Raw genomic sequence first — 47,791 nt, 5'->3', positions numbered from 1 at the left:
CACCCCTGCCCATCTTCCGGTGGTGCTGCGTGCGGGCCTGCGCGTCGCCGCGCTTGAGATACCTGTAGTGCCTGGTGCCTGTGGCCCACGGCCCGAAGCCGACGAGGATTGCGGGCTCGGCGACTCATGCGGAGCGTCCGATCTGAACGCTCGAGCCAGCCCGAACCACTGAACCGCGTCGCGGACAGCGTCCACGACGAGGCAACTGCAGTGGGCGGCTGTGCGCTGGAGATGTAGAACTACACGGTCTCGGTAACCGGGGAACGGAGATACAGCTCCGGGCCGATCGAGGGGGCGGTCATGGCTGCACCGAAACCGAGCGGCTCCGCAATCTTCCCCCGAGAGGGCCGGCTTCTCGGACGTGCCGCAGGTGACTTCCTGGAATGCTGACAAGATTCACCGGCGCGATCGCGTCAGCTTTCGCCAGGGTCGGGCTACCAGTGTGTGGCAATCATTTTGTGGCCCAGAGTGTCCCGGAACACCAACAGCACCTGCGAATCCCATTCGAGATCCACGGCCGTGGCCCTCTGTATCAGCGGCGCAAGCTGGGTGTTCGACTCACTGGTGACTTGGTGTGCGCCAGTCGATTCGCGGTCGGAATACCTCCGTGCCGACAGCTTCAGCTTCTGAAGTGTGTGTGTCGACCTGGAGACGATCGGGCGTTCCGGTAGTCGGTGTCTCGGTCCGTGGAGGCCAGGGATGCGGTGTCCGGGGAGGCGGAAGCACTCCGGTGCTTCGGCGGGCGAGTTCGGCTGCGGCGTCCGCATGGCGCTCGCGGTGCTCGGTGCGTCGAGGAGTTCCGATTGTCGTGTCTTGCTCGGTACCTCGGAGGCTGTGTTCGGAAGGTCCCGAGCGGTCACGCGCCGAACGGCATGGTTGTGGCCGGATTCGCGACGCCCGAGTCGATCACGTCTGTGAGTGGGTCGAGACCGCGACGATCGACGATGCGACTTGCGTGACCCGGGGGCGAAGCCAGATGGGGAGTGGGACCAGTTGGCGGTCCAGGCCGGCGATGTGCGTTCCGAGGATTGGCTGGTCTGCCGTGGAGAAGTCCGATATCGGGTGTGATGCTGTTGGTCGCTTTGCGGACGGAGGCGCAGGCCGGGGCGGCTAGCGATCCTACTGCGAGTGCGCACGTATGGGGAAGGTCGTGGCTGTCGCCGAACTCGACTGCGACGTCTTGCAGGTATGGGCGTCCGGCGGGTATCCGAGGATGATCAGGGTCGCACTTGCAGGATTCCGCGTTCTGAGACAGTAGTTTTCGGGCTCGGGTGGGTGTCGAGCGTGTTGCCGGCGGAGCCGTGCCCGTTGTCGATGGTGCAGCTATCGACGGGTGAGCGTAGAACTCCGAGCAGTACCGTTCGGGTGTTCGCTCGAGTTGCGACCAGCGCGAACATGTCGACCGATCGTTTGGGTCGGCGTTCGCGTCGGTTCCAGGCGACTGGGATGCACATATTGCATTTTCGGGTTGGTGGGTGTGGCGCCGGCGTGCGCGGGTTGTCGATGGCACACGGCTGCAGACGACCGTCGCGACCGCAAACGCGAGCGTGCGGTCGGTTCTCGGATATTCTTCCGGCGGAATACATTTCGTTCACGTTGGGGCGCGAGAGTCTACTCGGTGGAGCGCGGCTGTGATCTTCTCACGGGGTTGGCTGCTGCGAGCTGATACGGGTCTGGCGGATGCGGCCCGCGTCCGTTACACCGGTGCTCGGCCAAGTCTCGAAGGGGACGCCGCGGGAAACGTGTGTCGGCGCCTCGGGCGTGCCTCGACGGTATCGGGTTATTCTCTGGCGCTGTGCTGCCGGTCGGGTGACGATTCAGCCGAGGCAGTGGGCTGCGGTGTCGATCGCGTCGGCGAGGGCAGGGTGTGCGAGGGGAAGTGAGAAGTCTGGCCGGGCCGGGAAGGCGTCGGCCGCGCGATCGAACAGCGCGATCGAGGTGGATCCGGCGAACCGGCCGCGGTAGATGATGCCGTCCAGATCCGGATGGGCGCGGTGGATGGTGCGTGCCCAGTGCTGGGCCCGGCCATGGGACACCGGGTCGAGGGAATGGCCGCCGCCGACGCGGGTGGCTCATGTTCCGCCGCCGATCCCCGAGATGTCGAGCAGACGCACGGGGCGTGTGAATGTGAGGCCGGTCAGGTACGGATTACCGCGGTGGCGGTCGATGACCTTGGAGGACCGGAACACTTCGGCAACTGCACCACGGGGAGTGGATGCGCCGTACCAGATTCCGTAGTCGGGGTGTGTACCGCGCGGAACCGGGTGGTGATCGAACCGCAGGATCGGCCCGATTGTCCGCAGGCCGCTCCAGCGCAGGACGTGGTTCCCGGTGGTGCGGTGGATGCGCCAGATCCTTTCGGTCGGTGTCCATTCGATGGTTTTGTCGGGGAGCAGTCCTGCCGCGCGGAGTGTGGTGATGGCCGGTGGTGGCGGGATCATCGCCGCCATCTACATCGACTCCCATTCGGCGATGGTGATGACCTCCGGGCCTTTCGATGTCGTCGTGGCTGCCGGCGCTGCCGGTCAGCCATGTCACGATCGACACCGGGTGGCCGTCGACGACGAGTGAGTCCTGTGGCTGGGTGAGCAGTGCCTGCACGGTCAGTGGGTACAGGTCCTGCGCAATCGACGGCATGATCTTGTCGAGGTGGGGGACTTCGCCGGTGTCGGTGAACTGTGCGGGGAGCAGGAGTCGGTGGCGGCCCGAGTCGAACGCCCAGGGTGCGCCGGTGGTGATGCGTTGCCGGACGCGGGCGGGTGTGACACCGAGATGGGCGGCGGCGTCGTCGATCGTTTTCGATTTGTGGACCAGTGTCGCCATGCGGATGTCGCGGTCGAGTCGTGCGGTGGTCGCGGCGGTGCGGTCGCCGGTGAATCCGGCTTCGTCGAGGATGCGGGCGTCGTGTTCGGACAGTCGGGTACGACCGGGTTGCGGGAGGCGCGGCTGTGCAGGATCTGAACGAAGTCGTCGCGGTCGAGGGGGACTCCGGTCACCTCGCAGGGCGTCTTCGAAGGCGAGGTGACCGCTTGCGGTAGCGGTCTTCGGCCGTCGCGGACCCGTTTATGCCGATCGCTGTCCTTTCGTTGACTATCGCGTGTAGACCATTGATAGCGCTGGTGTGGGTGGTTGTCGCCGCCACTCGGGCTCGACGGCCCGGGGTGGGGCGGGGACGTGCGGCAATCAGTTGGGCATCCTCCGTGCAACGCACCTGTCCCAGGCGTGTAGATGTTCCGAGGCGGCAGTGTCCGCTCAGACTGAGGGGACGAGTCCGGGCTGAGTTCAGGAACGCGTTTTGGTATTTCGACTGCGGTTTGAGTGTCGTCGGGATTCTTCTTAGCCTCGGGAAACACGCCATCGGCGCGAAGCTCTTGTTTCAGGTGAGGGGCATTATCACTCGACCGAAAGTATGGAAAGGTGTTGCTCGGATGGTTGGTGGTGACCGTCACAAATCTGTCTTCTGCGTAGGCCTGCGTGGTGGTTAGTTCCAAGCCCAGCGCAGGGTGGAATGGCTGATGTTGCGCGACGTATTGAGAGGGCAGTGCGGGTCGCGTCGAGGGGATCTGCCCCGGCCGTGATCGTCGCTTGCATCGTCGATCAATGCAAGTGGGGGAGTGCCGTTCGGGATGGCGTGGTGATCTTCGATGCGAAGATGAGGGTGGTCGGCACGTCCCGGTGAGGCGTTAAGTGTGGACCCAATTACCGGCTCCTTTGGAGCGGTTCTCTTGCGACTTCGGATCAACTGCACAGGCGGGCTCCTGGATGCGTTCACGTGGGGTACTTTCTTGATTCTAGGATTCGCCCCATACCGTTGGTATGTAGAATGTTTCCAGTCCCTTCCGAAAAGGTTGAAAATGGAGGTTTGCCGGTGGCAAGCAGAACGGTCGTGGAAGTGTTCGACGACATCGATGGAACCCCTTTGGAGGACGAGGGGGAGACGATCAGTTTTGCCCTGGATGGCGTCGAGTACACCATCGACCTGAACAAGAAGAACGCCCGAGACTTCCGCAAGAAGATCGAGCACTACGTGGCGCATGCCACCCGTGTCGGAGGGCGGAAGCGGCGAGGAAGCGCGGCCAGCAAGAGCGTTTCGGGTACGCCGAGCTCTAAGGAGATCCGGGATTGGGCCATCGAGGCCGGTTACGAAGTCCCCGCTCGCGGACGTCTGCCCCAGTCGCTTGTCGACGAGTACGCGGCGGCGCACTGACCTTCCGTTCGCCGGTACCGCAGAGTTCCACAATCCCGCACCCACTGCACTTTTCTTGTGCTCGTGGGTGCGGGGCACCCGGCGAAGATTGTGGTGTCGAAGTCCGATTGTCCTCGATCTGAATCGTAAGGGGTCCGGACGGATCCGACGAGTGCAGGTGCCAGGCGCATCAGTGGGGGATGCTGCAAGAATCCCTGTGGTCCTGCCGATTCCAGTTGTGTGCGAGCCGCGGTCTGCTTCTTGAACTACAGTTCGAAGCCAGAGTGGCGCTGGCTCGAAGTCATGGGCGGTCCGGAATCTGGGTGAACCGAAATCACTCTATGCGCCAGTCGGTTTCTTCCTCGGCAACGTTGTGTTCGAGCGCGGAAGCGTGCTTAGGTAGTTCCTGGATGCACGCATCGATCTTGCCGGCTCTTTCCTCAGTCGCCGCTCATACCAACACCTTCACCACCTCGAAGACGCAACGTCGAGCCTGCAGATTGCGGCCGTGCGTCCATCCAATCTCAGCGGATGCATTCTCGAGCGCCATCGACATCATGGACAAGACGGCGGTCTCGACATCACGAACCCGGCCGTCCCCAGGCCGGGAAGCCACACACAAGCGGGTCAGGAACTCATCCGGGAGGTCGCTGGGCATGGCGGCCCCTGGCCCTCAGGCCAGGTCGGCCGACCGTGGTCGAGCGCCGACTCTCCGATGAAGACGACAAAGGTGGGCACCTGCGTCGCCGAACACGCACCGGCATGTGGGTATGTCAGCGTGATCGTCGCTCGCGAGAAGCGTTGGAGCGCAAGAATTGTGGATATCTCCGGGAATATCTGGTGAAGATGCCGAACATCATGCGTGACAAGGAATATGCACCGTTCAGAGGTTCCACAGTTGCAGCAGGGCGGCTCGGAGTGTGGGGGAGATGATGCGGTGGTCGAGGTGGAGGCGGGGGTTGGGGTGCCCGGCGTCGGCGAGGGCGCGGATGGCGTCCGGTATCGGTAGCGGCTGGAAATCGGTCCGGGTACGCAGCAGGTAGGCGACCGCGTGGCGGGTGTGGGGGATGGAGATCGGGTCGCTGGCGACGACCGCGGGTGGATGCATCCAGGCGGTGTCGGCGGTGACCTGCAGCAGCACATCGCCGCGTTCGAGGCGGTTGCGCCGGCCGGTGTCGGGTGTGTCCAGCCGCAGCCACTGCGTCTGGTATTTCGCGCTCGGCCCGCCAGTGCCACGAGGGTAGGGGTGCGCCGTTTCCCACACCTGTTGTTCGTCGGCGGTGGGGGTGTACTCGGTGATGCGGCGGACGAACATCCGGCGGACCGGCGTGGGGAGGAAGTCGTGGTCGCTGCGGGTGCGGCTGCCGATGCCGGCAAGGGGCACGGCGCGTCCGATCGACCAGATCGCGGTGGCGTTGTCGAGGAACGCCTGGTCGACGTCGGTGGTGTCGTCGAGGGTATCGATGAAGGTGTGTGCGGCCGCGATGGCGGCGGGATCGTCTGTGACGATGGCGGTTTCGTCGGCGATGCTGGAGCTGTGGTAGGCGCTGGAGGGGCCCACGATCGCGTATCGGGGAGTGACGATGAGGCCGGTATGCAGATTCGGTGTCGAGAGCACATGAACACCGGCGTCGACGAAGTGCCGGAGGGCGGTGGGGGAGGTGGCATGCGCGCGGACTGCGGCTCGGGCGGCGTTGACGATCAGCAGGTCCCCGGCACGCAGCGGCAGCAACTCGAGTGCGGTGGCGTCGAGGTAGGCGATCGCGACACGGCGAGGTCCTGGGCCGCGGAGGGCTGCGGTGATGTGCGGCCACGGGTGTGGTGCGTGCAGGGTCGTACCCATGGTCGGCACGGTAGCGGGTGCGAAGCGAAGATTGGTAGCATCACCATCACCGCCGAGGTGCCCTCCGGAGCCAGGTGCACGTTCGTTCCACGGACGAACCCACCGCGCCCTCGGGGCAACCGCCTCGTTCTCGGGGTGTCGGTGAGGGCATGCGGTCCCGTGGCTCGTGAGACCCCGGTCGGAGCCACAGCGAGGAGGGTTGTGTCGTGTTCAGGATCTATCCCACTGGTCGATGCTGGGTGCGCGTTTCCTGTTGGCGGCGCGGCAGTTCGGCGCGGTAGTTCGGAGCACCTCGTAGTTGGTGCGTAAGTACATATCGGGCAAGACCAACGGGCTGCGCAAGGATACGAGGTCCGAACTCAAAGCCGCCAAGTCGACCGACGTCACCTGCCCGGCCGGGGCCTCGCACCGGACGGGACACCGACGGTCGCGACGATCCGCGTCACCGGCCAGGTGCACGTCCGCAACGGCGGCGAGGTTGAATGCGAATACCGCACCTGCACAGTGGATTTTGGGACTATTGATGTCCCGTTCAGGGCCGAGGGGTCGCGAAGAGCTCGCCGCAGCCCTGGCCGACGGCAATCAAGCGCGCGTGGTGGCGAATCTCGAGCGCCACGCCACCCTCGACCACCGGAGAACAATGGATTCGACATCTACGGCGACCAGTTCGGCTTCCCCTTCGCCACCATCGACAAGCTCGACGTCACACGGCACTGAACAATGGATGAGGCTTGCCCTGTACCCGGCCGCCCGGATCGCCGAGCTTCGCGGGTCCACCGGACCGCGGCGACCGGAAAGATGGCGTCCGCGTGGTCACCTATCCCATACATCGCCGGTGACGGCGGCGACGTTGACAGCGATTGTGGGCTGACCGGCACCGCACTTCTGATGGAGAACGGCATGAACTGTCGCGCTCGACGCGCCTTGTCGTGTGCTTCATTCATCGGGTAGGGGGGTCTTCGGAACAAAGCATCTAGCGAAAGGGAGGGGTCGCTCGGCGACTCGCGGCAGCGTGGGTGTGAGGCGTGGTTTACCGCGGTAAACCAGTATGCCGGCGATCCCGGCGGATAACTTGGTCGTCAATGGGCATCGGAGCGCCTATCTCCCGGGATGGCCACCGATCTCGCCTCGGGGTGCTGGGCCGGTGTCCTGGCCACCTCGGTTGTCTTGCCGTGGACGCGGATGATCTCGATGAACGCGCCACCGAGGGTGGAGCTGACCGGGTAGCCAGTCGTCCACATCAGGCCCGCCGACGACATGTGTCGGCGGTGCAGGTGATGGTGCGCCGGTGATGCGACGACGGGAGTGTCGATGTGTCGGGCCGGCAGGGGTTCGTTCGGGGGTGGCGCGAGTCCTCGTTGCCGGCCGGGCGGTGTCAGTGGCGGATGGGGTTGCCGGCCTCGTCCCAGTCGGGCAGGTCCGGTATCCGGATGGCCAGGACGGTGTCGGCGAGGATCAGGACGACGGCGATTGTGCGAGCAACCGGCCGGAGGACGAACGAGGTGATCATCGGAGGGGTTTCTTTCTGGGGTCGCGGTGGGGCGTCGCCGGTGTGTCGGGCATGTGTGCCTCACAGTGAGTGGAGCGATTCGGGTTCTTCGAGGATCATGTGCACGCGGGAGTTCGGGAACGGCCGACCGGCGGGGTGGGGTACCCGTTTCGGACCCTGGTCCGTACCGGCCGGTTTCCTTGCTCCGGGAAAGTAGGTATGCCCTCGGGCATTACGGCCGTCGCTGCGCCGCGGCGGAGGCGGCATCGTGTGATGTGCCGCACCGGCTCTACGGAGGTTCACACGATGTACTACCCACACCGATCGCCGGTGCCCCGAGCCGACGGGCCTCACCCGGCGATGCACCCTTCGAACTCGAATCCGGAATGCCTCGAATCCGGAATGCTTCGACAACGCGATGCGCACCGTCCTGGGCGGGTTCGGTGTCGAGGTCGCACCGCGACCGCCGCTGTCTCCGGCCGCGGGCGCATGACCACGCGACTGGGGAGACTCGTCATCTGGAAATGCCGGGACTGCGCGGTACTGCTCCCGCCCCTGACCGTCTCCTGCCACTCGTGCGGCAACGGCGAGCTCGAGCCTGTCGACTCGGCCGGTGCGGGAGTGATCGTGTCGTGCCGGACCGCCGATCGCTCACCCGACCCGGTGTGCGGTGCGCCGTGCCCGTCGGTCATCGCCATCGTCGAACTCGACGAGGGCCCGTGGGTCTATTCGTGGATCGACGGTGAGGTTCCGGTGCCGTCCGATCGGCCGGTGAGGGTGCATTTCCGGTGCACACAACCAGGGGAGAGATTCCCGGTCTTCGAACCACGCGACTCCCGGTGACTTCCGGCTTCTGCTGATCCTGGGCGCATGCCGGAACTCGATCGAGCCACCGGCGGAGAACGGCGCACGCGTCGTTCCTGACCGAGAACTGTGCTGGCCCCGGAAGGCTCCCACGGCGTGTGTCGGACCAGCGGTGGTCGTGGCGAGGGGGGTCCTGGTGCCGGGCGCATGGGCCAGGCGCGAGGCGTGGACCCTGGTGGGTGTCGGTGGGGCGTGGTCGTGCCGGTGTCGGAGGCGCGGGTGGCCGGGGACCGGTGAACGGTCTTTGTGGTGGGTGTCGTGTGGTGTGGAAGGAAGGCAATGCCCGAAGCAGGTATCGGCGCGATGGTTGGTCTGTTGTGGGGGCTCTTGCTGGTGGTTCCCGTTTCGTTCGGTGTGGCGGCCCGAGCGGACGCGAAGGCCCGCCGCATGTCCGAGTCCCGGGCGTCCGATCAGGACCGGAGGGGATCGGTCGCGGCTGGCCACTGCGATCGGTGGCGGAACCCCGCAACCCGGGCGTGGTTGATCTGTGGCGGCGCATCGCTGGTCACGGGAGGAGTCGTCGGTGTCCTGATCTTTGTCGGTTGACGGTGGCCTGTACCGGGCACGCGCTCGATCGTGTGAGGCTGTCGGTGCGACGGGACGAGATGTCGACGTCGACCCCGCCTCCGGATTGTCCTCAGCATTTGAAAACTATTCGACAGCAGTGGAATACGTGATCTCGAGATCGCGCGGGATGTGGCGACCCGGCTGGGCCTCGCCGGGAAGTGCAACAGGACGCCGCGGTGCAAGTTCCGATTCCGCTTGTCGCTCACCGAACGGCAATCTCGTTGGTGCGGAGCAGCTGTGCACCGGTGTACGGGGTGCTTGACTTCGCAGCCATCTCCTTGGAACGAGCATCTGGAGTTGGCTCAGGTTTCGACAGTGATTGCGCGTGCACACCTCTGACCTGCCTGGTGGGTCCCGGTCAGGGTGCCTTCACGCCCTGACGGAATGAGCCACCTCGGGAGGGGCCCTGGCTCGGCCATCCTGATGACCCTTCTTGCTCGGCAATCGAGGGAGCGTCCGCTGGTCCGTTTGGTGTGCGGCGCCCCAGGTCTGTGTGGTCATTCGTCGTCGTAGATCTCGATGTGGGGAGTGACGGCGCTGTTCGTAGTGCGGTGATAGGTGATGGCGGTGACGCCGAGATTGTGCGCGGAGGGGTCGTAGGCGAACTGGGCGGCGTCGACCGGGGCTCGTCGAAAGTGCGACAGATCCGCTTCTCGAACTCGCTTGTAGCATACTGGGTTTGAGGTGGCGGACGGCGTTTCCGACTCGGTCGGTTGGGTGGCCGTCGCACGCTTCTCTTGATCGGAGGTCCGGGGCCCTGTCGATCGACCGTGTGCGTGCACCGGTCCGCCGGTCGGGGATGGATATGCGCCGCAATGTCGTTTCGGTGGAGCTTCACGGGGCGAGGGCGGCATTGTGGGCGGTGAGCAGCGTCCCGAGCAGGTAGTGCCCGTCCGCGGAGTCGAGCGCGATCACGCCGCCGACCGCGGCGACGGCGGGGTGGCGGGGTGTGCCGGGGGCGCCGGTGAGCATCCAGGCCAGGGTGTTCTCGTCGTGCCGGGGCCGGTACTGCACGCCGTCGATGCCTGGATTCGCGGCGAGGATCGCCGCCGCCCAGCGCCGGGTGTGCAGGTACCCGGAGGGATCGCACTTGGTCAACCAGACTCCGGCGTTGATCCGCGTGGCGCCGGTGCCGGTCAGGTCCACCACGCGCACCGTTCGGGTGGTGTGTAGCTCGCTGAGGACGCGTCCGGCGATCTGGGCGCGGGGGATCAGCCGGGGAGACTGGTCGACCGGCAGGTTGCGGCACAGTGTTTCGGCGACCGCGGCGACCGGGCTGTCGCCGAGATACAGGTACGAGTACGTGCCGTCGAGGCTGTCGAACCGGCCGCCCGCCCGTACCCGTGGCCGGGGGGTCGGGTTCAGATCGGCGGCGCCGCGGGTGGCGCCGTGGATCCGCCATACCGAGGTCCCGGCAGCGATGGTGGTGATCAGGGCAGGTGGCAGCACACGCGGTGGATCCGGGTAGTCCACGCCGCGTCAGCCTTCGAGCAGATCGTCGGCCATGTCCCGCAGTTCCTGCTCGTACCCGCCGGCGACAGCGAGTTCGGCCGGGGAGCGGGGGTCGTCGGCGAATGCGGTGGGACTCAGCCACCACGATGCCGTGCCCCATGGGTCGGATTTCGCGCCCAGGGCAGTGTTGATCTCGGCGACGATCGGGCGGACCCGGCGTCGTTCGGCGTCGAACTGGAAGGCGGGGTAAAGCTTCTGCCCGCCGGCGGGCAGGGCGATCACCGTGCCGGTGGCGGCCAGGCGGCTTGCGGTGTTGCGGCTGGTCGTCGCCTTGCCCAGGACGCGACTGACGGCGGTGGAGTCGAGCATCTCGTGCTCGTCGATGAGGGTGCCCAACACCGAGGTGACGATGCGGGTGCGGGCGACGGCGGCCGCGGCGGGGTTGGTGACCGCACGTTCCTGGGCGAGCGCCAGCGCCGGGCTCATCGCCAGGAGTGCCGTCACGTCGTCGCGGACCGGACGCAGATGCGGCCGGCGGGAGAATTCGTCGGCGAGGAGTCCCACGAGATCGTCGTCGGACAGGGCATGGATCGTCTCGCGGGCACGGTCACGATCGGCGAGCATGGCCACCACCTCCAGATGTGCCACAAGTGTACCTTGTACCATCTGTCACACGGAAGTGCTGTCGGGGTGACAGGTACGTGGTCGTCGAGTGCCATCCGGCCCATGCCGGGGCCGCATCGAGGAGGCACCGGATCGAGAGCGGACGCCCTGCGCGAGTAGGTCAGGAGCTCGTCCAGTGGTCACCGACTACGACGGCGCCTGACTCTCAGGTCGGTCAGTCGGGCATAGCCGACCCCTGCCGACTTGCGGGTGAAGACGGCAGTGCGGCCTCCTGTGTCGCCGAATACGACCAGGGCGCGCGGAGTACGTCGGTATGACCAGATCGCGCCGGAGTTGCTGGCGCACAAGTGTTGTGGATTTCGTCGGATATCTTGCGGAAGGCATCGAACACCCCACCGTGAGGTGGAAACGCGCGCTGTTCAGAGGTTCCACAGTTGCAGCAGGCAGCGCGGAGGGTGGGGAGATGATGTGGTCGAGGTGGAGTCAGGGGTTGCGGTGTCCGGCGGCGAGCGCGCGGGCGACGTCCGGGACCGGCAGCTTCAAGGTCGCTGCGGCTGCGCAGCAGGTAGGCGACCGCGTGGTGGGTGTGCGGGATCGGGACGGGGCCGACGATTGTGTGTAGGGGTGACGATAGGAGCGTTCGCGGGGTCGGTCAGCGGCAAGGTCGCGGATTCCGGGGGTGGTGCAGGCGCCGGTGTCGAACGAGAACGCAAACACGGTGGTCGGGTCCACTGTCTACGACGCCTGCTCGCCGAGACCGCCGACCTCGGCGATCCACCTGGCGATCACGGTTTCGCGTTGTCGAATCTCCGCGAAGGCGGAGCTGCCGTGGTGACCGGAGGTGGGCACCACCCGCTCCGTTCTAAGCCAGAATTATGTGCATGACGACTCTTCCTGTTGCTGACGCCCGGGCGCAGCTGTCGAGGCTGGTGGATGAGGCCGAACGCACGCATGAGCGGTTCGAGATCACCTGCAACGGGCATCGCGCTGCGGTCCTGCTGGGCGCCGACGACTACGACGCATTGCGGGAGACGATCGCGGTGCTGTCGGATACGGATTTGACGGCGGCCCATCTCGCCGGACGGGCCGAGGTCGAGGGCGGGGATGTCGTCGAGGCCCAGGAACTGGACCGGCTGATGCGCGATCCTCGGTCGGCGGGGGAGTGAATGAGCCGGGTGATCGGTATCGGTTGGTGATGGCGCGGTCCGCTGCGCGGACGCTGACGACGTCGTTGCCGGAGAAGGTCGCTACTGCGGTGTACGAGTTCGTCACGGGTCCGCTTCTGGAGAATCCGAGAAGGGATGGAAAACCTCTGGAGCCGCCGCTTGCGCCGGCGTACAGTGCCCGCCGGGGTACATGCAGGGTGCTGTACCTGATCAACGACATGAACGGCACGGGCGAGGTCACCGCGATTTCCCACCGCGCCGACGCCTATCGCACGTGAACCTGCTTGAGGCTGCGACTGTCTCGGTCCGAGGCTGGCTGGTCGAGCTGATTGGCCGACAGGCAACGTTCCGGTGCTCTTCTGCAGGGGATCTGCGCACCGAATTCCCCGGTGCGAAGGGATTCTCGCCGGCCAACCTCAAGTACATGCGCAGGTTCGCCGAGGCGTGGCCCGACGTCGACGCAATTGGTCAACGACCCGTTGGCCAATCGCCCTGGGGCATGTCATCGAGTTGCTCGAGAAGCTCGATGACCCCGAGTTGCGCGACTGGTACAGCGCCAAGGATGTCGCACATGGTTGGAGCCGCCCCGTGCTGGCGCACCAGATCAAGACCGGTCTGCATCTGCGGGAGGGGGCGGCCCCGTCGAACTTTCCGCAGGCGCTCGAGCGCACCAATTCCGAGCTTGCCCAGCGGATCACCAAGGATCCCTTTGCGCTGGAGTTCCTGGCCATCGACGGAGACACCGCCGAGCGGCAGTTGGAGGATCGGCTCGTCGAGCGCATCATCGACACTCTGCGCGAGCTCGGTCCCGGGTTCGCGTTCGTGGGTCGTCAGGTCCACTTCGATGTCGAGGGCGACGACTTCTTCCTCGGTTTGCTGTTCTTCCACGTCGAACAGCTCCGTTATGTGGTCATCGAACTCAAGACCACGAGGTTCGACCCGCGTGACGCCGGCCAACTCGGGTTCTATGTCGTCCTCGTCGAGGACCGGTTGCGGCGCCCGCAGCATCAGCCGACCGTGGGGGTGCTGCTGGTCGCGGACAAGAACGAGTCCGTCGTCCGGTACGCCTTGGCCGGTACTACCCAGCCGATCGCGGTCTCGCGTTACGAACTCTCGCCTGCCGAGCAGGCCGCGCTCCCAGTTGAGGACGCTCTCACGCGGGCGGTTGCTCTCGTGCTTGACGACAACATGCCGGATACGGGACAGTTCCGCGGCTCGCCCGACGAAACTTGTGAGTTGAACAGGGAGTTGCCGTTCCGGCGCTGAGCGACGAGTCACGTCCTGTTTCTCCGACGATCGTCCTGTGCAGCACGTCCACTATGTCGATGAGGGTATGAGATCGATCCGATACCGCGAATTGGTCGTCGGGCGAACCGATTTGACGCGAGCTACCCGGTTACTTGCGGAGCTCGGTCTTGGCGATCGTGCGGACGTGCACTTCGTCGGGGCCGTCGAAGATCCGCATCGCCCGGTGCCAGCCGTACATCGCGGCAAGTGGCACATCGTCGCTGACCCCTGCGCCACCGTGCACCTGGATGGCGCGATCGATGACCTCGAGGGCCACGCGAGGGACCGCCACCTTCGCTGCGGACACATAGGGTGCTGCCGCCTTGTTGCCGTGCTCGTCGATCGTCTTGGCGGCGAGCTGGCACAGCAGACGCGCCTGGTCGAGAGCGATACGGGATTCGGCGATCTGCTGTTGCACCACCCCTTGTTCGGCGAGCGGTTTGCCGAAGGCGACACGCGCTCGGGCGCGGGTCGTCATCAAGGCCAGGGCGCGTTCGGAGGCGCCGAGTGCGCGCATGCAGTGATGGATGCGTCCCGGTCCCAGACGGGCTTGCGCGACCGCGAAACCGGCGCCTTCCTCGCCGAGGACGTTCTCGGCGGGCACGCGGACGTCGTCGTAGACGACTTCGCAGTGACCGTGCTGGTCGTGGCGGCCGAAGACCGGGACATCGCGGACGACGGTGACGCCGGGGGCGTCGACAGGGACGAGGACCATGGACTGCTGGCGGTGCGGTGGGGCGGTCGGATCGGTCTTGCCCATGACGATCAGGACCTTGCACCGCGGGTCTGCGGCACCGCTGGTCCACCATTTGCGTCCGTTGATGACGTAGTGGTCTCCGTCGCGCTCGATACGGGTCTCGATGTTGGTGGCATCGGAACTCGCGACGTTCACCTCGGTCATCGAGAACGCCGACCGGATCTCCCCCTCCAGTAGGGGTTCGAGCCACCGCTTCTTCTGTTCATCGGTGCCGAAGAGGTGGAGCAGTTCCATGTTCCCGGTGTCGGGTGCCTGGCCGTTGGTCGCTTCGGGCGCCAGATGCAGGCTCCATCCCGTCACTTCGGCGAGCGAGGCGTAGTCGAGCTGACCGAGGCCGGACTCGGCGGGAAGAAAGAGATTCCACAGTCCGCGCGAGCGGGCCTGCTTCTTGAGTTCCTCGACGACGGGCGGCACGGTGTGGTCGTCGGGTCCGGCCTGCCGGCGATACTCCTCGTACGCGTGCTCGGCGGGGAAGACGTGGTTGTGCATGAAGTCGACGAGCTTGTCGCGGAGTTCGAGAGCCTTGTCGGAGGGGCGAAGGTCGAGGGAAGCAGGGTCGACCGGTGTGGGTCCGAGGGCACTGAGGTGAGAGGTCATGGGTTTCCTTCGTGATGGAGTGCCCGATGGGCGCGGTGGATCGTGTGGCCGAATGGATCAGCCGGACAGGCCCGGAACCGACGAGCGGGATGCTCGCTCGAGAGCGCGTTCGAGCAATGGGCCGACCATCTCGCCGACGTCGTCGAAACCGTCGCCCTCGGTGTGTCCTTGTAGGTGTCGGGCGTGGATGCCTTCGAGGATGATTGCGATCTTGAAGTCGGCGAACACGAGGTACCAGTCGATGTCGGAGACGTCGATTCCCCGGGCCTGGGCATAGGCGTATACGAGTTCGTCGCGCGTGGGGAAGCCTGGAAGGGCAGTGGCACCTGCGGTGATGGGGTTGTGGAATTCGCCTTCCTGGTCCCAGAACGAGCACAGGATACCGAGGTCGGTGAGTGTGTCGCCGAGCGTCGACATCTCCCAGTCCAGGACACCCACGATGTGAGTGGGGTCGGCGGTGTCGACCATGAGGTTGTCGATCTTGAAGTCGCCGTGCACTATTCCGGGATACCGGCTTTTCGGCATCGACGCGCGAAGGCGGGAGTGAAGTTCGGCGACCTCTATGCGGGGGGGCGGTCATCGAGGACTGCCATTGTTCTCGCCATCGGCCGAGTTGTCGTTCGAGATAGCCGTCGGGGCGTCCCCAGGTGCCGAGTCCGACCTCACCAGGGTCGATCTGGTGAAGGGCTACGAGGGTGCTGATCATGGAGTCGGCCAGTGCTGCTCGTTGGCTGGGGTCGAGGCGTTGCGTGTCGTCGGCTGTGCGCAGCGTGACGCCCTCGAGTTTCTCCATGACGTAGAAGGGGGCGCCGATGACGGTGGTGTCCTCACAGAGTCCGATGGTGCGGGGAACCGGGACGGTGCTGTCGCGCAGGGCGGTCAGGGCTCGGTATTCGCGGCGCATGTCGTGGGCGGTGGCCAGTACGTGCCCGAGCGGGGGGCGGCGGAGAATCCATTGTCGGTCGCCGTCGGTGACCTCGTAGGTTGGATTGGAGCGTCCGCCCGCGATCAAGTGTGTGGTGAGTTGTTCTCCGACTCTTCTGGATTCGACCTCGGCGAGCCATGCACGTACGCGGGCGCCGTCGAGTGTGGATGAGGTGTCGATCGTCGGGTGAACGCTCTGCGCCGCCGTGTTCGGTTTGGTGGGCACACTCATGGGTTCGGCCTCTCGGCAGTGGGTGTCGGGATGCGGAGTTGGTGGTCTGGATGCGTGGTCCATCGACGGAGTGGTGGTGTGGGGCTCACACCGCTCCGGATGCAGGTTGAGGTGGCACCAGCGGCCTTGTGGGGCCTACTCAGGGTGGGGATTACGGTCTCGATGGATCGGCCCCTACCGAGTCCGGTACTGAATCCATGCCGGCAACGGTCAGGTCCGAGGGACGGTGCGGCCCTCCGGCGAATTGCTCACGAAGTCGCCGTTTGAGGATCTTGCCACTGGGATTCTTCGGAAGGCTGTCGACGATCATGACCTGCTTCGGGACCTTGTAGCCGGCCAGGTGGTTCCGGCAGTGCTCGATGACAGCGGCCGCGTCGATCTCCGGGTCTGTGACTACTACCGCTGCTGCGACCGCTTCGATCCAGCGAGGGTGGGGCACGGCGAAGACTGCCGCTTCCTCGACGCCGTCGAGGGTGTAGACGATCTCTTCGACTTCTCGGGTGGCGACGTTCTCACCCCCTGTCTTGATCATGTCCTTCTTGCGGTCCACGACCCAGAGATAACCCTCGTCGTCGAGGTAGCCGAGGTCACCGGAATGGAACCATCCTCCGGAAAATGCCTCTGCTGTCTTCTCCGGGAAGCTGAGGTAACCGACTGTGGCGTGCGGACTGCGGTGCACGATCTCGCCGACTTCTCCTGCGGGCAATGGGTGGTTCTGGTCGTCGACGATGCGGGTTTCCACGTTCAACGCCGGACGTCCGGCAGAGCCGGCCTTGCGTATCTGGTCTTCCGGACCCAGAGCCGTTGCCAGGGATGACATCTCGGTTTGGCCGTAGAAGTTCCACAGTCGGATTCCGGGAAGTCGACGATTCATCTCGTGCAGGATCTCGACGGGGAGGGCGGAGGCGCCGTAGTAACCCTTGCGCAGGGACCGAAGATCGGTGGTGTCGAAGCTCGGCGAGTGCAGCAAGGCGATCCATATGGTCGGAGGGCAGAACAGATTGGTGATCTGTTCTGCTTCGATGGTGCGCAACAACACTTCCGGGTCCGGTCTGTCGAGGATGATGCTGGTGGCTCCGAGGTAGATGTCGGTGCTGAGGAAGTTGTCCAGCTGGGCGCAATGATAGAGCGGAAGCGCATGAACTTCCTTGTCCTCGCTGCTCATTCCGCCGGTGACAATGCAGCTGATGTACTGCCACATCAGTGATCGGCTCGTGAGCATGGCCCCTTTCGGGCGGGACTCCGTGCCCGAGGTGTACATGATCCGGATGACGTCGTCGTCGCCGACCGGGACTTCCGGTGCTGTGCGGTCGCGGAATTGTGTCCATTGCGATATCGGTGTCCACCCGTCCGGCAGTGGTGAACCGGACAGTTCGATACCTACTCTGATTCGGACACTTCCCGCGGATTCCGCGATTGCCTGGTCGGCGATGGGGACGAGGGCATCTTCGGCCACGAAGGCATCGGCTCGGCAGTCGTCGAGGATGTAGGCGATCTCCGGTCCGGTGAGCATGAAGTTGATCGGGACGAAGACGACCCCGAGTCGCGCCGTTGCGAAGTTCAGGACCGGGAGCTGCCAGCAGTTGTGTGACAGCGCGGCCAGGCGGTCGCCGCGGCGCAATCCGGCCGCGTGGAGCGCGGCTGCGACGCGGTCGACCATGGCGTCGAACTGCGCGAACGTCAACCGCACCTCACGGTGCACGATCGCGAGTTTGTCCGGGAAGCGTGCCGCGGATCGGCGTGGAAGGTCGCCGATGGATTGCCCGCGTGCCTGGGACACGAGGGTGGAGCAGGCGCTGTCGAACTGCATGTGTGGACCTCTCTGCTCGGGTGCGAGTCGGTGTCGGTCGTGGCCCCGTCTCGCGGCGCGACTCGTAGGTGAACTGTGCCCGCGCAGTTCGGTGAGCCGATACCGTCCAACTACGTGATCACTACGGATCGGGTCCAGGCCTCGATGGCGGCGTGAAAGGTCCAGCTCGCACGCTCTTCATCCGAAACCGTCACTGCGACTACGCATTCTGTCCCCGGATACCGACACATCCTGACCCCACCACTTGCCCTGCAGTGTGATGCGAGCGACAGTGTCCCCCTAAGTGGACTGGATCACAGTCGGGTCCCGTTCATATGGTTCCCGTCATCGCCTGCATCTGCGTACCCGATTCACCCACGCCCTCCGAGGGCGGAACGGAGCAGCAATGAACGAAAATCTCGCCAACGTCGGAACCGGCACCAATCTCTTCTCCACAGGAAAGGTCAGAGGAGTGGCCCGGTGGTTCAACGACACGTCCGACGTCCTGTCGATCGACGATGACGACCTCGAGAATACGATCGCGTTCGTCAACAAGGGAGGCATGACCTTCCTTTCGCCGATCCTCCCGGACCTGCGGGGCATCGTCTGTACCGCGGGCAGCCGGGAATCCCACCTCGCGATCTTGTGTCGCGAATCCGACGTGCCATGCGTGCTGGCGGCAGACCTCGTCGAGTCCGTCTCCGACGGCGACATCGTCGTCCTCGATCTATCCGACTCCGAGACGGCATATATCGCTACGACCGCGGAGGTATCGGCATGACTGCGCAGCTGACCTCTCCCGCGAACCTCGACCTCCTCTACACGGACCCCACCTACGAGCCGACACTCGACGAGTGGAACTGGCTGGTACACAAGGCCGGTACCGCATACAAGTCCGAACTGGCCGCGCGCACGGTATTCGAATCCGAACTGTTCGGAATGAACACCTACATCATCATGTCGATGATGGAGGACTATCTGCGCGTACCCGAACGCATCCGCACGATCCGGCAGCACGCTACGCCGACCGAACTGGTCCGCAAGGCCCTGCCCATCGGCACCAAGCGAAGCTTCATCAACCTGACAGCTACTCCGCTGCACTATCTGACCGGCCGCGAACTCTTCGTGGACCTCGGCGAGAACACGCTCGCCGACGGCCTCGAGGACCAGCTGGAAGTCCTGAGATTCTGGCGCGAGGCGACTATCGCGATGCGTACGGACGGTGTGCTGTTCAACATGGATGCCGATCCTGCAAACAGCTCTCACGTCGTCGACGACGAACTGCTGTCCGAGATTCGCGCGGCTCTGGTCCCTGCCGACGATGCGACCAAGACAGCGATCCGCAAGTTCGGAGCACGCCTGACCGCATACGCATTCCTCGAGAACTGCGACGCACGGATGGCTGTATGTGACACAGGACCGTACGTCCTCGAGGACGGATCGTTTCTCGCTCTCCGCGAAACCTGCGCTGACGGTGACGGCGACTTCCCCTGGCTCGACGGAATCAGGGAATCGCTGCCCTACCACCATTTCGTCATTGCCTACCGCCTTCCGAGCACCGTGCAGATGGACAACAATGTCTGGGGCACAGCCTGGTTCACGCCGAGCGACTATCAGGGAGACATCCTCGAAACCCGTGTGTTCACTACGGACGACGGCACCCTCAGACCACTCGATCTGGACGACATCGAGATGGCGACCAAGGCGATCCGCAAGGCACACCGAACTCTGTACGAACGACTGGCAAATACCGATCCGCAACAGCGCAACCTGTACGCGACACAGATGTACGCATGGAAGCTCAAGGCATGGGCCCGTCTTGCCGACTGCTACGACGATATCGACTGGAACGTGACACCCCGCATCGCCGACTCCTTCCAGAAGTTCAGTGACCCGGAGGTGGCACTGAATCTGATCGGCGGCGTCTTCGTGCCCGGCGACCGTGACGGGTGCTTCCGCCCGCTGGGAGGTTGACAACCGACTTTCGCGTCGTGCTTCCGACAGCTGCCGTCCCGGCTCATGTAAGAGCCGACCAACAGCTGAGCACCCGCCGTCACAGGCCTCCCGACATCGTCGGTGGGAATCGTTGCCGAGCACATCCGCGCCGGCCGGCCGGAGAACTGCTGATCTGCCCTACTGAAGAAGGACCCCGCATGCCTACTGCCGCGACACCAGCGCGATACAAAGGAGTGAGCTCGTACAACTTCGGATCTGCGCACGGCACGATCCGCGCTTTCCATACACCGCAGGACGTCATCGACGTCTTCGGTGACGACCTCGGTGGTGTCATCGCGCTGGTGGAGTCCGGCGGCACTACCTTCCTCTCGCCCATCCTCGGTCGATTGGGTGGAATTATCTGCACGTCCGGCACTTCCCGGTCGCATCTGGCCATCGTGTCGCGCGAATACGAAGTGCCGTGCCTCCTGGCCGTCGACCTCACCGACTGGATGCCCGCCGACGGTGATCCGGTGCGTATGGAATCGTCATCCGACAACGAAGGCTGGCTGATGCCGGCCACAGACACCGACGTGTCAGGGGCCAGCACCGCGGACATCCTTCCCACCGCGGCCCCCACATCCGGAGTCACCGACCACACAGGACCGACCCGCCGGTACACATCCGAAACGACCGGCTGTCCTGTAACCGACTGGTGGAACTACGTCGCCACCGTCGGAGACGAAATCGGGCGCAAACCCTTTCCGGCATCCGTCACGGTCGACACCGTGAGCCAGCTGTGTCGAGAGAAGATGACCGACAGCCAATTGGAACAACTCATCCTGCACATGGGTCGGTCTTTCAAGCCCGAGATGACACGACGGTCCGGCTTCACTTCCGAGATCTTTCCGATGATGCCGTACATGTCCATGTCGGTGATCGAAGACTTCTACAGCTATCCCGAACGGATCCGCGTGATCGATGCCGCGATGCCGGCCGAAGAAATCGGTGCGCGCTTGCGTATGCAGTCGGGACAGATCAGTCCCCTGTGGATCTGGATGGTCGGGTATCACTACCTTTGCGGACGCGAGCTTCTCATCGGTCTCGGAAAACTCGGTCCGAACGATGCCCTCGATGACGTGCGGACCGTCGTCGACTTCTGGAGACGACTCACGCTCTCCCATCGAGGAGACGGAACGCTCGACTACAAGGACGCCGGCTTCACCAACAAGTACCTGCCGCAGCAGGAAGTGGACTGCCTGCGCCGGACACTGCACCCCTTGGACGCCGCGACGAGCAAAGAGCTGAAGCAGCTCAACGCTGCGCTGTCCGGATACTGCTTCATGTACTTCACCGACTCGAGGGTCGGTATCTGCGACAACGGACCCTACCCGGACGAGACCCGGGGCACTGCGGTCCTGGTACGGGACTTCCTGAGCCTGGACAGTGGCCCCTTCGCCTACCCATGGGCTAAGACCTGCAATCCCGGAGTCAGCGGCGTGACGTTGACGCTCGAATACTCGCCAGCGGCGTTCCACGACTTCGAGATCAACGATTGGGGTACCACCTTCACCGAACCCGACCACTTCCTGTCCGCGGTCGTCAGTGCTTCGGTCGTAGCTCGATATGCCGAGGGAACCACCACCGTACTCCCGCCGGAACAGTGGTCGGAGCTCGCGAAACGTCTGGGCTCCGAACACCTCGGGTTGTATCGGACCTTCAGCGACATGGATCGGGAAAGCCGCATCCTCGCAGCCACGCGAATGTACAGCTGGGGACTACGGCCGTTCGCGCGTCTTGCCGGTGTCGAAGACGCCATCGACTGGTCGTTCTCGAACCGTACGATGGCTCTCTTTCCCGAACCGCTCGCAGATGACGATCAGGCAGCCGCGATCTTCGGCGGAGCACTCGTTGCCCACGATCGCCCCAGCGCCTTCACAGGTTTCAACTAGACCACCGCAGCGGAACTACCGCACAACGCATCACGAGAAGTGGCCGCCGGCAGGTGGCTCGAAAGGTAAACATCATGCGTCAGTCAATGCAGCTCGTGACACCTGCAGACGAATACCTGATCCATCAGACACCCGATACGTTCTCGATCGTCTCCGACTCGGACGTGTCCTGGACGGAACGAGTCTGGTGCTCACTGTTCGCTCGCGACGGCTCGCTCCAGATCGACTTCGGCCTGGGCAAGTACCACAACCGCAATGTCATCGAAGGTTTCGGCGGTATCTCCCGAGGCATAGAGCAGATCACTGTACGAGCCAGTACCGAGCTCGACCAGCACCCCGAGCGGACGGGCGTCGGACCGATCGACTACGAGATCATCGAGCCGATGCGTAAGGTCCGGTGCATCCTGCGTGAGAACGACGTCCAACCACTGTCTTTCGACGTCACGCTCACCGCGGTCCTGCCTCCTTTCCTCGAACGAAAGGATGCGCAGCGTGGAATGGACGGCCTACGGATCTCCTCGGACCTGCGGCGGTTCCATCAGCTGTGCACCGTCTCCGGGTGGGTCGAGATCGACGGCGAGCGGACGAAGATCACCGACGAGACCTGGCTCGGATACCGGGACCGCTCATGGGGGGTCCGCATGGACGTCGGTGAACCGGCCCCGGACGTCCACTCACCGAACCGCATGGATCAGAACTTTCTGCTCACCTGGAGCCCCATGTACTTCCAGCCGGCAGATGGCAGTGCCCCGTACGAGATTCACCATTATCTCCAGTGGGTCGATGGCGAGGTCCACTACTTCTCCGGATTCGTCAACCACGCGGATGGCCGTCAGGAACCTCTGCACGGCATGGTGGACGATCTGAAATACGACCCCGCCACACGACGTCTGCTCGGCGGCACGATGACCTTCGACTCCGGCTGGGGTAAGACACGAACAGTGGAGATTGCGCCCGTGTCCGACATCGGATTCCACCTCGGCACCGCACTCTACTTCGGTTACAAGGGAGAGCGGCACGGCGGGTGGAAGGGCATCGACCATCTCGACGGCGAGCGGTACAAGGACATGACCGACCGCCAAACACTGCTCGAAGCTCACCAGCTGCGCGACTGTGTGATCACCACCCGGGAGGGTGACGCAACAGGATTCGGGATCTTCGAGTCGATGGTCATCGGCGACCATCCTCGCTACGGTCTCCGGGGTGAGGACTCGTTCCTCTGACGGACCCGTGACGCTGTCTGTCCGAGTCGGCCGCCGTACCCTTCACGAACGCAGGGGGTGCGGCGGTCGACGCGTCTTCGGGTCTCCGTCACCGAGCAGACAGCGCTGGTTTCTACGGAATATGCTTTTCAGCAGTCGGTTTGACATTTCAGCACGCAAGGTCCGGCTACCCGCAGCACTGTGGACGCTGCGGGTAGCCGGCCCCGATGGTGCCTCGTCATCGCCGTTGTGAGCGCGCGAGGAGCGCCAACTCCATCCTGGACTGACAACCGGTGGCCGTGAGGATGCGAGAGATGTACTTCTTGACACTGTCTTCGGCCAGCGACAGCGTTTCCGCGATCTGCGCGTTGGACAGACCTTCGGCTACGAGATAGACCACCTGTTGTTGCCGCTCGGGAAGTCGGGTCAAGGTGGCGAGCGGCCGCGTGGTGGGCAATCCACGCGCGATGGCGGACAATTGGCGGCTGAGCAACCGAAGGGTCGCCATTTCGTGCACCCCGAGTTTGTTGGGCTGAGGATCGAACATGCCCACCAATGCAGTATGGCCGCCACCGAGTTCGAGTCGCATCGCAGCGGCAGTCTCCATTCGCCACGTCGAACCCAGGAAGTGTCGGACGTATGCAGCTGCAGCCGGCGGTAGGGAAGCGAACGCCTGTAGCTCCGCCAGTGAGGCGACTCCACTCGTCATCAGTTGTTGCACTGCGGAGGTGCAACCGAACACATCGTGGCGGGCCCAACGCTCCTGGTATTCGGGCAGCATCTTTGCTGTTGCCCCTTCGGTGAGCGGGGCGGCGTCCTCGAAGACGGTGTGGAACGTCGCTCCGGCGAAGAAGGACACGTGTTGCAGACCGAATTGCTCTTGTAGTGCTTGGACAGTGCGCTCTTTGAAGTCGGGAACGGATGCCGCATCGGCGCAGCGTTCGAGCACGTCGAACGCGAGCTCGTAGTCACGCGGTTCCAGGACTTTGCGTATTGGGGACCTGGTCGACGGGGGTGCGGAACGGGTGTTCCGAAGGCCTGTCGAACTGTCCCCCATAGTGGACTGGGTCACAGTCGAAATAGTAGCTAATTTCGGTCACAGAGTAAGAGGTTCACCTGCGTACCCGACGGTAGGTGCCGGTCGGTGCACTACGCCTCGGTCACTACACGATTCGAGTGAGGAACAATGTCTGATTCTGAATGGACCACTCCCAAATGGGGAGCAACGGAAGTGCTTCCGTTGCCCGGCCGCTTCAACTCCATGGTGCGGACGTTGGCGGCGGACCGTATCGCCGCAACCGGAGCGCAGTGGAAGGACATCGTCTTCGAGCGTCAATTCGAATTGTTCTCGCGCGCAGACGCTGACGCGATCGAGAAGGAAGTCCTCGACTCCGGCTACCGCTTCGACTTCTCGGCAACGGTGTCACTCGAATCCGAACCGGAGAAGTACCGGCGACCCGAACGTGAAACCTCAGGATTCACCGAGGAGCGGTCGGCAGACGGCCGCCGGCAGGTCGGTGTCGGTGACAACGTCATCAGCAAACCGCAGACGGTCGTCGGCCCTGTAGCCCTGATCTCCACGATCGAACAGGTGATGGACTACCTGACCGACGGGGTGCCGGCCGGCACCATCGCAGTGATCGACGATTCGGGCGGCACCCTGACCGCCCCGATCATCGAGGGCTTCGCGGGGGTCATCTGCCTCGGCGGCACGGTCCGCTCTCACCTGGGGATCCTCGCTCGGGAGTACGACGTGCCCACCCTGATGAACTGCAAGATCGACGAGCTCCGGGACGGAGATCTGGTCGAGCTGGAGGTGACCGCGACACCTCCCGCCTCGGATGCATACGAAACCGGCGACATCGGGCACGCCCGAATCTGGCTGATCGAAAACGAGGGCTGAACCATGGCGAAGCTGAACTACCGGTCCCTGCTCGAGACCAACAACTACGTACGGAATCTGTCCGACACCACCTACTGGCTGTGCATCACCCGCACAGTGCAGGAATCGAAACTCTTCCCGATGAGCCCATACATGCTGCTGAGCTATCTCAACAGCTTCTATCGGCTGCCCACTCAGCTGAGGGAGATCGACGCGATCACCCCCGCAGAAGAACTCGGCGACCGTGCGCGCGAGGTCAGTCTCAAGGTCAACACCGTCAACGGTGCCTGGGGCATGCCCACCTTCTACCTCCTCGGCCGGGAAATGCTGATGAACTGGGGTTTGATCCGGCCTACGGACGCAGTCGACGATGTCGTGGACGTGCTCGACTTCTCGCGACGGTTCAATCTCGCGTACCACCGCAACGACGGTCATCTCACCAACAAGGAATTCGGCGACCGCAGCCAGTTTCTTCCCGAGCGCACCCTGCAGGTCTTCGAAGCCGATCTGCACGGGGTCACCCCCGGTGACCGTCTGCACACTGCAGCCACCAAGCTCATCGCCCAGTTGTCGCAGTTCGCGTTCCTCGCGCACTGCGAGTGTCGCATCGGCCTGCACAACAGCGGTCCGTACAACTTGGGCAATGACCGGCAGATGATCGTCCGGGACTTCTTCGATCTCACCGAAGGCGACTACCCCTGGCTGGATGGCATCGCGACGCAACTGCCGTTCAACAATCTGACGATCCCAATTGTCTTCAAGGACACGAACTTCCACCTGATGGATGACTGGGCATCGTTCGAAGCCGAGCCGAGTTACAACGCCTCCAACATCGTGGCCATCGGCATGTACAGCTCGGATGCACTGACCGACGGCTACGTGCCGGTCGGAATGGACAATGCCGACACCTTGGCCGACACCATGGAGCAGTACCGCGAGATCCTCAACGAAGCGACCACCGACCTGTGGAAGCGCATCGCGTCCTGGTCGCGGGAACAGATGATCGACGCCGGCGCCCTCGTCTACTCCTCGGTAGGCAAGGATTTCGCGCACCTGGCCGGAACCTACCGCCAGGACGACTGGCTCCAACTCGACGAGCGGGTCCAACGCTTCAAGCCCCTGATGAACGACGAGTACGGCCGCGACCACCTCGGCGAGATGGTGGGTCTGCTCGGGCTGCCGCACCAGTCCGCCAACGAATACACGATGGCGCGCTACTCGTCGCAGAGCCGGAACATGATCAACGGCATACCCTATTCGGTACTCACCGATGACGACTACGCCCCGACCGTAGGCGACCACTTCTCCGGCTCGAGCAGCCTGCCCGTCAAGACCGGGCTGTGGACAACCAGCGCCGGCCGGATCGACATCGACGACTACAACGCACGCGCGCGCGGGCTCACTCCGGCAGTCCTCGACGGCGCGCACCGCTACCGCGACGAGGAGTGGGTGAAATGGCACCACGGTAGCGAGCAGGCCGACGAACTGTACCGCCTCACCCAGCGTGGCTCGCGCAATCTCGAAGGACGCGGTTCCGCGCTGAGGCGTGCCGACCTGCCGAGTCCCGGTGACACGAAGGGCGACGATCATGCAGATCGGTGACCTGATCCGCCGCGCCGGCGCGCAGTTCGGTTCGGCCCCGGCGTTGATCCACGAGGACCGGGTGGTGAGTTTCGCCGAGTTCGACGAACTCACCGACCGACTCGGCAATGCCCTGCTGGCCGCCGGTCTCACCGCCGGTGACCGGGTTGCAGTGCTCATGCCCAATGGCATCGACGGCGTCGTCGCCTACTATGCGATTGCGAAAGCGGGATTGGTGCGAGTTCCGTTGAACGTTCGCGAGACCGCCTCCGAGCACGCGTACAAGATCGATGATTCGCAGGCCCGCGCCCTGATCCATGCAGGAGACCCGCCCGCATCGGTCGAGGTGATGATCACCGCCGACGAACTGCCCGGTCTCATCGCGGGCGCCTCGTCCGACCCGTGCAACGTACGGCGTGCGCAGGATGCACCATTCCGTCTGGCCTACACCGGTGGGACAACCGGAAAACCCAAAGCGGTGGTCCTGACCACGCGGAGCGAACTCGCGGAGGTCGCCAACTTCCTGGTCGACCTGCTTCCCAACCTCCGACCGGATTCGGTGATGTTGCATGCAGCCCCCATCACTCACGGCAGCGGCGCGTTCTTCCTGCCGCATCTGGTCAAGGGCGCTCCGAACGTGATCCTGCCGAAGTTCACCTCCGCAGCATTCCTCGATGCAGCAAGAAAGTGCGGAGCCACAACGACATTCATGGTGCCGACGATGATCGCGCTGCTTCTTGAGGATCCGGACACGGCGACAGCCGATCTCGCCCTCGAGCGCCTGTGCTACGGCGGGGCTCCGATCGCCACCAGCGTGCTGCAGCGCGGCCTCGATGTGCTCGGACCGGTGTTCGCACAGCTGTACGGGCAAGCCGAGGCTCCACTGGCGATCACGTGCCTGCAACCGTGGGAACACACACCGGAGCGGCTCACCTCCGCCGGCAAGCCCTACACCTTCGTCGAAGTCCAGATCCGTGACACCGACGGCAACGTCCTCGGTCCCGGCGGGGTGGGGGAGGTCCTCACCAGAGGACCGCACACCATGAGCCGGTACTGGCGACGTCCCGAGGCAACCGCCGAGACCATCGAACCGGACGGTTGGCTGCACACCGGCGACATCGGACGGTGGGACGACGACGGCTACCTGCATCTGCTCGACCGTCGGCACGACGTGATCATCTCGGGCGGTTTCAACGTGTACCCGCGTGAAGTCGAAGACGCCCTCCTGACTCATCCCGCTGTGGTCGAAGCCGCGGTCGTGGGCCTTCCCGACGAAAAGTGGGGTGAACGGGTCGCGGCTGCCGTGGTCACCCGCAGCGACACGCGTCCCGAAGAGATCCTCGAGTTCTGCGCGGACCGGTTGGCCGGATTCAAACGCCCGCGTGCCATCGAGATCTGGCCCGCAATCCCTACCAGCCCCGTCGGCAAGTCGCTGCGCCGCGAAGTACGCGACCGGATGGCCGCGGCCCGACAGTGACCCGCGGACCAGCACCGAAAGGACCCCAAATCATGCTCGATCCCTATGAGCTCACCGTGCATACCCTGACCCTGCGCCAACTCGGCTCCGCCGAGGATCTCAGCAACATCAACGGTCTTCCGGTCGACGACGTCGAAACGGCGCTGGAAAAGGCCGTCGTCGAAGGCACCGTCATGGCCGCGCGCGGAAACCACATGATCACCCCCGCCGGCCGTGAATTCCTCGACGGCGTGTACCCGCGCACGTTTGCTGCGCTGCGCGCCGACGCTGCCGTCACGGCAGCGATGGATGCCTTCGAAACCGGCGTGAACAAACAGATTCTCGCCCTGACCACCGACTGGCAGACCATCGAGATCGACGGCGACCGGGTTCCCAACGATCACGGCGACCCCGAGTACGACTCCAAGATCATCACCAAACTCGCTCGGGTGCACGAGAAGACCTACAAGGTCCTGCGCCCGCTGGCCGACGCCGACCCGCTCGTCGATCGATTCCTCGACCGGATCGGCGACGCTCTCGTCCGAGCGGAAGGCGGCGAAACCGACTACGTCAGTGGGGTCCGGGTCGACTCGATGCACACCGTCTGGTTCCAGATGCATGAACACATTCTTCGGCTGACCGGAAGGGAACGTCCGGAATGAGTACCACAACGAGTTTGCAGTGGCTGGTCGTACCGGAAGAGATTGCGGCCGAGCCGAGTCGGGATCTGGTGGGCGGAAAGGCCTGGAGTCTGTGGCGCATGCGGTCTCTCGGACTGCGGGTTCCTCCTGCCTTCGTCGTCACCACCGAGGCATGCAAGGCGTATTTCGCGGACGGTCACATGCCCGACGGCCTCGACGAGGAGCTGGTCGCGGGAATCCGTTTCCTGGAACAGAAACTGGGCCGCACTTTCGGTGGTAGCGAACGTCCATTGCTCGTCTCGGTGCGATCGGGCGCTGCCGTGAGCATGCCGGGCATGATGGACACGATCCTCGACCTGGGATGCAACGACACCGTCGAGGCCGCCCTGGCGGCCGAGAGCGGCGATCCGGAGTTCGCTGCCGAGGTGCACCGCCGATTCACAGGGTTCTACGGCCGGCTGGTGCTGGGGTGCACCGAAGAACTCGACGAATTGCCCGACACCGCCGCCGTACGTGCGGCCATCGCCGAGGATGTCGATGCGACCGTACCGGCAGACCCGTGGGAACAACTCCGCGCCGCTGTGGCGGCGGTGTTCGAGTCGAGTCGCTCGCGACGTGCGTTGGCCTACCGCAAGCACTACGGCATTCCCGACGACCTCGGAACGGCGGTCACCATCCAGGCGATGGTGTTCGGCAACCTCGACGACGATTCCGGTACCGGTGTGCTCTTCACCCGTAACCCCGTCGACGGCACCCGAGAGCCCTACGGCGAGTATCTGGCCGGAGGGCAGGGGGAGGACGTGGTGTCCGGACGGATCACGCCGGAACCGTTGTCCTATCTCGCCGCTCGCTGGCCTTCGGTGCACGCCGAACTACTGGAGGCTGCGGAGTGTCTCGACCGTGAAGGTCGCGATGCGCAGGACATCGAGTTCACTGTCCAGAGTGGCGAACTGTTCCTGCTCCAGTCGCGACCGGCGAAGCGGACCGCCCGAGCAGCGGTGCGTATCGCGGTCGCGCTCGTCGACGAGGGCGTTCTCGAACCGGAGGAAGCTCTGTCGCGGGTGACCGCCGATCAGATCCGGACCCTGTTGCGGCCCGAGATCGCCGCCGGGGCCGCCGACGATGCCGAGGTGCTTGCCAGCGGTGTGCCTGCCAGTCCTGGAGTGGCGACGGGACCGGTGGTGGATACTCCGGAGGCCGCCCAGGCCACCCCCGGTTCCATCCTGGTTCGTAAGTCGACCAGTCCCGACGACGTGCACGGCATGATCGCCGCTTCTGCGGTGATTACCGAGCAAGGTGGGTCGACCTCGCATGCTGCGGTTGTCAGTCGAGCGCTGGACACACCGTGCGTCGTTGGATGTGGCGCCGGTACGGTTGCGGCTCTGGTGGGCCGTACCGTCACGGTCGATGCGACGACCGGTCGCGTCTACGCCGGTGAGCTGCCGACCTCGGCTGCGGATGAAAGTGAGGATCACGATCTACGTCGCCTCACCGATTGGGCCGAACGCGCCGCGCCGTTGACGGTGAGCACGACTGCCGTGCTCGAGCCGGTGTTCGATGCAGATGCGGCGGTCGAGGACCTCGGCGGCAAGCTGCCCGACATTCCTGCCGGAACCAGATCTGTTCGCGGAGGGATTTTCTGCACCCTCGATGGTGTGCGTGCCGCGATGGATGCGGGCGTCGAGGAAATCGTCACCGCCCGTCGGCTTCCGGTGCTGCTCGCTGCCGTCGCACATCACAGGAGAATTTCATGACCACACCGGAGCGTGTCACCTACCGCGAAGTGCGGGAGATTCTGCGTACCTTCCGCGACTCCGGCTGGGCTGCCATGACGCTGGAAATGGACGGTATGCGGATCACCGTGGGTAAGGACGGTCCGCCGACGGCCCGGGAACGTTCCCTCGCCGAGGCACCCGCACCCGTGCCACAGGCGGCATCGACCACCGTCCCGGCGATGACACACACACCGCCGCTCGACACAGCCGACACCGGGACCGCTGCCGACGCCGGGAAGGGCGCCGACACCGTACCTGCCGCACAAGGTGCGGTACCGACGGCACCGGCGGACACCACCGGCTGCATCGAGGTCACATCACCGACGGTCGGTGCGTTCTGGGTGGCGCCGAGCCCGGGTGAACCGCCGTTCGTGCAGGTCGGACAGAAGGTCGAGGCCGGCGAGCAACTCGCGATCGTCGAGGTGATGAAGCTGATGAATCCGATCGTCGCACCGCAGAGCGGCGAGATCGTACAGATCTGCGCCAAGAACGCCGATCTCGTCGAGTTCGACCAGGTGCTGTTCTTGATCAGGCCGAGCGATGGCTAGCCCGTCGAGCCTGGCGGTCACGGTCTCCGAGGACATTGCGCTGCGGCGAGTCCTGATCGCCAATCGCGGTGAGATCGCGGTGCGTGTCATCCGGGCGTGCCGAGAACTCGGTATCGAAACGGTGGCCATCACCTCGACGGTGGACAGGGACGGGCTCGCGGCCCGGATGGCGGACCGTGCGGTATGCATCGGACCACCGCCTGCCGGGGACAGTTACCTGTCCATTCCTGCGGTGCTTACCGCAGCGCTCGGAACCGGTTGTGATGCTGTACATCCGGGATACGGATTTCTCTCCGAGAATCCCGAGTTCGCTGCGGCGTGTGTTGCCGAAGGGCTGGTGTTCGTCGGTCCTCGGCCGGACGCGGTGGCCGAGGCCGGTGACAAGGCGCGAGCGCGGGAACTGGCGCGCTCGGCGGGGATACCGGTGCTGTCGGGATCCCCGGTGCTCGACTCGACCGAGGCTGCAGTCGCGGCGGCCGCCGAGCTGGGATATCCGGTTCTGGTCAAAGCTGCTGCCGGAGGTGGCGGACGCGGGATGTCGGTCGTCGAGAATGAAGCCGAACTTCGCGCACGCTGGTCGTCGGCGGCCGCCGAAGCGCAGTCGGCGTTCGGTGACGGCCGCACCTATATCGAACGGTTCATCCGGAACGCCCGACACATCGAGGTACAGGTCCTCGGCGACAAGCACGGCTCGGTGATCCATCTCGGTGAACGGGACTGCACACTCCAGCGCCGCCATCAGAAGGTAATCGAAGAGTCTCCTGCACCGAACCTGCCGGAGGAGGTGCGCCAGGCTATCCGGCGCAGCGGCGTCGCCTTCGCCCAGGCACTGGGACTCGACAGCGCCGGCACCGTGGAGTTCATCTACGACGCCGACACCGACGAATTCGCCTTCCTCGAGTTCAACGCCCGGATCCAGGTCGAACACCCCGTCACCGAGATGGTCACCGGCGTGGACCTGGTCGCCGAACAACTGCGCTCGGCCGCGGGCATCCCACTGCGGTTCACCCAGGACGACATCCACCTCACCGGACACGCGGTCGAAGTCAGAATCACCACCGAGGATCCCGCGCGGGGATTCCTCCCCCATCCGGGCACGGTCACACGATGGGAGCCGCCGACGGGCGAGGGGATCCGCGTCGACAGCCACTGCGAATCCGGTTATGTCGTCACTCCCTACTACGACTCCCTCCTGGCCAAGATCGTGGCGCACGGACCGGACCGGGACACGGCCGCAGACCGTATGGTGACCGCCCTGGAAGACCTGGGCGTCTCCGGTGTCCCCACCACCGCGGGATTCGCCCGGGTGTCGCTCGACCATCCGGACTTCCGGGCGGGCACCGTGACCACCGACTGGATCGCCTCTCGGGGCCTACCCCACTACTTGGAGAAGATCTCATGAGCTATCTGGACTGCGCCCCGCGCAATACCGACGGCAGCCGCCGCACGATCGACATCGTGGACCAGACGTTGCGCGACGGTCCGCAGAGTTGGTGGGGCATGCGCCTGCGCAAGGACATGGGCCTACCCATGGCCACGGATCTGGACCGCACCGGCTTCCACACCATCGATCTCGTCGGAAGCTCCATCTTCGAGGTGCTGGTGCGGCACTGCAAAGAGGATCCCTGGGACCAACTGATCTCACTGTCGAAGGCCATGCCGAGAACCACGGTGCGGGCCGGCACCCGGAGCAACGGCATCGTGACCTTCGGGCTCACGGCGGACAGCGTGATGGATCTGTGGGTGCAGCGGTTGTGCGCACACGGCATCGGCAGCTTCTGGATCTACGACGGACTGTTCAACATGGACAAGATCGGTCGGCTGGTCAAGACGGTGCAGGCCGAAGGCGCCCAAGCGATTCCGTGCATCCTCTATGCGGACACGCCCTATCACACCGATGAGTACTACGCTGCTCGCACTCGTGAGCTCGTCGCGACCGGTGCGGATGGGATCGAGCTCGAGGACGCTGCCGGTCTGCTCACCCCCGAACGCACACGGTCTTTGGTCGCCGCGATCAAGAGTGCAGCCGGCGATCTGCCCGTGGAGATTCACTTCCACAGCAACAATGCCATGGCGCCGGTGAACTATCTCGAAGGTGTGCTCGCCGGCGCTGATCGCGTGCACACCGCCAGTCGTCCACTGGCCGCTGGTGTGTCTCTACCGTCCACCGAGAACACGGTGGCGAACCTGCGCTATGCCGGATTCGACGTCGATCTCGACGACTCGTACTTCGCTGCCGTCGAGGAGCACCTGCTTCGGGTGGCCGACTACGAGGAGCTGCCGGTGGGTCAGCCCGCGGAATACTCCTTGTTCCAGTATCGGCATCAGCTGCCTGGTGGGATGGCCGGCACGTTCAAAGCGCAGCTGCGTGATCGTGGCATGGAGGACCGCTTCGAAGAGGTACTCGACGAAATGTCGGTGGTACGTGAGGAACTGGGTTATCCGGTGATGGCGACGCCGTTCTCGCAGCTGGTCGGCACGCAGGCGGTACTCAACGTGGTGACCGGATCGCGCTATTCGGTCGTACCGGACGAGGTGATGATCTACGCGAACGGCTTCTACGGCAAACCCGTCGCTCCTCTCGATCCCAATGTCCTCGACAAGATCATGAGCTCGCCCAAGGCGAAGAGCTTCGAGAACTGGGAGCCTCCGCAGCCCAGCCTTGCGGACCTGCGTGCAAAGTTCGGTGGATCGATCAGCGACGACGAACTCATTCTGCGGCTTCTGGTACCGGAAAGCGATATCGACGTCATGCGCGCAACTCCTCGACGCCAACGTGACTTCTCCCCGACGAGCAGGCAGACGCGTTATATCCAGGACCTGGTCGAGACGGCGGTCGGTGCCTACTTGCACATCGAGGCCGGCGACTTCTCGCTGACTTTGGAAGGTGACCACTGATGAGCGACCTCGGAGTGGGTCGGCCCACCAAGCGGCGGGCCGGTTCGGCAGTCGGAGGTCTTCCGGTGGCCGATCCGCGGCCGACGTTCGACGGTGAGGCCGTACTCGGAACGCGGTGCGCCAAGTGCAGGTATCCGACTGCTCAGCAAGGACTTCCGTGGTGTCCGGCGTGCTACGGGGCCATGGACGATGCTCGTTTCGCTCGGACCGGACAAGTCTGGTCATCCACGGTGGTGGCGATCCCGGTCGGTACGCATCGACCCCCGTTCGGTTTGGCCTACCTCGATCTCGACGATGGACCCCGCGTGCTCGTCCATCTTGCGGAACCGGCCGTGCTCGAACCCGGCGCTCGTCTCGAGATCACCGGAACAGACGACGGCAACCTTGTTGCGTCCAGAGAGGTGCAGTGATGGAACAGGCGATGTTGTGGGGCGTGGGAACCTCCGCCTACGGCAGGTTCCCGGACCGAAGAGTGGAGTCGCTCGCCTGGACGGCAGTGGCCGAGGCGGTCCGGGATGCAGGTATCGAGCCGGGGGAGATCGATGCGATCATCGTCGGTTCGGTGTTCGGTCCACCGGGGGTAGCCACCCGGGTCCAGCGAGGTCTCGGAATTCCGGCCGTTCCGATGTGGACGGTCGAGAACGCTTGTGCCAGTGGAACGAGCGCCTACCACGAGGCAGTCGAAGCGGTCCGTCTGGGCAGGTTCGGTTGCGTGCTGGTACTCGGCGTGGACCAGATGTCGACGCTCTTCTCCGGGGCAATCGTTCCCGAGGCCACCGATCCCGAAGGGGCGTCGTCGTTGCCGCTGCCCGGTCTGTATGCCCTTCAGGCACAACGCTATGTGGGGGAATTCGGCGTAACCCCCGACCAGCTCGCCGCCGTCGCCGTGAAGAACAAGCGCAACGGTACGGACAATCCGCGTGCCCAACTGCGGGACGCAGTACCGACAGTGCAGGAGGTGTTGGACTCTCGCATGATCGCGGAACCTCTGACGTTCCTGCAGTGCTGCCCCACCAGCGATGGTGCGGGGGCTGCGATCGTCGGAGGCGACCGGGGCAACCCGAACGACCTGCGCATCGAATCGTCCGTCCTGGTCTCCGGTGCGTTGTGGGATCACCGTAGCGAGGAGGCGTGGGGGTACGCGAGCGTGGCGCGCGCTGCCGAGAAGGCGTTCGCTGAGGCCGGCCGTACTTCCCAGGAGATCGATGTACTCGAAGTGCACGATGCCTTCACGATCGGCGAGATCATCACCTTGGAGGCCTTGGGGCTTGCCCCGCGTGGTAAGGGTGCCGAACTTGCCCCCTCCGGGTACACCACGCGTGACGGAGTCCAGCCGGTCAATCCGAGTGGGGGATTGTTGTCTCGTGGGCACCCCCTCGGCGCCACCGGGATGGCGCAGCTCGCCGAGATTTCGTGGCAGCTGCGTGGACGTGCCGGCGCCCGTCAGGTCGCGCGGCATCGGGTCGGTCTGGTGGAGACCATGGGGGGAGGGGCGGCCGGAATGGACGGCAATGCCTGTGTGATCACGATCCTCTCGACCCAATCATGACGTCCTCGTATGCGGGACTGCTGGGGTTTCGGGACCTGGGCGGGTTACGAACGAACGACGGTGGCCGCGTTCGATACGGCATGCTCTACCGCAGTGGAACACCCCAATTCTTGGATCTGCACACAGCCCGCGAATTGATAGCCGCGACCGGAATACAAGCCACGATCGATCTACGTCTGCCCCATGAGATCGCGGCGGAAGGACGTGGTCCGCTCGACGAGTTGCGGGTGGCCCATCTTCCGAACCCGTTCAGCATTCCTGACACGGTCGCCTCGGACTCGGCTGTAGCTCCTATGGTCGGCGACGATCCTCTCGTCACGAGATACCTTTCGTACCTGGATGCAGACGCAGCAGGGGTTGTGGCGGTGCTCTCCCGTCTGCTCGAACCGGCCACGCTTCCGGTGCTGGTGCACTGCACCGTCGGCAAGGACCGAACCGGAGTCGCGATCGCGCTGGTGCTATCTGCGATCGGCGTGCGGCGTCGAGACATCGTCGCCGATTACGCGGCCGCTACCGACGACGTGGTCGCGTCGATGCGCAGATTGCGCGAGATGGCCTCGTACGGATCCGCGGCCGATCTCTATCCGCTGGAAGCGTGGACTGCTCCGCCGGATGCGATGGAACGCTTTCTCGACTGCGTTGATCAGGAGCACGGCGGAGTGTCGGCGCTGCTTCAGCGACATGGGGTAGGGCGCGAGGCGGTCGAGAGGTTGTCGAAGCTTCTCGTCACCTATGACATCACCGAAACGGAGGAAGACGATGCAGGTGAATGAAAGTCGAGTCATCGCCGCAGACCCGGCGAAGGTGTGGAAGGTCGGTGGCGACACCGCGAATGTCGCGGATTGGATTCCCGCGCTGGAAAGCTCGTATCAGCGTGGGGACGTGCGGTACACGACGTTCGCCGGTGGAGGCGGTGAGGCCGTCGAGCGGATCGTCGAGCACGACGATCAGAAGAGACGGTACGTGTACGACTATGTCTCGGGTCCCTTGGCTCTCGAGTCGTACCGGTCGGTCTTCGCGGTGGTCGATCATCCTGATGGTGCTCGAATCACCTGGGACGCGGAATTCAGGTGCGCTTCTGCTGAGGAGGATATCGCTCTGGCCCAGTCGATCTCGGAGATCTACCGTGCGGCACTGGATGAACTGGAGAACCGCCTCGTTCACGATCGGATGTGAGTGATCTCTGGAGACGAGCGACCCTTCGACCGAGCCTGGTCGAAGGGTCGCTCGCTTTCACAGGTGCGGCCACGCTATGGCCGGGGTCTGTCATGACGGCGGTTCGTCACGCTTCCGGCATGCGTTCGCGTCACGGTTCCATTCGTCGTAAGCCATGTCGAGAGCAAGGCTTTCGAGTTCTGCCACGACATGGAGGATCGAATGTGCCGGATGTCCGAGGAGCTTATCGGGCTGGGTGTTACGGGTCATCGCTTACCACGCTGTCGTCATGCCGCGTGTCGCCTGCGGACGCGGAAATGTCGTGCAAGCGAAACTGTTCGAGGTTGCACGTCTTCGACGTCGATCAATTCAGGGGTGTGCTGATTCTATCTGTGGTAAGCGAATATTTCACGAATATTCACATGAAGATCCGTTGGGGGAACTGCCGATTGCACCGATACGCAGTAGCTGTCGCCTGCATGTCGGGGCCCAGGTGTGCGCCACCCGGCGGGCCTTCTGCGCGATGGTGCGGTTGTCCCGTGCTGACACATCTCGACCGCGACGGCCGCGTATCGGAGGGGTAGGTGCACCCGTCGTGCAGGTCGACGTTCGGCAGGCCAGACGCCGTTGCGGTCGTGGCTGCGTACGCGGATTTTGCGATCCCGTAGTCGACCACGTAGTTGCCCCGCTGTCGAGATATGCGCAGCGAGCCATTGTGATTCCAGTCATATGCAGGTACTTGTCGTACCCACATGGAAGGAATCCTCGGATGACACTCACCGCACCTGTTCTCTCGACGGACCAGCAGCGTGCCCGCGGAGCGGAGTATCTCGATCGTGCCCGTGAAGTAGCCAAGGTCATCGACACCGAAGCAAACGCTATCGAAGCCGAGGCGACGATCACGCGGCCTGTCTACGAGGCGCTGGCCGAGGCAGGCTTGTTCTGGATCCTGGTGCCTGAGGAGTACGGTGGCGCCGGCCTCGACATCGTCAGTGCCTTCAAGGTTATCCAGGAGCTCACGCGCGCCGACGGTTCCACAGGTTGGGCGTTCATGGCCAACTCGTGCAGCACCGGTGTGGCGGTCGGTTACACGAATCCCGAGGGCGCTCGCGAGATGTTCGCCGGCCTCGACAAGGGCATCACCGCGGGAATGATCGTCCCCACGGGTAAAGGGGTCCGAGTCGAGGGTGGATATCGTGTCACCGGCCGCTTTCAGTTCGCCAGCGGCTCGGCGCATGCATCCTGGATCGGTGCCGGCTTCGTCGTCCACGACGACCAGGGCAATCCTGTCGTCGATGCGGACGGTCAGCCCGAGGCGCGGATCGCGTGGATTCCCAAGGAGAAGGTCGAGTTCCTCGGCAACTGGAATGTCATGGGCATGGTCGGCACCGGTTCGTTCGACTACCAGGTGACCGACGAGTTCGTGCCGGAGCGGTTCACCATGGATACCTTTTCGACCGTCCCGGTCCGTCCCGAGCCGGTCTACAAGCTCGGGCTCCTGGGCATCGGCGTGGGTGGCCACGCACCGGTGGCGCTGGGACTCGCCGAGCGCGCCTTGGAGGAGATCGCCCGCATCGTGTCGGGGAAGGTGCGGCCCGGATACGACGGTTTCGTCGGTGACTCCGATGTCTTCCGGATCGAGTTCGCGCGTCACGAGGCCCTGTACAAGGCTGCGTGTGCGTACGTCTACGAGGTGTTCGGGGATGCGGAGGACACGGCGGCGGCGGGATTGCCCATCTCGGAGGAGCAGCATGCGCGGCTGCGGCAGGCTGCGACCTGGGTGCAGGAGGTTGCCGGCGATGTTGTGATGTTCGCGCATCGTTGGGCCGGTAGCGCGACGGTGCGTACCCCGAGCGTTCTTGGGCGGTGTGTCCGTGATGCGGCTGTCGCCACTCAGCACGCCTTGATCGACCGCATGACGTTGAGCGACGCTGCCGGGGCGATCCTGCCCGGCTACCAGCAGAGCTGATCGGCGGTTTTCCTCGGGTGTTCGCCCGGGTCGTTGCGGCGACCCGGGCGAACAGGCCCGTTCAGTTCGAGGAGAGTGCTCGAGGTACTTCGGTTCGTCGAGACAGACACAGCTTGCGTAGGAGGTGCTCAACATGTCCCTCCACTGTCCGAGGTGAGAGCACCAGCTTCTCGGCGATCTGTTTGTTCGTCAGGCCCTGCGCAACCAATTCGGCGACCTCTCGTTCGCGGGGTGAGAGAAGCTCGAGTTGCGAGGTGTCGGCGGTAGCGGTGGCGCGGGTGATGAGACTGCGGTCGGGGGCCGGATGGTCGTCCTCGGTGCGGTCCTCGTCGAAGATGTAGGCAAGTAGTTCGGGGGCGGTCATGGCTTGTCCTCGGGCCCACGCGGCATCGAACGCAGAAGTGCCGATATGGCTTCGTGCCGTGTCGACTGCGCGTTCGCGCAACGTATTCCAGTGGTCTGCACCGTAGAGTTGTTGACCGATCGAACCCCACATGGACGAGGCGGCGCCCAGCACGACGGCGGCACGCGCACCGTGGCCCTGCTCGGCGAGTGCCCATCCGAGCAGGTCCGCCATCACGGTCTTGCCGATGGGGTCGGCGAACTCTCGCTGGTATCGCAGTGCTTCGAGGGCTCGCCGGACAGCGGTGTCGGGGGCGTTCTCGAGCAGTGCAACGTGGCCGAGTCCGTAGGTCGCGTAGGAGTGGAACCACAGCTCGCCGATCTCGTCCGTCTTGATGAACACGCGGCTGAACGCGTCCGCGGCGCCGGCTACGTCCTGTATGGAGCAGAGAAGCATGCCTCGATGGATCTGCAGCATCGATACCAGTTCCGGCTCACAGCCGTACAGTTGGTAACCGCGTTCTGCTTCGTCGAGGTATGCCATCCCGGAATCGGGTCGGCCGGCGAAGAAGTCCCTCAGTCCGGCGATATGGACCGCGAACGACCTGGTGACCGGATCTTCGCGGTCGCCGGCGAGCTCACGTGCTCTGCGTAGGGTGAAGTCGGCGGCGTCTCGATCGCCTTGCAGTGTTTGGACCAGTGCGAGCACGGTGAGGATGCGTCCTCGTGCGGTCCTCGAGATGCCGGGCAGGTCGAGTGCCTGTGTCAACCACATTCGGTGTTCACGTACGGAGATTCCGCATGCCCATAGGAATCTCGAGGATCCCAGGGTGTCGGCGGCCCGTTGAACGAGTGCGGGATCGGTGGGGTCGTTCATCACCGAATGCAGCGCTGCGCGGATGTTTCCGCGGTTGATCGACACCGCGGTTGCGCTCGCCAACTGTTCGGGCCCGTACCAGGACGCTGTCGATTCTTCGATAATGCGTGCGCAGTACTCGAGTAGTTTCGTGTGCATGTTTCGGCGTTCCGGGATGGTCAGTTTGCCCCATCCGTACTCGCGTATCGATTCGAGCAGTCGGAAGCGAACACCGTCCTCCGATGTCTCACGCACAACCACGGACTTGGCGACGAGGGCCGCGGCTGCTTCCATGATCTCGTCCTCGGACAGGACGTCGTCGGAGCACACTGCTACTGCTGTGGCAAGGTCGAAACTGTCGGCGAAGACGGAGGCTCTGCACCACAGGGTGCGTTCGGTTTCCGAGCACAGTTCGTAACTCCAGTCGATCGTGGCCTGCAGGCTGCGATGTCGCGGTGTGCGTCCGCGTGCGGAAAAGGTCAGCATCGACAGGCGCCGATCCAGTCGCTCTGCCAGGTCTTCGACGGATAGGACGTTGAGGCGGGTGCATGCCAGTTCGATGGCCAGGGGTAGTCCGTCGAGTCGCTGACAAATCCGTCTGACGGCGTCCACATTCGAGTCGTTGAGTGCGAATCCCGAAAGCACCGACTCGGCGCGGTTCGCGAACAGTTCGACGGCTCCCGATCCTGTGCTGCCGTACGTCGGCAGGGGAGGGAGATGGAAGACGTACTCGCCGGGAATGGCCAGGTATTCGCGTGAAGTGGTGAGGATCCGAAGGTTGCTGGTTTCTTCGATCAGGCGGCTCGCGAGGGCTGCGACCCCTTCGACGAGATGTTCGCAGTTGTCGAGGATCAGCAGCATCCTCCGATTGCGTAAGTACTCGATGAGGATGTCGTCGGCGGAGTTTTCCGGCCCGTCGCGGGTTTCGAGTCCGAGTCGATCGGCGATCGCCTGGCTCAACAAGTTTTCGCTTCGCAGGGAAGCGAATTCGACGAAGCGTACACCGTCAGGAAATGCCCGTCGGTATTCTTCTGCGGCGCGTATGGCGAGTCGGGTCTTTCCGATTCCTCCGGGTCCGACCACGGACACCAGTCGGTGATCTCCGAGGAGCCGACGGACTTCACGCAGCTCGTGGTGTCGTCCGATGAAACTGGTGGGTTGCTGCGGAAGCCCGGTCCCGGTCGAAGGATTTTCGAAAGCGGGGGTGGTCATCTCGGTCTTGATCTGGTTCACCTTGCGTACGAGAAGTGTGCGGGAGTGGCCCCACTCGATGCATCTGCCGATCTCTGCGGTCGAGATGTCCGGAGTCCGGTGGAGGAGGTCTCGGATGCGTGCATCCGCTTCATCGGCAACCGAGCCCTTCAACCTTCGGTGGTCGTTCGGCGGTTCGGGCATGGCGAGAGCTCGGCGCACCGTGTTCCGGGAGATGCCCAAGCGCTGGGCGATGCCCTTGATCGATTCGCCTTCGCCGCGGCATCGGTGGATTTCGGACCATTCGTCGGTGTTCACCGCACCTCCTATGAGACGTACATCACTCTGCTGGGCGGAGGTGATGCGCCGCAACAAGGGGGGTCAAGATGTGTCATCAACGACTCTACGCAGGGTGTCCATTACCCGATATTTCGGGATAGAAGCCATGTGAGCAGCAAGAACGGCGATCGGGCCAGGGGGACCACCACCCCCGTACCCGGTCACGTGGTCGGACGGTTACCGGAGGCTTCCGTCATTGCAAAGGTGGGTGTGGACCACATTCGCCACCCACGCAGGTAGACCGATGACCCAGCAGAACGCCGACGCACTTACCAAGGCTTTCGCCGCAGCTGATCAGGGCGATCCCACGCCGCTACTGGATCTGTACGACGACTCGATGACGTGGGCCGGATTCACCTTCGACGGCTCGCAGCGGATCTACACCAAGGCGGAGTTTCTGGAAGGGCTCGGTGTGCTGGCCAAGCTCGACGCCTCGGCGAACGAAGTACTCAGCTGTGACGTGATCGATGACGAACTCGTGGTTGCCAAGATCCGGGCGTACCGCAAACTCGGCGATCACGAACTGGACATCACCATGGTCATGGGCCACCGTTTCGTCGACGGCAAAGTCGTGCGTGGCAACGATCTCGTTCCCTCCTCGTTCGAAGCGTTCTGGTCCGCGACCGGACTCGCCGGCTGACAGGGGAAGGCGATGAGCATCGCACAGCACCGCACTCGCACTACGGCTCTCGACGCCGCCCTCGAAGCACTACAGGCCGGTAGCCGGGTGTTGGCAGTGGATGATCTGAACGGCACCGGCATCGACATGATGATCCTGGCCGACCGGGCGTCGACATCCACCGTGGCCGAAATGATTCGTGAAGGAAGCGGATTCATCTGCGTCACCGTGAGTCCGTCCGATGCTCATCGCCTGTGCCTACCACCGATGACCTGGGACACCGGAACATCGTTCAGCGGACGGATGTGCGTGGCGGTCGATGCGGTAGAGGGCGTGACGACCGGCATCTCCGCACAGGACCGTGCGGTTACTCTTCGTACCCTGGGCGACCGGCGATCGACTCCCGCGTCATTCACCCGCCCGGGCCATGTGATCCCTGTCTTGGCATCGGACGAGAATGTCCTCAGCAGACCGCGCGTGATTGCGCAGGCTGGGAACCTCTGCACTGCGGCAGCGCCGGCGGGGCAGGGCTGTCCGGTGGCATTCACCTCCCTGGTGTCTCGCGTCGATCCGTGCCGCGATGCTGGCATCGACGAAGCTCGGCACTGGGACCTGCCCACGATTCGTTACTCGGACCTGCGGGCATCGATCGCCAGCAGTCATCCAGCCGTTGCATGAACGGCATTACCCACCGCACTCGACGTTCCTGGGAGGCCGACCGTCCATGAGCATCCCCAACTCGACCACCCATGCCGAAGTCGACCTACGGGCCGACTTCAAAGAGGCGATGGCGCACATGTGCGCACCGGTCACCGTCGTCACGACAATGGACGGCGATCGACCGCACGGCACGACTGTCAGCGCCGTGATGTCCTTATCGTTCGAACCACTGCTGATCGCAGTGGCGATGGCGACGACATCGGAATGCCTGTCCGCCATCACACGCGCCGGAAAATTCGGAGTCAACGTCCTCGCGGCGCAGCAACACTCCGTCGCCACAGGGTTTGCCACCAAGGGTGAAGACAAGTTCACGGGAACCATTTGGCACCAGCATGATTCGATACCGCGACTCGACGGGTCCGCAGTTTGGCTCTCCTGCCAGGTCGACCAGATCCTCCCGGGCGGCGACCACGCCATCCTCATCGGAGCCGTCACCGGCGTCGACGCCGACCCGGCCGCCGCACCACTGACCTACCACGGACGGCGGTTCGGAACGCACACTCCGCACTAGAAAGTGCTGCAGTCACCTTGCAGTCGAGAAGGATCAGACATTGAGTTTTCCGCCCGTTCTCCATGACCGGCTTCGTCTTCCTGTGGTCGCTTCACCCTTGTTCATCGTTTCCGGCCCTGATCTGGTTGTTGCACAATGCACCGCCGGTGTCATCGGATCGTTCCCCTCACTCAACGCCCGGCCCCAGCCGGTGCTACGTGAGTGGCTCACCGACATCACCGACAGGCTGGCGAAACACGACGCGAACAACCCGGAGACCCCGTCCGCTCCGTACGCGGTCAACCTCATCGTCCACAATTCCAACGCACGGCTCGAGGAGGACCTCGACACCCTCGTCGAGTTCGAGGTGCCGATCGTGATTACCTCGCTCGGTGCCCGCACCGACGTCAACGACGCCGTCCACTCGTACGGCGGCATCGTCCTTCACGACGTCATCGACAACACCTTCGCCCGCAAGGCTGTCGCCAAAGGCGCCGACGGTCTGATCGCTGTGGCCGCTGGAGCCGGTGGCCACGCGGGAACACAGTCCCCGTTCGCGTTGATCCAGGAGATACGTGCGTGGTTCGACGGCCCACTGGTGCTGTCCGGAGCCATCGCTCACGGCCGCGCCGTCCTCGCAGCGCAGGCCGCCGGAGCCGACCTCGCCTACATCGGATCCGCCTTCATCGCCAGCACCGAAGCCAATGCCGACCTCAGGTACAAACAGATGATTGTCGACTCGACCGCCGGCGACATCGTCTACTCGAACCGGTTCACCGGTATCCACGGCAACTACCTGCGAGGAAGCATCGAAGCGGCCGGGCTTGAGCTCGACGCCCTCTCCGACTCGCAGCCGGCTGTACCCAACTTCGGGATCAACGAGGACACCGGGCCGGATCCGAAGCCGCAGCCGAAGCCATGGCGCGATATCTGGGGCGCAGGCCAGGGCATCGGCGTTGTCGACGCCGTACTGCCGGCTGCAAGGATCATCGAACGTCTCAGTGCCGAGTATGCGCAGGCGAGAGCTGCATTGCCGTGACATCCAGATTCCAATGGGGTGCCGGACCAGACCGCGACTCGTCGGCTTAGGGTCGGACTTGCGGTTGCACGGGCGGGTTCCGGCATCGAAGGCGCGGACGCGCCTGGAGTTGCCCGAGTGGTTGTCGTACTGAACCGGAGGCGGCGTCATTCCGCCTGAGTTAGGACATTTCGCTTAGTGTCCCGATTCGAATCCGAGACGGGTAAAAATCTCCTGTTCAGCAGTCGGGATCTGTGGCGGGAAGTCCTGCACGGCCCCGCTGACGGCGTTAGAGGAGATCCGTAGCAGCCGCAGTTGCTTGAACAGCCGATGCCGTCACCGCCGGACTGACCAGCGAACACAACTCTGGGCAGGTTGAAAGACACGTGAACCGGATCATTCTGTGGAATCCGAGATGTCAAGGTCATTCTCGTGTGCGCTCGTCGACCGGGAAGATCGGTAGCAGGGTCGCGGTCGCCGGAACGCCGAGCTCACGTGGTGTCGCGCCGGTCGGTGTTGGAACGTCGACCAGCCGGTTCAGGAGATTGTCGAGGGCGATCTGCCCGTCGTCGACGGCTGCGCGTTCGTCGTCGTTGAGTGGGATCGCGGCGAGCATGCGCTGCAGATTGTCCTTGGCCTCCAGCAGTTGTCCCTTTCCAGATGCTTTGGGGGCGTAGAAGTCGCAGCGGGCGCATGCCATCCGGTGTGGGCATTGCTCGAAGAACGTGTAGGTGCAGTATCCGTGTCCGAGGTCGTAGTACTGCCACGGTGTGTCGCCACCCGCGGCGGCGCCGGAGGTGACGGCATCACGGTCGACGAGGACCTCGATGGTGCGGACGTTGCGGGAGAAGTATCCGGCGTCGGTGTAGGCCCGCGTCAGCGTCGTGGGGCTGATTTTCGCGTAGTACTGGGTCGATTGCGGCGAGCGGTGGCCGAGCCACGCTTGCAGCTCGAACAGGGTCATCGGCTCCTTCGCGTTGTAGAGCTGGCTGGCGATGGTGGATCGGGCCCGATGGCTGGTGATGTTGCCTCGGACGTCGGCGGTCGGGACACCAGCCTTGCGGCAGAGCATCGGGATGACCGTGTTGTTGATGTAGGACGAGGAGACCCGGCGGGCGCGGACAGCGAACAGCAGGTCGACTCGCTCGCCGGTGCGGCGATCGAGACACTGCGGTTGAGAGGGGCGCATCGTCTGCCAGGCGTCGAGCGCCTGACCGAGGATCGGGTCGACCGGCTTGGTGAACGCGGTGCCGGTCTTGTGCGCCGGAACATCGAGCAGACAGACCGCATCGCGTGCCAGCACCTGATCGGAGTCGCCGGCGAGGGGCTTGTCGTCGTGCTGCCAGCGGATGCAGCCGACCCGCAGGCGGGCGATCTCGTTGCTGCGCAGGCCGGAGAACAACCAGGTCAGCGTGATCGCGTGAACGAGTTCGAACGGGTAGAAGTGCCCGGACTGCGACTCGGGGAGATCGGCCTGCTCGAGGTTCAGTCCCGCCCAGAGCAGCTTGGCCCAGATGTCGTCGGCGATCACCCGGGGGTTCGGGCCGAGCAGCGCGGTGATGCTCCGTGGAGTGGCCAGTGCGCGCCCCGGGTCGAAGCGGCGAGACAGCCATTCCCATTCCTGACAGTCGGCGAAGAATCTCCGGATCGCCGCGAGTTGACCTTCCTTGGTCGAGGCCGCAAGCGGCTTGCCAAGACGCGCTTCGATTCCGGTGGTGCGGTGCACGTAGTCGCCGACGTTCATCCGGTCCACCGCCGCAACCCAGGCCGCGCAGGTCTGCCGGGTCCAGGAGGCCGGGTCCGCGGCGTCGGGCTGCTCGGCTTCGATCCAGCGGCCCACCTTCAACAGGCGGGACCGGACGTTGCCGCGTGCCCGCGGCGTCAATGTCGAGGTCGTGTACCAGCGTTCGATCCACTGCTGCCAGACCTGCGCCCCGCCGGCTGCTTGAGCAGTGCCGCGACCGGTCGTCGCGGGCGGCGGGGCGCAGAACCCGAGGGCACCCACCGCACGCTGCACGGCATGCAGAGTGTTGAGTCGGGCGCCGCCGAGCAGTCCGTCGCGGCGGACACGATCGAACAGGTCGGTGGTGAGGTCCTCGAGGTGCGGGCTGTGGTTGAGCAGGAATAGCTGGCAGGCCACCATCGGCAGCAGTGTGTCGTCGCTGTGTCCGAGCCGATAACCCCACTCGGCGAGCACCTTACGAAGCCGGGTGATCTCGCCGTCGACTCGGTCGCGTCCGAAGATCCGCCGCGACAGGGTCAGTCGTTGGAAACTTCCGAGCCGGTGAAACTCGGTGAACGAGCCCAGCAGGTAGGCGTGCGCTGCGAGGTAGGGGCGGACCTCGTCGCCGGCCCAGGCGGGTGCGTTCCGGTGGAACTCGGCCTGATCCCGGCCGAGTAGATGGGTCCATTCCTCCGGAGTCCAGGCCCAGAAGGTTCGCCGGATTTCGGCGGATCGCACCAGCAGCACGGCGACCGCATCGGCCATGGCGCGCCGCCGATGCGCGGTGGGAGGCGAATCCAGTCCCGCGTTGACCGTCTCCAGTGGTCGTAGCAGGCGTCCGATCACGTGCCAGCCCGGCGCGTTCGGATCGTGGCACTGCAGCCGCCGCAAGTTGTGCACACCGAGTTCACCGATGGCCCCCATCTCCTCGTCTCGGAGGTCAATCGTGGTGTCGAACTGATGCGCGACGAGCGGTGAGCACCATCGTGATTCGGAGTCAGAAGAGGCGGACTCCGACAGCGGTGCGGTCACCGCGGTGTTCCTGCTGCCGCGGCCTCCATGCCGGTGAGCATCGCGATGCGCCAGGCATGGATGTGGTCCATGCCGCGGCCGAGCTTGTCGGCCAGATCCCGCCCGGACAGGTGGATATACCGCAGCGTCGAGTCCGTGTGACGATGCCCGGCGAAGGCGGCGATCGTGTGCAGCTCCCAGCCCATCCGGGCCAGATCGGTCAGACACAGATGCCGTGTGGTGTGCGTCGAGAACCGCGGAACATCGGCGGTCAGGGCGATCCGTCGTACCACCTTCGACCACGTCCACAGACTCAGCGGCTGGGCGTGGTTGCGGCGGGACTCCGACAGGAACAGCGGTCCGCGTGTCCTGCTGAGGCCCGCCCGGTGCGCGAGATAGTTCGACAGCAGCACGCCGGTCGGAGCCGAGTAGGGCACAACTCGTTCGAGTCGGTTCTTCGTCGTCTCCGCCCTGATCCGCAGGGTGCGGTGGGCTGGGTCGAGATCGTCGGTGCGCAGCGAGCACAGTTCCTCACGGCGCAGCGCGGCATCGTAGGCCAGGGCGAGCATCAGGCGGTTGCGGACCGGTTCCTCGGCGGCGACGGTCAGGATGTCCGCCCACTGCTGCTCGCTGGGGATCCACGGCAGCTTCGTCAACCGGGGTACCAATCCGCGCTGATGGCCGCCGCCGCGTTGGCCGGGTGTGAAGCGGCCCCGGCCAACGGGATTGGACTCCCGCAATCCCTCTTCCATCAGGTGGTCGTAGAACAGCCGCACCGGCACCAGCCGCTGCGCAATGGTGGCGTTGGCCAGACCGGAGCCGGAATCGATCGACACTACATTCGCGCCACGGTGGCTGGGCCTTTCGGTCAACTCCCGCACATAGATGCCGACATGCGCCCGGCTCGCCGTGAGCGGATCGACACCCTCCCGCTCGCACATCTCCAGATACTCGGCAAGCCCTCGGGCGTAGGCGTCGATCGTCCGAGGCGCCCTCCCGAGATCGGTCCACAGCCGCAGCCACTCGGCCGCCTGCACATGCCGGCCCAGCACCGGCCACTTCTCCGCCAACACCACCGTGCCGCTCAAGCCATCTCCTCAGTTCCGTGGTCAACACCGAGGAGACATGCTCATCCCCACGGCCAGATTCCACGTAACTTTTA

Annotated in this window: 40 protein-coding genes and 2 pseudogenes; 29 read left to right on the top strand and 13 right to left on the bottom strand. The window is 64.4% G+C overall.

Going from position 1 to position 47,791, the window contains the following annotated elements:
• Window positions 1–1,817 precede the first annotated feature (1,817 nt).
• Window positions 1,818–2,441: pseudogene (locus ACN675_RS12635) on the bottom strand (RES family NAD+ phosphorylase).
• On the opposite strand from ACN675_RS12635, the gene ACN675_RS12630 reads away from it, so the two are divergent.
• The 3 genes from ACN675_RS12630 to ACN675_RS12620 all read left to right on the top strand — a co-directional run bounded on the left by ACN675_RS12630 (window position 2,344) and on the right by ACN675_RS12620 (window position 4,207).
• Window positions 2,344–2,571, top strand: coding sequence for a hypothetical protein (locus ACN675_RS12630; protein WP_420751165.1), 228 nt, complete (start codon window positions 2,344–2,346; stop codon window positions 2,569–2,571). The pseudogene ACN675_RS12635 and the gene ACN675_RS12630 sit on opposite strands and share 98 nt — an antisense overlap.
• 78 nt (window positions 2,572–2,649) lie before the next feature.
• Entirely contained in the window at window positions 2,650–2,961 is a 312-nt protein-coding gene (locus tag ACN675_RS12625) for a hypothetical protein (RefSeq protein WP_420751163.1), read from the top strand.
• A 907-nt stretch (window positions 2,962–3,868) separates the two neighbouring features.
• Window positions 3,869–4,207, top strand: a complete 339-nt coding sequence (locus tag ACN675_RS12620) for a histone-like nucleoid-structuring protein Lsr2 (RefSeq protein ID WP_248676698.1) — start codon at window positions 3,869–3,871, stop codon at window positions 4,205–4,207.
• An 862-nt stretch (window positions 4,208–5,069) separates the two neighbouring features.
• Here ACN675_RS12620 and ACN675_RS12615 read toward each other — a convergent pair.
• The 3 genes from ACN675_RS12615 to ACN675_RS12605 form a co-directional block, all read right to left on the bottom strand.
• Window positions 5,070–6,029, bottom strand: coding sequence for a phosphatidylserine/phosphatidylglycerophosphate/cardiolipin synthase family protein (locus tag ACN675_RS12615; RefSeq protein WP_420751162.1), 960 nt, complete (start codon window positions 6,027–6,029; stop codon window positions 5,070–5,072).
• A 1,079-nt stretch (window positions 6,030–7,108) separates the two neighbouring features.
• Window positions 7,109–7,288 carry a hypothetical protein gene (locus ACN675_RS12610; RefSeq protein ID WP_420751161.1) on the bottom strand — a complete coding sequence of 60 codons (180 nt, stop codon included), beginning with the start codon at window positions 7,286–7,288 and terminating at the stop codon, window positions 7,109–7,111.
• A 116-nt stretch (window positions 7,289–7,404) separates the two neighbouring features.
• Entirely contained in the window at window positions 7,405–7,539 is a 135-nt protein-coding gene (locus ACN675_RS12605; RefSeq protein WP_282582437.1) for a hypothetical protein, read from the bottom strand.
• Between the two features lie 468 nt (window positions 7,540–8,007).
• Here ACN675_RS12605 and ACN675_RS12600 point away from each other — a divergent pair, with 468 nt between their 5' ends.
• Window positions 8,008–8,361 (top strand): Zn-ribbon domain-containing OB-fold protein, encoded by a 354-nt coding sequence (locus ACN675_RS12600; protein ID WP_420751160.1) that lies wholly within the window; start codon window positions 8,008–8,010, stop codon window positions 8,359–8,361.
• 300 nt (window positions 8,362–8,661) lie between these two features.
• Window positions 8,662–8,928 (top strand): hypothetical protein, encoded by a 267-nt coding sequence (locus ACN675_RS12595; protein WP_420751159.1) that lies wholly within the window; start codon window positions 8,662–8,664, stop codon window positions 8,926–8,928.
• An 855-nt stretch (window positions 8,929–9,783) separates the two neighbouring features.
• On the opposite strand, the gene ACN675_RS12590 is transcribed toward ACN675_RS12595, so the two are convergent.
• Window positions 9,784–10,422, bottom strand: a complete 639-nt coding sequence (locus ACN675_RS12590; protein ID WP_420751158.1) for an RES family NAD+ phosphorylase — start codon at window positions 10,420–10,422, stop codon at window positions 9,784–9,786.
• A gap of 6 nt (window positions 10,423–10,428) precedes the next feature.
• On the bottom strand, window positions 10,429–11,049 hold the full coding sequence (locus tag ACN675_RS12585) for a hypothetical protein (protein ID WP_420751157.1): 621 nt from the start codon (window positions 11,047–11,049) through the stop codon (window positions 10,429–10,431).
• Window positions 11,050–11,900: 851 nt separating this feature from the next.
• On the opposite strand from ACN675_RS12585, the gene ACN675_RS12580 reads away from it, so the two are divergent.
• The 3 genes from ACN675_RS12580 to ACN675_RS12570 all read left to right on the top strand — a co-directional run bounded on the left by ACN675_RS12580 (window position 11,901) and on the right by ACN675_RS12570 (window position 13,457).
• The gene (locus ACN675_RS12580) at window positions 11,901–12,191 is read left to right on the top strand and encodes a type II toxin-antitoxin system Phd/YefM family antitoxin (protein WP_420751156.1); all 291 of its coding nucleotides are present in this window, start codon (window positions 11,901–11,903) and stop codon (window positions 12,189–12,191) included.
• A gap of 29 nt (window positions 12,192–12,220) precedes the next feature.
• Window positions 12,221–12,469 carry a type II toxin-antitoxin system RelE family toxin gene (locus ACN675_RS12575; protein ID WP_420751155.1) on the top strand — a complete coding sequence of 83 codons (249 nt, stop codon included), beginning with the start codon at window positions 12,221–12,223 and terminating at the stop codon, window positions 12,467–12,469.
• 73 nt (window positions 12,470–12,542) lie between these two features.
• The gene (locus ACN675_RS12570; RefSeq protein ID WP_420751154.1) at window positions 12,543–13,457 is read left to right on the top strand and encodes a PDDEXK nuclease domain-containing protein; all 915 of its coding nucleotides are present in this window, start codon (window positions 12,543–12,545) and stop codon (window positions 13,455–13,457) included.
• A 130-nt stretch (window positions 13,458–13,587) separates the two neighbouring features.
• On the opposite strand, the gene ACN675_RS12565 is transcribed toward ACN675_RS12570, so the two are convergent.
• The 3 genes and pseudogenes from ACN675_RS12565 to ACN675_RS12555 form a co-directional block, all read right to left on the bottom strand.
• Window positions 13,588–14,832: an acyl-CoA dehydrogenase family protein gene (locus ACN675_RS12565; RefSeq protein ID WP_420751153.1), complete on the bottom strand. Its 1,245-nt coding sequence runs from the start codon at window positions 14,830–14,832 to the stop codon at window positions 13,588–13,590.
• A 57-nt stretch (window positions 14,833–14,889) separates the two neighbouring features.
• Window positions 14,890–15,988: pseudogene (locus tag ACN675_RS12560) on the bottom strand (phosphotransferase family protein).
• Window positions 15,989–16,139: 151 nt separating this feature from the next.
• Window positions 16,140–17,798, bottom strand: a complete 1,659-nt coding sequence (locus tag ACN675_RS12555; protein ID WP_420751152.1) for an acyl-CoA synthetase — start codon at window positions 17,796–17,798, stop codon at window positions 16,140–16,142.
• 385 nt (window positions 17,799–18,183) lie between these two features.
• Between ACN675_RS12555 and ACN675_RS12550 the strand changes: the two genes are divergently transcribed.
• From ACN675_RS12550 to ACN675_RS12535, 4 genes are all read left to right on the top strand, one after another.
• Entirely contained in the window at window positions 18,184–18,558 is a 375-nt protein-coding gene (locus tag ACN675_RS12550) for a PEP-utilizing enzyme (protein ID WP_248674005.1), read from the top strand.
• Window positions 18,555–19,751, top strand: coding sequence for a hypothetical protein (locus tag ACN675_RS12545; RefSeq protein WP_248674006.1), 1,197 nt, complete (start codon window positions 18,555–18,557; stop codon window positions 19,749–19,751). The genes ACN675_RS12550 and ACN675_RS12545 overlap by 4 nt, the downstream gene beginning before the upstream one ends.
• A gap of 179 nt (window positions 19,752–19,930) precedes the next feature.
• Window positions 19,931–21,664, top strand: coding sequence for a PEP-utilizing enzyme (locus tag ACN675_RS12540; RefSeq protein ID WP_420751151.1), 1,734 nt, complete (start codon window positions 19,931–19,933; stop codon window positions 21,662–21,664).
• Between the two features lie 74 nt (window positions 21,665–21,738).
• Complete coding sequence (locus ACN675_RS12535) at window positions 21,739–22,887, top strand: hypothetical protein (protein WP_420751150.1); 1,149 nt, start codon at window positions 21,739–21,741, stop codon at window positions 22,885–22,887.
• Window positions 22,888–23,104: 217 nt separating this feature from the next.
• On the opposite strand, the gene ACN675_RS12530 is transcribed toward ACN675_RS12535, so the two are convergent.
• A complete protein-coding gene (locus tag ACN675_RS12530; protein WP_420751149.1) occupies window positions 23,105–23,938 on the bottom strand; it encodes a response regulator transcription factor in 834 nt (277 codons plus the stop codon).
• Between the two features lie 114 nt (window positions 23,939–24,052).
• On the opposite strand from ACN675_RS12530, the gene ACN675_RS12525 reads away from it, so the two are divergent.
• The 13 genes from ACN675_RS12525 (at window position 24,053) to ACN675_RS12465 (ending at window position 38,320) form a co-directional block, all read left to right on the top strand.
• Window positions 24,053–24,769 carry a PEP-utilizing enzyme gene (locus ACN675_RS12525; protein WP_420751148.1) on the top strand — a complete coding sequence of 239 codons (717 nt, stop codon included), beginning with the start codon at window positions 24,053–24,055 and terminating at the stop codon, window positions 24,767–24,769.
• 3 nt (window positions 24,770–24,772) lie between these two features.
• On the top strand, window positions 24,773–26,350 hold the full coding sequence (locus ACN675_RS12520; protein WP_420751147.1) for a hypothetical protein: 1,578 nt from the start codon (window positions 24,773–24,775) through the stop codon (window positions 26,348–26,350).
• Window positions 26,337–27,806: a class I adenylate-forming enzyme family protein gene (locus ACN675_RS12515; RefSeq protein ID WP_420751146.1), complete on the top strand. Its 1,470-nt coding sequence runs from the start codon at window positions 26,337–26,339 to the stop codon at window positions 27,804–27,806. The genes ACN675_RS12520 and ACN675_RS12515 overlap by 14 nt, the downstream gene beginning before the upstream one ends.
• A gap of 32 nt (window positions 27,807–27,838) precedes the next feature.
• On the top strand, window positions 27,839–28,447 hold the full coding sequence (locus ACN675_RS12510) for a hypothetical protein (RefSeq protein ID WP_420751145.1): 609 nt from the start codon (window positions 27,839–27,841) through the stop codon (window positions 28,445–28,447).
• On the top strand, window positions 28,444–30,180 hold the full coding sequence (locus tag ACN675_RS12505) for a pyruvate, phosphate dikinase (protein ID WP_420751144.1): 1,737 nt from the start codon (window positions 28,444–28,446) through the stop codon (window positions 30,178–30,180). Before ACN675_RS12510 ends, ACN675_RS12505 begins: the two co-directional genes overlap by 4 nt.
• Window positions 30,177–30,749: an acetyl-CoA carboxylase biotin carboxyl carrier protein gene (locus ACN675_RS12500; RefSeq protein WP_248674015.1), complete on the top strand. Its 573-nt coding sequence runs from the start codon at window positions 30,177–30,179 to the stop codon at window positions 30,747–30,749. Before ACN675_RS12505 ends, ACN675_RS12500 begins: the two co-directional genes overlap by 4 nt.
• A complete protein-coding gene (locus ACN675_RS12495) occupies window positions 30,742–32,151 on the top strand; it encodes an acetyl-CoA carboxylase biotin carboxylase subunit (RefSeq protein ID WP_420751143.1) in 1,410 nt (469 codons plus the stop codon). The genes ACN675_RS12500 and ACN675_RS12495 overlap by 8 nt, the downstream gene beginning before the upstream one ends.
• Window positions 32,148–33,647 carry a carboxyltransferase gene (locus ACN675_RS12490; protein ID WP_420751142.1) on the top strand — a complete coding sequence of 500 codons (1,500 nt, stop codon included), beginning with the start codon at window positions 32,148–32,150 and terminating at the stop codon, window positions 33,645–33,647. Before ACN675_RS12495 ends, ACN675_RS12490 begins: the two co-directional genes overlap by 4 nt.
• Window positions 33,647–34,057 carry a Zn-ribbon domain-containing OB-fold protein gene (locus ACN675_RS12485; protein WP_420751141.1) on the top strand — a complete coding sequence of 137 codons (411 nt, stop codon included), beginning with the start codon at window positions 33,647–33,649 and terminating at the stop codon, window positions 34,055–34,057. Before ACN675_RS12490 ends, ACN675_RS12485 begins: the two co-directional genes overlap by 1 nt.
• On the top strand, window positions 34,057–35,196 hold the full coding sequence (locus ACN675_RS12480) for a thiolase family protein (RefSeq protein ID WP_420751140.1): 1,140 nt from the start codon (window positions 34,057–34,059) through the stop codon (window positions 35,194–35,196). The genes ACN675_RS12485 and ACN675_RS12480 overlap by 1 nt, the downstream gene beginning before the upstream one ends.
• Window positions 35,193–35,969, top strand: a complete 777-nt coding sequence (locus tag ACN675_RS12475) for a tyrosine-protein phosphatase (protein WP_420751139.1) — start codon at window positions 35,193–35,195, stop codon at window positions 35,967–35,969. Before ACN675_RS12480 ends, ACN675_RS12475 begins: the two co-directional genes overlap by 4 nt.
• The gene (locus tag ACN675_RS12470) at window positions 35,956–36,372 is read left to right on the top strand and encodes an SRPBCC family protein (protein WP_420751138.1); all 417 of its coding nucleotides are present in this window, start codon (window positions 35,956–35,958) and stop codon (window positions 36,370–36,372) included. The genes ACN675_RS12475 and ACN675_RS12470 overlap by 14 nt, the downstream gene beginning before the upstream one ends.
• Before the next feature lie 748 nt (window positions 36,373–37,120).
• Window positions 37,121–38,320, top strand: a complete 1,200-nt coding sequence (locus ACN675_RS12465) for an acyl-CoA dehydrogenase family protein (RefSeq protein WP_420751137.1) — start codon at window positions 37,121–37,123, stop codon at window positions 38,318–38,320.
• A 61-nt stretch (window positions 38,321–38,381) separates the two neighbouring features.
• On the opposite strand, the gene ACN675_RS12460 is transcribed toward ACN675_RS12465, so the two are convergent.
• Window positions 38,382–40,913 (bottom strand): LuxR C-terminal-related transcriptional regulator, encoded by a 2,532-nt coding sequence (locus ACN675_RS12460; protein ID WP_420751164.1) that lies wholly within the window; start codon window positions 40,911–40,913, stop codon window positions 38,382–38,384.
• 379 nt (window positions 40,914–41,292) lie between these two features.
• Here ACN675_RS12460 and ACN675_RS12455 point away from each other — a divergent pair, with 379 nt between their 5' ends.
• The 4 genes from ACN675_RS12455 to ACN675_RS12440 are packed head-to-tail and all read left to right on the top strand — an operon-like array spanning window position 41,293 to window position 43,916.
• Window positions 41,293–41,688: a nuclear transport factor 2 family protein gene (locus ACN675_RS12455; protein ID WP_248674023.1), complete on the top strand. Its 396-nt coding sequence runs from the start codon at window positions 41,293–41,295 to the stop codon at window positions 41,686–41,688.
• Between the two features lie 12 nt (window positions 41,689–41,700).
• Complete coding sequence (locus ACN675_RS12450; RefSeq protein WP_248674024.1) at window positions 41,701–42,345, top strand: 3,4-dihydroxy-2-butanone-4-phosphate synthase; 645 nt, start codon at window positions 41,701–41,703, stop codon at window positions 42,343–42,345.
• Window positions 42,346–42,391: 46 nt separating this feature from the next.
• Window positions 42,392–42,898: a flavin reductase family protein gene (locus ACN675_RS12445; RefSeq protein ID WP_248674025.1), complete on the top strand. Its 507-nt coding sequence runs from the start codon at window positions 42,392–42,394 to the stop codon at window positions 42,896–42,898.
• Between the two features lie 40 nt (window positions 42,899–42,938).
• Entirely contained in the window at window positions 42,939–43,916 is a 978-nt protein-coding gene (locus ACN675_RS12440) for an NAD(P)H-dependent flavin oxidoreductase (protein WP_420751136.1), read from the top strand.
• 403 nt (window positions 43,917–44,319) lie between these two features.
• Here the strand turns inward: ACN675_RS12440 and ACN675_RS12435 are convergent, their stop codons facing one another.
• A complete protein-coding gene (locus tag ACN675_RS12435; RefSeq protein ID WP_420751135.1) occupies window positions 44,320–46,650 on the bottom strand; it encodes a tyrosine-type recombinase/integrase in 2,331 nt (776 codons plus the stop codon).
• Window positions 46,647–47,717 (bottom strand): tyrosine-type recombinase/integrase, encoded by a 1,071-nt coding sequence (locus ACN675_RS12430; protein ID WP_420751134.1) that lies wholly within the window; start codon window positions 47,715–47,717, stop codon window positions 46,647–46,649. Before ACN675_RS12430 ends, ACN675_RS12435 begins: the two co-directional genes overlap by 4 nt.
• Window positions 47,718–47,791 lie beyond the last annotated feature (74 nt).

It is taken from the genome of Rhodococcus sp. O3 (assembly GCF_048897285.1).
GTDB lineage: Bacteria > Actinomycetota > Actinomycetes > Mycobacteriales > Mycobacteriaceae > Rhodococcus.
The sequence above is the reverse complement of the archived record's forward strand: the minus strand, read 5'-3'. Positions and strand labels throughout refer to the sequence as shown.

Coding starts and splice junctions, on each gene's coding strand:
- ACN675_RS12630 (WP_420751165.1), top strand. CDS start 2,344: ATGCGCCAGATCCTTTCGGTCGGTGTCCATTCGATGGTTTTGTCGGGG.
- ACN675_RS12615 (WP_420751162.1), bottom strand. CDS start 6,029: ATGGGTACGACCCTGCACGCACCACACCCGTGGCCGCACATCACCGCA.
- ACN675_RS12610 (WP_420751161.1), bottom strand. CDS start 7,288: ATGTCGTCGGCGGGCCTGATGTGGACGACTGGCTACCCGGTCAGCTCC.
- ACN675_RS12605 (WP_282582437.1), bottom strand. CDS start 7,539: ATGATCACCTCGTTCGTCCTCCGGCCGGTTGCTCGCACAATCGCCGTC.
- ACN675_RS12600 (WP_420751160.1), top strand. CDS start 8,008: ATGACCACGCGACTGGGGAGACTCGTCATCTGGAAATGCCGGGACTGC.
- ACN675_RS12595 (WP_420751159.1), top strand. CDS start 8,662: ATGCCCGAAGCAGGTATCGGCGCGATGGTTGGTCTGTTGTGGGGGCTC.
- ACN675_RS12580 (WP_420751156.1), top strand. CDS start 11,901: ATGTGCATGACGACTCTTCCTGTTGCTGACGCCCGGGCGCAGCTGTCG.
- ACN675_RS12575 (WP_420751155.1), top strand. CDS start 12,221: ATGGCGCGGTCCGCTGCGCGGACGCTGACGACGTCGTTGCCGGAGAAG.
- ACN675_RS12565 (WP_420751153.1), bottom strand. CDS start 14,832: ATGACCTCTCACCTCAGTGCCCTCGGACCCACACCGGTCGACCCTGCT.
- ACN675_RS12555 (WP_420751152.1), bottom strand. CDS start 17,798: ATGCAGTTCGACAGCGCCTGCTCCACCCTCGTGTCCCAGGCACGCGGG.
- ACN675_RS12550 (WP_248674005.1), top strand. CDS start 18,184: ATGAACGAAAATCTCGCCAACGTCGGAACCGGCACCAATCTCTTCTCC.
- ACN675_RS12545 (WP_248674006.1), top strand. CDS start 18,555: ATGACTGCGCAGCTGACCTCTCCCGCGAACCTCGACCTCCTCTACACG.
- ACN675_RS12540 (WP_420751151.1), top strand. CDS start 19,931: ATGCCTACTGCCGCGACACCAGCGCGATACAAAGGAGTGAGCTCGTAC.
- ACN675_RS12535 (WP_420751150.1), top strand. CDS start 21,739: ATGCGTCAGTCAATGCAGCTCGTGACACCTGCAGACGAATACCTGATC.
- ACN675_RS12525 (WP_420751148.1), top strand. CDS start 24,053: ATGTCTGATTCTGAATGGACCACTCCCAAATGGGGAGCAACGGAAGTG.
- ACN675_RS12520 (WP_420751147.1), top strand. CDS start 24,773: ATGGCGAAGCTGAACTACCGGTCCCTGCTCGAGACCAACAACTACGTA.
- ACN675_RS12515 (WP_420751146.1), top strand. CDS start 26,337: ATGCAGATCGGTGACCTGATCCGCCGCGCCGGCGCGCAGTTCGGTTCG.
- ACN675_RS12510 (WP_420751145.1), top strand. CDS start 27,839: ATGCTCGATCCCTATGAGCTCACCGTGCATACCCTGACCCTGCGCCAA.
- ACN675_RS12505 (WP_420751144.1), top strand. CDS start 28,444: ATGAGTACCACAACGAGTTTGCAGTGGCTGGTCGTACCGGAAGAGATT.
- ACN675_RS12500 (WP_248674015.1), top strand. CDS start 30,177: ATGACCACACCGGAGCGTGTCACCTACCGCGAAGTGCGGGAGATTCTG.
- ACN675_RS12495 (WP_420751143.1), top strand. CDS start 30,742: ATGGCTAGCCCGTCGAGCCTGGCGGTCACGGTCTCCGAGGACATTGCG.
- ACN675_RS12490 (WP_420751142.1), top strand. CDS start 32,148: ATGAGCTATCTGGACTGCGCCCCGCGCAATACCGACGGCAGCCGCCGC.
- ACN675_RS12485 (WP_420751141.1), top strand. CDS start 33,647: ATGAGCGACCTCGGAGTGGGTCGGCCCACCAAGCGGCGGGCCGGTTCG.
- ACN675_RS12480 (WP_420751140.1), top strand. CDS start 34,057: ATGGAACAGGCGATGTTGTGGGGCGTGGGAACCTCCGCCTACGGCAGG.
- ACN675_RS12475 (WP_420751139.1), top strand. CDS start 35,193: ATGACGTCCTCGTATGCGGGACTGCTGGGGTTTCGGGACCTGGGCGGG.
- ACN675_RS12470 (WP_420751138.1), top strand. CDS start 35,956: ATGCAGGTGAATGAAAGTCGAGTCATCGCCGCAGACCCGGCGAAGGTG.
- ACN675_RS12465 (WP_420751137.1), top strand. CDS start 37,121: ATGACACTCACCGCACCTGTTCTCTCGACGGACCAGCAGCGTGCCCGC.
- ACN675_RS12460 (WP_420751164.1), bottom strand. CDS start 40,913: ATGCCCGAACCGCCGAACGACCACCGAAGGTTGAAGGGCTCGGTTGCC.
- ACN675_RS12455 (WP_248674023.1), top strand. CDS start 41,293: ATGACCCAGCAGAACGCCGACGCACTTACCAAGGCTTTCGCCGCAGCT.
- ACN675_RS12450 (WP_248674024.1), top strand. CDS start 41,701: ATGAGCATCGCACAGCACCGCACTCGCACTACGGCTCTCGACGCCGCC.
- ACN675_RS12445 (WP_248674025.1), top strand. CDS start 42,392: ATGAGCATCCCCAACTCGACCACCCATGCCGAAGTCGACCTACGGGCC.